This window comes from Streptomyces sp. NPDC018026, assembly GCF_044327745.1.
In the GTDB taxonomy this organism is placed as follows: domain Bacteria; phylum Actinomycetota; class Actinomycetes; order Streptomycetales; family Streptomycetaceae; genus Streptomyces; species Streptomyces rubrogriseus.
This window is the reverse complement of record NZ_JBIRFY010000010.1, coordinates 166196-222340: the sequence shown is the minus strand read 5'-3', so window position 1 is coordinate 222340 and position 56145 is coordinate 166196. Positions and strand designations below refer to the sequence as shown.

The 56145-nt window shown below is 73.4% G+C and carries 53 protein-coding genes and 1 pseudogene (2 of these 54 only partly in view); 25 read left to right on the top strand and 29 right to left on the bottom strand.

All coding sequences use genetic code 11. The annotated features are described in order from the left end of the window. The 3 genes from ACH4D3_RS28600 to ACH4D3_RS28590 form a co-directional block, all read right to left on the bottom strand. Positions 1-985, bottom strand: the 5' portion of a protein-coding gene (locus ACH4D3_RS28600; protein ID WP_398327666.1) for an aromatic acid exporter family protein. It extends 215 nt beyond the left edge of the window; the window shows 985 of its 1200 coding nt (coding positions 1-985); the start codon lies at positions 983-985; its stop codon lies beyond the left edge, outside the window. Positions 986-1088: 103 nt separating this feature from the next. Continuing rightward, on the bottom strand, positions 1089-1745 hold the full coding sequence (locus ACH4D3_RS28595) for an HAD family hydrolase (protein WP_398327663.1): 657 nt from the start codon (positions 1743-1745) through the stop codon (positions 1089-1091). Positions 1746-1823: 78 nt separating this feature from the next. Further along, positions 1824-2855, bottom strand: coding sequence for a PHP domain-containing protein (locus ACH4D3_RS28590; protein WP_398327842.1), 1032 nt, complete (start codon positions 2853-2855; stop codon positions 1824-1826). 159 nt (positions 2856-3014) lie between these two features. On the opposite strand from ACH4D3_RS28590, the gene ACH4D3_RS28585 reads away from it, so the two are divergent. After that, positions 3015-3251 carry a hypothetical protein gene (locus tag ACH4D3_RS28585; RefSeq protein ID WP_109030702.1) on the top strand — a complete coding sequence of 79 codons (237 nt, stop codon included), beginning with the start codon at positions 3015-3017 and terminating at the stop codon, positions 3249-3251. 26 nt (positions 3252-3277) lie between these two features. Here ACH4D3_RS28585 and ACH4D3_RS28580 read toward each other — a convergent pair whose 3' ends face one another. Both ACH4D3_RS28580 and ACH4D3_RS28575 read right to left on the bottom strand, forming a co-directional pair. Next, a complete protein-coding gene (locus ACH4D3_RS28580; protein ID WP_398327660.1) occupies positions 3278-4534 on the bottom strand; it encodes a ricin-type beta-trefoil lectin domain protein in 1257 nt (418 codons plus the stop codon). A gap of 130 nt (positions 4535-4664) precedes the next feature. Beyond that, entirely contained in the window at positions 4665-5204 is a 540-nt protein-coding gene (locus ACH4D3_RS28575) for a VanZ family protein (protein WP_398327657.1), read from the bottom strand. Positions 5205-5454: 250 nt separating this feature from the next. Here ACH4D3_RS28575 and ACH4D3_RS28570 point away from each other — a divergent pair, with 250 nt between their 5' ends. The 6 genes from ACH4D3_RS28570 to ACH4D3_RS28545 are packed head-to-tail and all read left to right on the top strand — an operon-like array spanning position 5455 to position 9307. After that, positions 5455-5637, top strand: a complete 183-nt coding sequence (locus ACH4D3_RS28570; RefSeq protein ID WP_398327654.1) for a hypothetical protein — start codon at positions 5455-5457, stop codon at positions 5635-5637. Beyond that, complete coding sequence (locus ACH4D3_RS28565; protein WP_398327651.1) at positions 5634-6086, top strand: monovalent cation/H+ antiporter complex subunit F; 453 nt, start codon at positions 5634-5636, stop codon at positions 6084-6086. The genes ACH4D3_RS28570 and ACH4D3_RS28565 overlap by 4 nt, the downstream gene beginning before the upstream one ends. Continuing rightward, the gene (locus tag ACH4D3_RS28560) at positions 6079-6387 is read left to right on the top strand and encodes a Na(+)/H(+) antiporter subunit B (protein WP_398327648.1); all 309 of its coding nucleotides are present in this window, start codon (positions 6079-6081) and stop codon (positions 6385-6387) included. The genes ACH4D3_RS28565 and ACH4D3_RS28560 overlap by 8 nt, the downstream gene beginning before the upstream one ends. Beyond that, positions 6384-7160, top strand: coding sequence for an MnhB domain-containing protein (locus ACH4D3_RS28555; RefSeq protein ID WP_398327645.1), 777 nt, complete (start codon positions 6384-6386; stop codon positions 7158-7160). Before ACH4D3_RS28560 ends, ACH4D3_RS28555 begins: the two co-directional genes overlap by 4 nt. 6 nt (positions 7161-7166) lie before the next feature. Next, on the top strand, positions 7167-7526 hold the full coding sequence (locus ACH4D3_RS28550) for a sodium:proton antiporter (protein WP_109030709.1): 360 nt from the start codon (positions 7167-7169) through the stop codon (positions 7524-7526). Then, a complete protein-coding gene (locus ACH4D3_RS28545; protein ID WP_398327642.1) occupies positions 7526-9307 on the top strand; it encodes a complex I subunit 5 family protein in 1782 nt (593 codons plus the stop codon). The genes ACH4D3_RS28550 and ACH4D3_RS28545 overlap by 1 nt, the downstream gene beginning before the upstream one ends. 29 nt (positions 9308-9336) lie before the next feature. On the opposite strand, the gene ACH4D3_RS28540 is transcribed toward ACH4D3_RS28545, so the two are convergent. After that, complete coding sequence (locus ACH4D3_RS28540; protein WP_398327639.1) at positions 9337-10020, bottom strand: DUF4230 domain-containing protein; 684 nt, start codon at positions 10018-10020, stop codon at positions 9337-9339. Next, a complete protein-coding gene (otr(A), locus tag ACH4D3_RS28535; protein WP_398327636.1) occupies positions 10017-11945 on the bottom strand; it encodes a tetracycline resistance ribosomal protection protein Otr(A) in 1929 nt (642 codons plus the stop codon). The genes ACH4D3_RS28540 and otr(A) overlap by 4 nt, the downstream gene beginning before the upstream one ends. A gap of 199 nt (positions 11946-12144) precedes the next feature. Here otr(A) and ACH4D3_RS28530 point away from each other — a divergent pair, with 199 nt between their 5' ends. Further along, positions 12145-13098 (top strand): ribose-phosphate diphosphokinase, encoded by a 954-nt coding sequence (locus ACH4D3_RS28530; RefSeq protein ID WP_398327633.1) that lies wholly within the window; start codon positions 12145-12147, stop codon positions 13096-13098. On the opposite strand, the gene ACH4D3_RS28525 is transcribed toward ACH4D3_RS28530, so the two are convergent. Together ACH4D3_RS28525 and ACH4D3_RS28520 are read right to left on the bottom strand one after the other, a co-directional pair. Further along, on the bottom strand, positions 13064-13450 hold the full coding sequence (locus tag ACH4D3_RS28525; RefSeq protein ID WP_398327630.1) for an anti-sigma factor antagonist: 387 nt from the start codon (positions 13448-13450) through the stop codon (positions 13064-13066). The genes ACH4D3_RS28530 and ACH4D3_RS28525 overlap by 35 nt on opposite strands. Positions 13451-13653: 203 nt before the next feature. Continuing rightward, the gene (locus tag ACH4D3_RS28520; protein ID WP_398327627.1) at positions 13654-14595 is read right to left on the bottom strand and encodes an NADP-dependent oxidoreductase; all 942 of its coding nucleotides are present in this window, start codon (positions 14593-14595) and stop codon (positions 13654-13656) included. 209 nt (positions 14596-14804) lie between these two features. Here ACH4D3_RS28520 and ACH4D3_RS28515 point away from each other — a divergent pair, with 209 nt between their 5' ends. Beyond that, a complete protein-coding gene (locus tag ACH4D3_RS28515; RefSeq protein WP_398327624.1) occupies positions 14805-15200 on the top strand; it encodes a VOC family protein in 396 nt (131 codons plus the stop codon). A gap of 20 nt (positions 15201-15220) precedes the next feature. On the opposite strand, the gene ACH4D3_RS28510 is transcribed toward ACH4D3_RS28515, so the two are convergent. The 3 genes from ACH4D3_RS28510 to ACH4D3_RS28500 form a co-directional block, all read right to left on the bottom strand. Then, the gene (locus ACH4D3_RS28510) at positions 15221-15529 is read right to left on the bottom strand and encodes a DUF4235 domain-containing protein (protein ID WP_398327622.1); all 309 of its coding nucleotides are present in this window, start codon (positions 15527-15529) and stop codon (positions 15221-15223) included. Between the two features lie 48 nt (positions 15530-15577). Beyond that, a complete protein-coding gene (locus tag ACH4D3_RS28505; protein WP_398327619.1) occupies positions 15578-16603 on the bottom strand; it encodes a glutathione S-transferase family protein in 1026 nt (341 codons plus the stop codon). Positions 16604-16962: 359 nt separating this feature from the next. Then, positions 16963-17412 (bottom strand): nitroreductase family deazaflavin-dependent oxidoreductase, encoded by a 450-nt coding sequence (locus ACH4D3_RS28500; RefSeq protein WP_398327839.1) that lies wholly within the window; start codon positions 17410-17412, stop codon positions 16963-16965. A 310-nt stretch (positions 17413-17722) separates the two neighbouring features. On the opposite strand from ACH4D3_RS28500, the gene ACH4D3_RS28495 reads away from it, so the two are divergent. Together ACH4D3_RS28495 and ACH4D3_RS28490 are read left to right on the top strand one after the other, a co-directional pair. Then, positions 17723-18943, top strand: coding sequence for a cytochrome P450 (locus ACH4D3_RS28495; RefSeq protein WP_398327616.1), 1221 nt, complete (start codon positions 17723-17725; stop codon positions 18941-18943). Between the two features lie 12 nt (positions 18944-18955). Then, positions 18956-19156, top strand: a complete 201-nt coding sequence (locus ACH4D3_RS28490; RefSeq protein ID WP_115740476.1) for a ferredoxin — start codon at positions 18956-18958, stop codon at positions 19154-19156. Here the strand turns inward: ACH4D3_RS28490 and ACH4D3_RS28485 are convergent. Next, the gene (locus tag ACH4D3_RS28485) at positions 19131-19709 is read right to left on the bottom strand and encodes a TetR/AcrR family transcriptional regulator (protein ID WP_398327612.1); all 579 of its coding nucleotides are present in this window, start codon (positions 19707-19709) and stop codon (positions 19131-19133) included. The genes ACH4D3_RS28490 and ACH4D3_RS28485 overlap by 26 nt on opposite strands. A gap of 96 nt (positions 19710-19805) precedes the next feature. Here ACH4D3_RS28485 and ACH4D3_RS28480 point away from each other — a divergent pair, with 96 nt between their 5' ends. The 3 genes from ACH4D3_RS28480 to ACH4D3_RS28470 all read left to right on the top strand — a co-directional run bounded on the left by ACH4D3_RS28480 (position 19806) and on the right by ACH4D3_RS28470 (position 21875). Next, positions 19806-20243, top strand: coding sequence for a nuclear transport factor 2 family protein (locus ACH4D3_RS28480; RefSeq protein ID WP_398327609.1), 438 nt, complete (start codon positions 19806-19808; stop codon positions 20241-20243). A 9-nt stretch (positions 20244-20252) separates the two neighbouring features. Next, positions 20253-20828, top strand: coding sequence for a flavoprotein (locus ACH4D3_RS28475; protein ID WP_398327606.1), 576 nt, complete (start codon positions 20253-20255; stop codon positions 20826-20828). A gap of 78 nt (positions 20829-20906) precedes the next feature. Next, entirely contained in the window at positions 20907-21875 is a 969-nt protein-coding gene (locus ACH4D3_RS28470; protein ID WP_398327603.1) for an aldo/keto reductase, read from the top strand. Positions 21876-21912: 37 nt separating this feature from the next. Here ACH4D3_RS28470 and ACH4D3_RS28465 read toward each other — a convergent pair whose 3' ends face one another. Both ACH4D3_RS28465 and ACH4D3_RS28460 read right to left on the bottom strand, forming a co-directional pair. Then, entirely contained in the window at positions 21913-22578 is a 666-nt protein-coding gene (locus ACH4D3_RS28465; RefSeq protein ID WP_398327600.1) for a DUF4232 domain-containing protein, read from the bottom strand. 130 nt (positions 22579-22708) lie between these two features. Beyond that, complete coding sequence (locus ACH4D3_RS28460) at positions 22709-25090, bottom strand: SpoIIE family protein phosphatase (protein ID WP_398327597.1); 2382 nt, start codon at positions 25088-25090, stop codon at positions 22709-22711. Positions 25091-25367: 277 nt separating this feature from the next. Here ACH4D3_RS28460 and ACH4D3_RS28455 point away from each other — a divergent pair, with 277 nt between their 5' ends. From ACH4D3_RS28455 to ACH4D3_RS28445, 3 genes are all read left to right on the top strand, one after another. Next, complete coding sequence (locus ACH4D3_RS28455; protein ID WP_398327594.1) at positions 25368-28454, top strand: glycoside hydrolase family 2 TIM barrel-domain containing protein; 3087 nt, start codon at positions 25368-25370, stop codon at positions 28452-28454. 165 nt (positions 28455-28619) lie between these two features. Then, positions 28620-30863, top strand: a complete 2244-nt coding sequence (locus ACH4D3_RS28450; RefSeq protein ID WP_398327591.1) for a cellulase — start codon at positions 28620-28622, stop codon at positions 30861-30863. A gap of 359 nt (positions 30864-31222) precedes the next feature. Then, positions 31223-32830 (top strand): RICIN domain-containing protein, encoded by a 1608-nt coding sequence (locus ACH4D3_RS28445; RefSeq protein ID WP_398327588.1) that lies wholly within the window; start codon positions 31223-31225, stop codon positions 32828-32830. Between the two features lie 47 nt (positions 32831-32877). Here the strand turns inward: ACH4D3_RS28445 and ACH4D3_RS28440 are convergent, their stop codons facing one another. Further along, on the bottom strand, positions 32878-34047 hold the full coding sequence (locus ACH4D3_RS28440; RefSeq protein ID WP_385356479.1) for a lactate 2-monooxygenase: 1170 nt from the start codon (positions 34045-34047) through the stop codon (positions 32878-32880). Between the two features lie 357 nt (positions 34048-34404). Here ACH4D3_RS28440 and ACH4D3_RS28435 point away from each other — a divergent pair, with 357 nt between their 5' ends. Further along, the gene (locus ACH4D3_RS28435; protein WP_398327585.1) at positions 34405-34839 is read left to right on the top strand and encodes a protease inhibitor; all 435 of its coding nucleotides are present in this window, start codon (positions 34405-34407) and stop codon (positions 34837-34839) included. 145 nt (positions 34840-34984) lie between these two features. Here ACH4D3_RS28435 and ACH4D3_RS28430 read toward each other — a convergent pair whose 3' ends face one another. From ACH4D3_RS28430 to ACH4D3_RS28390, 9 genes are all read right to left on the bottom strand, one after another. Beyond that, positions 34985-35233, bottom strand: a complete 249-nt coding sequence (locus tag ACH4D3_RS28430; protein ID WP_398327583.1) for a CDGSH iron-sulfur domain-containing protein — start codon at positions 35231-35233, stop codon at positions 34985-34987. After that, positions 35214-35858 carry a HemK2/MTQ2 family protein methyltransferase gene (locus ACH4D3_RS28425; RefSeq protein ID WP_398327580.1) on the bottom strand — a complete coding sequence of 215 codons (645 nt, stop codon included), beginning with the start codon at positions 35856-35858 and terminating at the stop codon, positions 35214-35216. The genes ACH4D3_RS28430 and ACH4D3_RS28425 overlap by 20 nt, the downstream gene beginning before the upstream one ends. 30 nt (positions 35859-35888) lie before the next feature. Beyond that, entirely contained in the window at positions 35889-36920 is a 1032-nt protein-coding gene (locus ACH4D3_RS28420) for an iron-containing redox enzyme family protein (protein WP_398327577.1), read from the bottom strand. A gap of 55 nt (positions 36921-36975) precedes the next feature. Then, positions 36976-37155 (bottom strand): hypothetical protein, encoded by a 180-nt coding sequence (locus ACH4D3_RS28415; RefSeq protein WP_398327574.1) that lies wholly within the window; start codon positions 37153-37155, stop codon positions 36976-36978. Between the two features lie 63 nt (positions 37156-37218). Beyond that, entirely contained in the window at positions 37219-38229 is a 1011-nt protein-coding gene (locus ACH4D3_RS28410; protein ID WP_398327571.1) for a Ppx/GppA family phosphatase, read from the bottom strand. 30 nt (positions 38230-38259) lie between these two features. Next, positions 38260-41082 (bottom strand): NHLP bacteriocin export ABC transporter permease/ATPase subunit, encoded by a 2823-nt coding sequence (locus tag ACH4D3_RS28405; RefSeq protein ID WP_398327568.1) that lies wholly within the window; start codon positions 41080-41082, stop codon positions 38260-38262. 1 nt (position 41083) lies between these two features. Further along, positions 41084-43306 carry an NHLP family bacteriocin export ABC transporter peptidase/permease/ATPase subunit gene (locus ACH4D3_RS28400; RefSeq protein WP_398327565.1) on the bottom strand — a complete coding sequence of 741 codons (2223 nt, stop codon included), beginning with the start codon at positions 43304-43306 and terminating at the stop codon, positions 41084-41086. Continuing rightward, complete coding sequence (locus tag ACH4D3_RS28395; RefSeq protein WP_398327562.1) at positions 43303-44109, bottom strand: HlyD family efflux transporter periplasmic adaptor subunit; 807 nt, start codon at positions 44107-44109, stop codon at positions 43303-43305. The genes ACH4D3_RS28400 and ACH4D3_RS28395 overlap by 4 nt, the downstream gene beginning before the upstream one ends. 119 nt (positions 44110-44228) lie before the next feature. Continuing rightward, the gene (locus tag ACH4D3_RS28390; RefSeq protein WP_356856127.1) at positions 44229-44444 is read right to left on the bottom strand and encodes a type A2 lantipeptide; all 216 of its coding nucleotides are present in this window, start codon (positions 44442-44444) and stop codon (positions 44229-44231) included. 581 nt (positions 44445-45025) lie between these two features. Here ACH4D3_RS28390 and ACH4D3_RS28385 point away from each other — a divergent pair. The 4 genes from ACH4D3_RS28385 (at position 45026) to rfbB (ending at position 50337) form a co-directional block, all read left to right on the top strand. Then, positions 45026-46264: a S1 family peptidase gene (locus tag ACH4D3_RS28385; RefSeq protein WP_398327559.1), complete on the top strand. Its 1239-nt coding sequence runs from the start codon at positions 45026-45028 to the stop codon at positions 46262-46264. 143 nt (positions 46265-46407) lie between these two features. Beyond that, on the top strand, positions 46408-48894 hold the full coding sequence (locus ACH4D3_RS28380) for a SpoIIE family protein phosphatase (RefSeq protein WP_398327556.1): 2487 nt from the start codon (positions 46408-46410) through the stop codon (positions 48892-48894). Between the two features lie 114 nt (positions 48895-49008). Further along, complete coding sequence (locus tag ACH4D3_RS28375; RefSeq protein WP_398327553.1) at positions 49009-49188, top strand: hypothetical protein; 180 nt, start codon at positions 49009-49011, stop codon at positions 49186-49188. Positions 49189-49362: 174 nt separating this feature from the next. Continuing rightward, positions 49363-50337: a dTDP-glucose 4,6-dehydratase gene (rfbB, locus tag ACH4D3_RS28370; RefSeq protein ID WP_398327551.1), complete on the top strand. Its 975-nt coding sequence runs from the start codon at positions 49363-49365 to the stop codon at positions 50335-50337. 19 nt (positions 50338-50356) lie between these two features. On the opposite strand, the gene ACH4D3_RS28365 is transcribed toward rfbB, so the two are convergent. Then, entirely contained in the window at positions 50357-50941 is a 585-nt protein-coding gene (locus ACH4D3_RS28365; protein ID WP_398327548.1) for a hydrolase, read from the bottom strand. A gap of 112 nt (positions 50942-51053) precedes the next feature. On the opposite strand from ACH4D3_RS28365, the pseudogene ACH4D3_RS28360 reads away from it, so the two are divergent. Next, a pseudogene (locus ACH4D3_RS28360) lies at positions 51054-51383 on the top strand (metallophosphoesterase family protein); the annotation flags it as partial. A gap of 241 nt (positions 51384-51624) precedes the next feature. Here ACH4D3_RS28360 and ACH4D3_RS28355 read toward each other — a convergent pair. Beyond that, a complete protein-coding gene (locus tag ACH4D3_RS28355; RefSeq protein WP_398327545.1) occupies positions 51625-52878 on the bottom strand; it encodes a YncE family protein in 1254 nt (417 codons plus the stop codon). Between the two features lie 185 nt (positions 52879-53063). Between ACH4D3_RS28355 and ACH4D3_RS28350 the strand changes: the two genes are divergently transcribed. After that, positions 53064-53723 (top strand): TetR/AcrR family transcriptional regulator, encoded by a 660-nt coding sequence (locus tag ACH4D3_RS28350; RefSeq protein ID WP_398327542.1) that lies wholly within the window; start codon positions 53064-53066, stop codon positions 53721-53723. Positions 53724-53773: 50 nt separating this feature from the next. On the opposite strand, the gene ACH4D3_RS28345 is transcribed toward ACH4D3_RS28350, so the two are convergent. Then, positions 53774-54139, bottom strand: coding sequence for a nuclear transport factor 2 family protein (locus tag ACH4D3_RS28345; RefSeq protein ID WP_398327539.1), 366 nt, complete (start codon positions 54137-54139; stop codon positions 53774-53776). Positions 54140-54320: 181 nt separating this feature from the next. Here ACH4D3_RS28345 and ACH4D3_RS28340 point away from each other — a divergent pair, with 181 nt between their 5' ends. Then, complete coding sequence (locus ACH4D3_RS28340) at positions 54321-54605, top strand: hypothetical protein (RefSeq protein WP_398327536.1); 285 nt, start codon at positions 54321-54323, stop codon at positions 54603-54605. A gap of 8 nt (positions 54606-54613) precedes the next feature. Here the strand turns inward: ACH4D3_RS28340 and ACH4D3_RS28335 are convergent, their stop codons facing one another. Then, positions 54614-56145, bottom strand: partial view of an ABC transporter ATP-binding protein gene (locus ACH4D3_RS28335; protein WP_398327533.1) — the 3' portion only. Its footprint extends 223 nt past the window's final position; the window shows 1532 of its 1755 coding nt (coding positions 224-1755); its start codon lies off the right edge, out of view — the gene reads right to left on this strand; its stop codon occupies positions 54614-54616.

The window sequence follows — 56145 nt, the reverse complement described above, 5'->3', positions numbered from 1 at the left end:
CGACGTGACAGGCGTCGCCGATCAGCCGCAGCAGGCGCGCGTACAGGTCCAGGACCGGACCCTCGGGCGGTGCGGGCGTCCGGTGCTCGTCGGCCGCCACCGCCAGGGTCCGGGTCAGCGCGCCGAGGTTCCCGGTGACCCGGCTCCACCGCCGGTCCTCGTCCTCCGGCGGTACGACGGTGGGCCCGCGGTGCAGCCGCCGCAGGGGGCCCGAGGTCAGCCGCAGGCTCTCCCGGCTCCACGACCGGGCCGAGTACAGCGCCCCCAGCCGCCGCTCGAGCCGCGCCGCGTCACTGGACCAGCCTGCCGCGCTCTGCGCGTCCCACTGGGTCTCCCGCAGGTCGGCGGCGACGGAGTGCAGGAGGTCGCCCGCCTCCCGGGCCAGCGCCGCGAGGTTCTCCCGCACGTCCCGCAGGTGGATCGGCGGCAGCACCAGGGCGTTGACCGCCACGCCGATGACCGCCCCGAGCGCCGCCTGCCCCACCCGGTGACCGACCGCGGCGGCGGAGACCGCCGTGCCGGAGGCCAGGACGAACACCGCCGTGGTGGCCGCGTAGATGCCCTGCCCGCCGAACCGCGGCCAGTTCGCCACCAGCATCAGCACCGGCAGCGACAGCACCAGGGCCCCCGTGTTGTCGTCCGTGATCGCCTGCGCCGCGGACGCCAGCAGCGCTCCGGCGCAGATCGCCGCGAACTGCTGCCCGGCCTGCCGCACCGAGCTGTAGACGGTGGCCTGCACCAGGACCAGCGCCACCCAGGGCGCCATCAGCGCCATCGGGTCGCCCAGCCACACGCCCGCCACGGTCCAGGCGATCAGCGCCGCGCCCGCGGCCTTGAGCGACTGCACGACCAGGTCGCGTTCCCGCCCCGGCCCCCGCCGGGCGGCGCGGACGGCCCGTCCGACGGCACACGCCTCCCACCACACCGCGGCCGCGGGCCGGCGCCCCCGGAGTGCCTCCCGGACGGTGTGTGTCACAGCGCTCATGCGGTGCCGGACGTCCGCGTGAGCGGCGGACCCGTCCCGGTGCGGAGCGGGCGGGGCGGGCGAGGGGATCGCGGCCGGGGCGTGCGGGGCGGGGTCCGGCGCCTCATGCCAGCGGGCTCCCGCGCAGCGAGGCCAGCAGGTCGGCCGGGTCGGCGTAGACCGCCTCCGCTCCCGCCTCCTCCAGGTCGGCGCGGGGGAGACCGCCGCACAGCACGCCCACGCACCGCACCCCGGCACGGCTGCCCGCACGCATGTCCCACACGGTGTCGCCGACGAGGACGGCCCGCTCGGCCGGGACCCCGGCCAGCTCCAGGGCGTGCTCGACCGGCTCCGGGGCGGGCTTGCCGGCGTCCACGTCGTCGGCGCTCGCGGTGGCGCCGATCGCGTCGTCCGCGTCGATCGCGCGCCGCAGGGCGCCCAGCTCCGGCCCGCCGGCCGAGGTGGCGAGCACCACCCGCCAGCCGTCCGCGGCCAGGCGGCGCAGCAGCTCCCCGGCGCCCGGCAGCGCCGGCAGCCGGTCGAAGTACTGTCCGTACAGTGCCTTGTGCCCGGCGCTCAGCTCCGCGTCCCGCTCCTTGTCCCGGTCCTCGCCGAGCAGCCGGGCGACGAGGTCGCCCGAGGCCAGGCCCACGGCCCGGTGGACGGCGTGCATCGGCACCCGGTGCCCGGCCTGCCGGAACGCCTCCCACCAGGTGGTCACGTGCAGGTGATTGGTGTCGACGAGGGTCCCGTCGACGTCGAACACGGCCGCCCGTTCCATGCGCTGTTCCCTCCTGGTCCCTTTCCGGCCCGTGGACCGGCCGGGTCGGCTCGGTCGGCCGAATGGGCGGGTACCACGTCAGCGGCTCGCCACTCCGGCCGGCGTACGGCCCTCCCGCGTCCAGGCCAGCAGCTCGTCCAGGGACCAGGTCGTCACCACGCGCTCCGGGGGCACCCCGCACTCCTCGGCCCGGGCGCACCCGTGGATCTGCCAGTCCAGCTGACCCGGCGCGTGCGCGTCCGTGTCGATCGAGAACAGCACACCGGCCGCCACCGCACGGCGCAGCAGCCGCCGCGGCGGGTCGAGCCGCTCCGGGCGGCTGTTGATCTCCACGGCGGTGCCGGACTCCGCGCACGCGGCGAACACCTCGTCCGCGTCGAACGCCGACTCCGGGCGCCCCCGCCCGGTCAGCAGCCGGCCGGTGCAGTGCCCGAGCACGTCCGCGTGCGGATCACGGACCGCGGTCACCATCCGGCGGGTCATCGAGCGGGCCTCCATCCGCAGCTTGGAGTGCACGGACACGACGACCACGTCGAGCCGCTCCAGCAGCTCCGGTTCCTGGTCGAGCGAGCCGTCGTCGAGGATGTCGCACTCGATGCCGGTCAGCAGCCGGAACGGTGCCCAGGTGGCGTTCAGCTCCGCCACCACGTCCAGTTGCTCGCGCAGCCGCGCCGGGGAGAGCCCGCGGGCCACCGTCAGCCGCGGCGAGTGGTCGGTCAGGGCCGCCCACTCGTGCCCGAGCGCCGCCGCGGTCCGGCCCATCTCCTCGATCGGGCTGCCGCCGTCGGACCAGTCCGAGTGCAGATGGCAGTCGCCGCGCAGCCGCTCCCGCAGCCGTTCGCCGCCCCGGGCGAGCGGCGAGTCCGCCTCGTCCTCCAGCTTCGCGAGGTACCCGGGCACCCGGCCGTCCAGCGCCTCGCGCGCCACCTGCGCCGTCTTGGGGCCGACCCCCTTCAGGGACTCCAGTGAACCCGCCCGCTCGCGCAGCTCGGCCAGGGACAGCCCACCGAGCACCCCCGCCGCGGTACGGAAGGCCCGGACACGGTAGGTCGGGGCCTGGGCCCGCTCCAGGAGGAACGCGATCCGCTCCAGTGCCTCGACGGGGTCCATCGCCACCTCCTCGTGCGACCTCGGCCGCTCCCCACCGGACTTCACCGGCATGTCCAGGGTTCCCCAGGGCACCGGGACCCGCACCACGAGCCGGGCGGGTCCGCCCGTCCCGGACCGCCCGGGTCCTCGCTCGCGCGGGTTGCGGCCTACCCTCTAGGCATGACCGAGATCGACAGCCCGCACATCGGCAGTCCGCGGATCCTCGTGCTCGGGGTGCAGGCGGGACCGCCCCCGTTCCGGATCGTGGAGATCGACGGCCAGGTGGTCGGTGAGGCCAAGGCCGTCACCGACGTCCTGGAGGCCGCCGCCGCGTTCGGCATCACGGTCCACGACCTGGACGACCCGGACGTGGTCCGCTGGGTGGGCGGGGACAAGTTCACCTGGAAGCCCCGCTAGGCGGAACCCCGCCCCCGCCCGGTGCGTCAGCCGACCGTCCACTTCTGGTTGGCGCCGCCCGTGCAGGTCCAGATCTGCAGCCGGGTGCCGTTGGCCGGGTTGTTGCCGGTGACGTCGAGGCACTTGTCGGCCTGGGGATTGACGATGTCGCGCGCGGCGGTGACGACCCAGCGCTGGGCGGCGCTGCCGTTGCAGTCCCACAGCTGGACGACCGTGCCGCCCGCGTTGACGTCCAGACACTTGCCCAGCGCCCGGATCGTGCCGTCGGAGCCCACCGTCCACCGCTGGGCCGTCGTGCCGTTGCAGTCGTAGAGCTGTACGGGCGTGCCGTTGGCGGTGTTCGCCGCGGCGACGTCCACGCACTTGCCGGCCAGGCCCCGGATCGCGCCGCCGGCCGGAGAGTCGCCCGTCGTCACCGACACGTGGTCGACGACGAGGGTCTGCGGGAAGGCGGTGGAGCCGTCCGGGTCGCCGGGCCAGTAGCCGCCGACCGCCAGGTTCAGCATCAGGAAGTACGGCCTGTTGAACACCCACTGCTTCCCGCCCAGGTCGGCCGGGGTGCGCCGCTGGTAGACGGTGCCGTCCACCGACCAGGTGATGGAGTCGGGCGCCCAGTCGACGGCGAAGGTGTGGAAGGCGTCCGCGAAGGCCTGGCCGCCCGGCAGGGTGTATCCGGCGCCGATGCCGCCCGAGCCGGAGTAGCCGGGGCCGTGGATCGTGCCGTGCACGGTGGACGGCTCGAAGCCGACGTTCTCCATGATGTCGATCTCGCCGGAGTCCGGCCAGTTCACCGGGGTGCCCAGCATCCAGAACGCGGGCCACATGCCCTGGCCGCGCGGCACCTTCATCCGTGCCTCGACGTGGCCGTACTGCGCCGTGAACTTCCCCGAGGTGTTGAGCCGGGCGGAGGTGTACTGGCAGGTGCCGTACCAGCACTGGTAGTTGGCCGGGTTCTCCTTGCGGGCCGTGATGACGAGGTGGCCCTGGCCGTCCAGGGCCGCGTTCTTGTTGCCGGAGGTGTAGTACTGCCGTTCGTGGTTGTTGACGTTGTCGCCGGTCTCGATCTGCCACTTCGAGGAGTCGACGGCCGCGCCGGCCGGGCCGTCGAAGGTGTCGGAGAACGCCACGGCGGCCGCCGCGGAGGACGGGGCGGACCCGGCGGCCCGGGAGGCACGGGAGGTCTCCGGGTCCGCCTGGGCGGGGCCGGTCACGAGGGAGGCGGCCAGTCCGGCGGACAGGGCGGCGGCGAGGAGGCATCTGCGGAGCAGGCGTGGGCGGGCCACGGCTCTCCCTTCCGTACGGCGCCTCGCGCGAAGGCGCCGACCGAGGTGGGGGGTTGGGGATGACGCCTCTTTATTCAAGTAGTGAGATAAGGGTGGGTCAATACCTTGGTACGGACCAGTTGGCCCGGTCTCAGGTGCGTCCCCCGCGCGCGTGCACCGTACGGCTCATGCGCCGGCCGAGGAGCAGGTAACCGATCAGCGCCCCGCCGGTGTTGAGGATGACGTCGTCGACGTCGAAGGCCCGCCCGGTGACCAGGACGCCCTGCGCGGACTCGACCAGCAGCATCACGAAGGCCGTCAGCGCCAGGACGCGCAGCACCCCGCGCGTGCGCGGCGCGACGACCGGGACCAGGACGCCGAACGGCACGCCGAGCAGGATGTTCCCGCCGATCTGTTTGACCGCGTCGCGCAGCGCGGGCTGGTCCAGGTAGGCCTTCAGTGAGCGTCCGGGGTGCAGGTTGGTGTGCGCCAGGGTCTCGGACGCGGGGGAGGGGTGCAGGGTCAGCCGCGCCAGCACCACCGCGAACGCCACCATGAAGACGAACGCGCCCGCCGTCGCCAGCAGCCGCAACGGCAGGGCGAGCGTGTGCCGTTCGGGGCGGTCGCCGTCACGTGGCTTGCCGGTGCGGGGGTGCGGCCGCGAACGCGGTCGTGAGACGGCACGAGCCATGTCGGTCCTCCAGTCGTCAACTTCCCCGCGTGGTAAGGCGGTTACCCGCCAAACCGTCGAGGATGCCCGGACGAACCGCTCGCCCCGCGGACAGCGGCCCGGTCTTCCCTCCCCCGGCCTGGGCACTCCGACCGGGCACTCCGGCCGGGGCGCTCCGGCTGGGGGAGTCGCCGCGCGTCGCCGTCGGCCGTCGCTCGCACGGTGCTTGGATGACGGCGAAGCCGGAACAACAGTGACAAAAGGGGTGCTTGTGCGGAGCCGTAGGACACTCCTCGCCGCGGCCGAGGTGGCCGCCTGGTGGGCCCCGCTCACCGCGCTCTGGCTGGTGCTCGTCAGCACCGTCGACCCCCTGGAACTGGCCGTGGGCGCGGGTGCCTCGGCCCTGACGGCGCTCGTGGCACGGGCCGCCCGGCGGGCGGTGACCGGCCCGTGAACGGCTGGATCCTCGCCGCGGCCGTGGTGCTCGGCGCGGGTGTCGGAGCCACCCTGTGGGGCGTGGTCACCGGACCCCTGCGCCGCCGCGCCGCCGCGCAGAACCTGTCCACCGCGCTGGCCTGCCCCGCCCTCCTGCTGCTGGCCCAGGGCTACGAACGGCCCGCATACGTCGACCTCGCCCTCGTGCTCGCCGTCCTCGGGCCGGTCGGCACGCTCGTCTTCGCCCGGCTGCTCGCCGACGAACTGGCCGACGACCCGCCGCACGCCCGGGGCCCGACCCTCACCGCGGCGGCCCTCGGCGCCGCGGTCGTGGTGGCGGTGGGCGTGGCCACCGGTCCGGGCAGGGCCCTGGTCAAGCTGCTGGTCGTCGGGGCGCTGCTGGTCGGCGGCAACCTGGTCGCCTCCCGGGCGCTCGCGGGCGGAATGCAGGAGGGCCGCCGTGACTGAGGCCGTGATCGTCCTCGCGCTGCTGCTGGTCGCCGTGTCCGCCACGGCGGCGGTGGCGGTCCGCGACCCCGTGCGCCAGTCGCTGGTCCTGGCCGTCCTCGGCGTCGTCCTCGCCGTGCTGTTCACCGTGCTCCAGGCACCCGACGTCGCCCTGTCGCAGCTAGCCGTGGGCTCCGCCCTGACCCCCCTCCTGCTGATGCTGACGGTCCGCAAGGTGCGCCGGCGCGGGCAGCGCGGCCACGGCGGGCACGGCGGGCACGGCGGCCCCGCCGAGCGGCGCGGAAGGGAGAGCGGCCGGTGAGCCCCCGGACGCGGCGGTGGCTGGTGGCCGCGGGCGGCGCCGGTCTCGCCGCGCTCCTCGTGGCCGCCTGCCTGGACCTGCCCCGCTTCGGCGGCGACCGGCACCCCTACGGCGACCGGGCCGTCGAGGCGTCCCTGAGCCGGCACACCGCCAACACCGTCGCCTCCGTCACCTTCGACCAGCGGGCCTTCGACACGCTCGGCGAGATGGGCATCCTGTTCGCGGCGGTCCTCGGCTGCGTGGTCCTGCTGCGCCAGACCCGCGACGAGCACCGGGCCCGCCCCGAACCGGCCGCCGTCTCCCGGCCCGTGCGCCGCTACGCCCTGCTCGTGCTGCCGGTCGCCCTGCTGACCGGCCTCTACGTCGTCGCCCACGGCCAGGTCAGCCCCGGCGGCGGCTTCCAGGGCGGCGTCGTCGCCGCCACCGCCCTGCACCTGCTCTACCTGGGCGCCGACTACCGCGCCCTCGAACGCGTACGGCCCCTCGTCCCCTACGAGACGGGGGACGCGCTAGCCGCCTCCGCCTACCTCGTCACCGGCCTGGCCGCCCTGCTCGGCGGGTCCGCCTTCCTCGCCAACACGCTGCTCCCGTACGGCACGTTCAACACGCTCGCCTCCGCCGGCACCGTCCCGCTGCTGAACGCCGCGATCGGCATGGAGGTCGCCTGCGCGGTCGTCGTCCTGCTCGCCGGATTCCTGGACCAGGCCGTGGAGATCGTGGACGAGGGCGAGAACGCCCAGGGACCCGGCGCCCCCGACCGGCGCGGAAAGTGAGAGCCCATGTCCGAGCCGACGCACGTGCTGCCCTACCTGGTGGCCGCCTGGGTCTTCCTGGCCGGCTGCTACGGCCTGGCCACCAGCCGCGACCTGGTCCACGCCGTGGGCTGCCTCTCCGTGTGCCAGGCCGCCACCTACGTCCTGCTGCTGGCCGTCGGTTACCGCGACGGCGCCACCGCACCGGTCTTCTCCGACCTCGCACCCGGCTCCCGGCCGGTGGTCGACCCCGTGGTCCAGGCCCTCGCCCTCACCGATGTCGTCGTCGGCGCCACCGTCACCGCGCTGCTGCTGGCCCTGGTCGTCCAGGTCGCCAAGCGGCACGGCACGGTCGACCCCGACGAACTGAGCGAGCTGCGCGGCTGATGCACCACCTGCTGCCGCTCCTCGTCGCCCTCCCGCTGCTCGGCGCCGCCCTGCTCGCCGCCTGCGGCCGGCTCGTGCCGCGCCCCGTCGCGGAGGGCGCGGCCTGCGCCGTCGCGGCCGGTACCGCGGTGCTCGCGCTCCTCCTGCTGACGCACTCCTCGCCGCCGCTGACCGAGTGGGTGGGCGGCTGGGAGCCGGTGGCGGGCCACAGCGTCGGCATCGCCCTGACGGGTGACGGCCCCGGACTCGGCACGGCCGCGCTGGTGTCCGTGCTGACCCTCGCCGCCCTCGCCTACTCCTGGCGCTCCTTCGACGACCCGCCGCACGGCCACGCCGGGGCGTTTCCGGCGCTCGTGCTGGTCTTCCAGGCCGGCATGTGCGGCTTCGTGATCGCGGGCGACCTGTTCAACGCGTTCGTATGGTTCGAGCTGATGAGCGTCGTCGCCTACGCCCTGACCGGTCACCGGGTCGAGGAGGCCAGGGCCGTGCAGGGCGCGCTGACCTTCGCCGTGGTCAACTCCCTGGGCGCCTACGCCCTGCTCATGGGCATCGCGCTGCTCTACGCCCGCACCGGCGAACTCGCCCTGGCCCGGATCGGCGGCGCGCTGGACGCCCACGGCCCGCCCGACGCACTGGTGCTGGCCGGCTTCGTCCTCGTACTGACCGGCCTGCTGGTCAAGGCCGCGGCCGTCCCCTTCCACTTCTGGCTGCCGGACGCGCACGCGGTCGCTCCCACCCCGGTGTGCATGCTGCTGTCCGGTGTCATGGTCGAGCTGGGCGTCTTCGGCGTCTGGCGCGTCTACGACAGCGTGTTCTCGGGCCCCGGCGGACTGCCCGCCGCCGACGCGGAGCGGGTGCTGACGGTGCTGGGCGCGCTGACGGCGGCGCTCGGCGCGGTGATGTGCTGGCACCAGCGGCACATCAAACGGCTCCTCGCGTACTCGACGATCGCGCACACGGGTCTGTTCCTGCTGGGGGTCGGCACCCTCACGCCCGAGGGCGACGACGGCGTCGCGCTGTACGTCGTCGGGCACGCCGGGGTGAAGGCCGCGCTGTTCGCCTGCGCGGGGATCCTCCTCGACCGGTACGGCAGCGTCGACGAACACGTCCTGCACGGCCGCGCCCGCCCGCTGCGCCTCGTCGGCGCGATGGTCGTCGTCGGCGCGCTGGGCCTCGCGGGGCTGCCGCCGTTCGGCACGGCGCTCGGCAAGTCCGTCACCGAGGAGGCGGTGGGCGGCCCGCTCACCGTGCTCTGCGTCCTGGCGAGCGCGCTCACCGCGGCCGCCGTACTGCGGGTCGCGGCCCGGGTGTTCTGGGGCCTGGGCCCCGCACCCGAGGACGCCGACGGCGGGGGCGGCGCCGACGCGTACGAGACGACCGGAGCGGGGGAGGAGCCGGAGACCCGCCGGCGGCTCGGCCGGGTGCCCGACACCATGACGGCCGTTCCCGCCCTCCTGCTGGCCGGTGCCCTCGCGGCCGGTGCGGTCCCCGGTTTCGGCAACGCGGTGGCCCGCGCCATGGGCGAGGCCACCTCGGCCGGACTGGTGCACACCTCCGTGCACTGGACGCCCCTGGGCGTCGGCCTGGGACTCCTGTCGACCGTCCTGGCCGTGGCGCTGGCCGCCGTCGCCGTCGGCCGGCCCGGACTGCTCGCCGTACCGGACTGGATGCTGCCGCTGCGGCGGCTGCAGTCCGGGCACGTGGGCGACTACGTGGCGTGGCTGCTGGTCGGCACCGCCCTGCTGGGCGCGCTGGCCCTCCCCGGCGTGCTGTCCGGGTGAGCCGAGCGGCACCCACGGCCGACCCGGGCCTAGACCCCGTACGTCACCCGTACCTCCTCGAAGCCGAGGGAGGTCAGCAGTCCCCGGAGCATGGCGGTGGTGTTGCTCTCGGCCCGCGCCTTCAGCTCACTGTCCTTCGCCGCGTCGCCGATGTGCCGGGCCGCGAGCTTCTGCACGGCCTGCTCGCCGTTCGGGTTGTCCGAGAACAGGTCGCCGAGCCGGTCGAGCAGCCCGCGCTGCTTGGAGACCGCGTAGGAACGGCCGGGGTCGAGCGCCGGTTCGCCCAGCGCGGCGTGCGGCAGCCGGAGCGTGGCCGAGGTCCGCGCGCCGTCGACCGTCACGTCCTCCTCGTCCACCTTCCCGAGGTCGACGAAGGCGTCGACGGTGCCGGCCCCGACGTACAGAGTGCGGGTGCCGCGGATCGCGTCGGGCAGGAACCTGGCGTCCTTCTCCAGGTCCACGACGACCTGGAAGTTGCCGGATGCGGCGTCGTAACGGCTGATGTCCTGGACGGACTTCAGCAGCGCGGGACCCGAACGGTCCCGGGTCTCGGAGCCGAACAGGTCCTTCAGCCCCGGTACGACACTCAGGCGCAGCCCCGCGAACAGCACGACGAGCACCAGCACCAGCGCGGTCAGCGCCTTCGCCCAGCCGGGTATGCGCCGCGCGGGCGTCTCGGCGGGGCTCGTGGGCTTCCTGACGGGAGTCGTCATGGCAACAGCCCTCCTTCCCACTCACCCGAATGCCCCCCGACTCCCGTGCCAGACACGGATGTTCCGCGCTTCAGCGGACGGTCCTCGCACGGGCGCGAGGACCAGACCGCCTCCCCGCGCGTCAGTCCCGGCAGCCGCAGCTCGGCCTCCCGAGCCCGCCGGGCCGGCAGCTCGCCGGTGACGATCCAGGCCGGATCGCCCCCCGTCGTTCCGGTGAAGTCCGCGCCCAGCGAGGCCAGCAGGGCCGTCACGGCGGCCAGCGTGTCCGCCGGGACCTCCGCCTCGAAGGCCTGGTACGGCTCGTGGAGCACGGTCCCGGCCCGGGCCAGGGCACGGCGCAGCACCAGCGCTGTCAGCCCGCGGAAGTCGGCGGCCGTGCTGAACACCGAGCTGAAGCCGGAGCGGACCAGCGTGACCCGGTAGTCGGTCACCGCCGCCCCGGTGAGCCCGGTCCGCAGCGTGGCGTGCACGGTCTCCTCGACGGCCTGGTGGAAGGCCCGGGGGAGCGCGCCGAGTTCCGTCTCGTACCCGAAGGCCCCGCCGGAGCCGCGCGGACCCGGCTCGACGCGCAGCCCGATCGTCGCGAAGTACCGGGTGTGGTCGAGCCACGGCATCTCCTCCGCGGCCTCACCGGTGCCCGCCGGACGCTCCAGGAACCGGACGCGGCCCGGCGTGAACTCCGCCTCGATCCCGAAGTCCTCGGCCAGTGTCGCCGCGAGCACCTCCATCTGGACCTCGCCGTACAGGAGCAGGGCGGTGGCGCCGGACGCCGCCGGACGGGCGTGCAGCAGCGGATCCTGGTCGGCCAGCGCCAGCAGCGCGGAGCGCAGCGGCGCCGCCTGCTCCGGGTGCCGGGCCCGGACCAGCGTCTGCAGGGTCGGTGGCGCGAACTGCGGTGCGCGGTCGGTCGATGCGCCGAGCCGGTCGCCCACGCGCAGGCCCCCGGGGACGGTGAGCGCGGCGATGTTCCCGGCGGTGAGCGTGGCGTCGCCGCCGACGACGTCGAGGCGGGTCACCCGGCCGGAGACCTCGGTGGTCCGCCCGTCGGACTCGCGCCGCAGGAAGGTGAGCCGCCGGCGCGGGCGCACCTCGCCGCCGTACAGCCTGAGGTACGCGGTGCGCTCACCGGCGGGTCCGCGGCGCACGGCGAAGACCGTGCCGCACGGTTCCGTGCCGCCGGACGTGCCCGGCGTGGTCGCCGGGACCAGGCCGAGCAGGCCCTCGACCAGCTCCGCGACGCCCTGTCCGCCGAGCGCGGAGCCGTGGTACAGCGGGTGGAACGAGCCGTCGGCGGTACGGGCGGCGAGGGCGCGGGCCACGTCCTGCCCGGTCGGCTCGGGGCCGTCGACCAGCGCGGCCAGGATCTCCGGGTCGACCTCGGCGAGCCCTTCCGCGGTCCGCCCGTCGGGCGGGCGGCGGGTGACCCGGGCGCGCGGCGTACCGGCGTCCGTCACCTCGGTCAGCGGCGCGACGTGCGGCGTCAGCAGGCGCCGGACGTCACCGAGCAGCGCGTCGGTGCGCGCGCCGGCCCGGTCGATCTTGTTGACGAACACGAGCGTGGGCAGCCGCAGCCGCCGCAGGGTGCGCATCAGGACGCGGGTCCGCGCCTGGACGCCCTCGACGGCGGACAGCAGCAGCACCGCGCCGTCGAGCACCTCCAGGGCCCGCTCGACCTCCGCGACGAAGTCGGAGTGTCCCGGGGTGTCGATCAGGTTGACGCGCGTGTCGCCGACGGTGAACGCGGCGACGGCGGAGCGGATGGTGATGCCGCGGCGGCGCTCGATGCCGCCGTCGTCCGTACGGGTGTCGCCGGCGTCGACGCTGCCGAGCCGGTCGACGGCGCCGTGGTCGAACAGGAGCCGTTCGGTGAGGCTGGTCTTACCCGCGTCGACGTGGGCCAGAATGCCGATGTTCAGGGTGCGCATGCGTGCAGGAGTCCTCGGGAGCCGTGGGCCGGAAGGGGCGCTGGGGGAATCCGAGGAGTCGGCGCATGCGGGGATCCTGACGTGAGGCGGGCCAAGGGAGTACGGACGGCGCCATCATGGCCCGGCGCCCCGGGCGCGACGCAACAGGATTTCCGTAAGCTGGTGATCCCGGCCGGACAGGATCACGCGAGGAGCGGTCGTGCGAGACATCGCCGTGTTCAGCGGTAGTGCCCACCCCGACCTGGCCGAGGAGGTCTGCGCGCAGCTGGGCGTGCCGCTCAGCCCCACCCGGGTCAGCCGGTTCGCCAACGACTGCCTGGAGGTCCAGCTGATGGCGAACTGCCGCGAGCGCGACGTGTTCCTCGTCCAGCCGCTGGTCACACCGGTCCAGGAGCACCTCGTCGAGCTGCTGCTGATGTGCGACGCGGCCCGCGGGGCGTCGGCCGGCCGCATCACGGTGGTCATGCCGCACTACTCCTACGCCCGCTCCGACAAGAAGGACGCCCCGCGCATCTCGCTGGGCGGGCGCCTGGTGGCCGACCTGCTGGTGGCGGCGGGGGCGAGCCGGGTCCTCGCCATGACCCTGCACTCGCCCCAGGTGCACGGCTTCTTCTCGGTCCCGGTCGACCACCTGCACGCGCTGCGGGAACTGGCCGCGCACTTCCGGCAGTACGACCTCTCCCGCGCGACCGTCGTCTCGCCGGACCTGGGCAACGCCAAGGAGGCCGCGGCGTTCGCCCGGATGCTCGGCGCCCAGGTGGCGGCCGGGGCGAAGCAGCGGTACGCGGACGACCGGGTCAGCATCAGCTCGGTGATCGGGGACGTCGCGGGACGGGACGTCATCGTGCTCGACGACGAGATCGCCAAGGGCAGCACGGTGCTGGAACTCCTCGACCGGCTCCGGGAGTCGGGCCCGCGCACCATCCGCCTCGCCTGCACGCACGGGCTGTTCGCGGCCGGTGCGCTGGGGCGGCTGAGCGAGCAGCCGGACGTGCTGGAGATCGTGTGCACCAACACCGTGCCGGTGCCGGTGGACGACCACACGGACAAGCTGCGGATCCTGTCCATCGCGCCGGCGCTCGCCGAGGCGGTGCGCCGCATCCACAACGGCGAGTCGGTCAGCGCCCTGTTCGACGCCCGGCCGGCCGGCTGACGCCGAGGGCCTCGTCCAGGGTCGGCCACGGCGGCAGCAGCCGCGCCAGGCCGGTGATCCGCAGCATGCGCAGGGTCAGCGCGTGGGTGCACACCAGGCGCACCTGCCCGCCCCCGTCGAGTACCTGGCTGCGGGCCCGGTACAGCAGGCGCAGCCCGGAGCAGTCGAAGAACTCGATGCCGCCGAGGTCCAGGACGACCCGGGCGCCGGGACGGCCCGTCTCCCGGTCCAGGTACGGGGCGATCTCCGCCACCGAGGCGATGTCGATCTCGCCCCGGAACTCCAGCACCGTGTGTCCCCGGTGGTGGCGCACCCGTAGGTGCCGGGTGGGCGACGCGGATTCCTGCCGCACGAACCTTGCCTCCAGCCTGTCGCGGCCTTTCCGGCCTGCTTCCGGGGGCTCAACTACCCAATCCGCTCGGAAAGTTACCCCGATCGAGCGAGTTTGAGCATGTTCGATTGACATATGTCACCGAAATCTCGGAGCCGTGCGAGCGTCCTCCGGTCAGGGATGACCGTCCGCCGGTCAGGGGGTGACCGTCCCCGGTGGACCGCTCAGTCGACCTCAAGGACGAGCTTGCCCGTGGTGCGGCCGGTCTCGCCCAGGGCGTGCGCCCGCGCCGCTTCGGCCAGCGGGAACGTCTGCGCGATCGTGGCGCGCAACCGTCCCGCCTCGACCAGGCGGGCGATCTCCTCCATACCGGCCCGGTCGGCGTCGACCAGCATCCGCACCGCCCGTACGCCCAGCCGGTCGGCCTCCTCGTAGAAGTCGTCCGACCCGACCGGCAGGATCGAGACCACCACCCCGCCCGGCCGCAGCACCCGCAGGGACCGCAGTGACGTCTCGCCGCCGATCGTGTCCAGGACGACGTCGACGTCCTTCACGGCCTCGGCGAAATCCGTCTCCCGGTAGTCGACGGTCTCGTCCGCCCCGAGGGAGCGCAGGAACTCGTGCTTGCCGGCGCTGGCCGTGCCGATCACCTGGGCGCCCCGTGCCTTGGCGATCTGCACCGCCACATGGCCCACACCACCGGCCGCCGCGTGGACGAGCACCCGCTGGCCCGGCCGCACCTCGGCGCGCTCCACCAGGGCCTGCCACGCCGTCAGCGAGACCAGGGGCAGGGCGCCGGCCTGGACGTGGTCGATCCCGGACGGCTTGGGCGTGAAGGTGCGCGCCGGGGCGGTGACGTACTCGGCGTGGGAACCATGGCCGAAGGGGTAGGACAGCATGCCGAAGACCTCGTCACCGGGCCGGAACGCGGCTACGCCGATCCCCACCGACTCCACCACGCCCGACACGTCCCAGCCCAGCACGAAGGGCGGTTCGCCGAGGAAGCCGCCGGTCGCCCGGTGCTTCCAGTCGGTCGGGTTCACCCCGGCGGCACGCACCCGTACCAGCACCTCGTTCGGGCGCGGCTCGGGGCGTTCGGGCCGCACCTCCTTCAGGACCTCGGGACCGCCGAGGACGTCCTGTCCGATGGCGCGCATGGTGTTCATCGAGACCTCGCAACTCGGGAGGGGCGGAGAGGGGAGGTAGTTGAGGGAGGAGAGGGAAGAGAGGGGAAGGGAGGAGAGGGAGAGGGTGGCTCGGTCCGCGACCCTACCGGCCGGTGGCCGCCCGCCGACTGTTTCCGCCGGGCCGGGATATCCGCAAGGTACAGGGCAGGGGGCACGACGCCCCGCGCCCGGAATCCTTCGGAGGAGACATGGCACTGGTCAACGCGGGCGTCGTGGTGCTCGACTGCGCCGAACCCGAGCGGCTCGCCGAGTTCTACAAGGGCCTGCTGGGCGCGGAGGAGAGCGACGTGAGCGCCAACCGGATCGAGATCGAGGGCCCCCGCGGTTTCCGCATGGCCTTCCGGCGGGACGGGAACGCCACCCCGCCCAGCTGGCCGCGCCCGGAGAACTCCCTCCAGGTCCACCTGGACTTCGTGGTGGCCGACCTGGACGAGGCGGAGCGCGCGATCGTGGGGCTCGGCGGACGTCCGGTGGAGGCGAAGGACCCGGCCGGCCCGCACGAGGAGCGCGGCTTCTCCGACCCGGCCGGCCACTCCTTCACGCTCCGCCGGACCCTCGCACCGACGGCACCCAAGCGGGGTTAGGGGGCGCCGGGCGGCGCGGGTCAGTCCCGGCCCGTCGCGGGGACCGGCCAGGAACCGGTCGAGCGCTGGATGGCCTTGGCGCCCGTACGGTCCACGGCGCTGCGCACCGCGGCGAAGATGGCGCCCTGGATCGCGGCCGCCAGCAGGATCTCGCCCCAGCCGCGGTCCGGGTCGAGGGCGTCGGGCGCGTCGTCCTCGTGCCGGATCACCTTCCAGGTCTTCTGGAACGTCATTCCGGCCAGCGTGCCGCCCAGCCAGCCGAGCGCGAACCCGACGGGCTTGTAGGCGAGGGGGAGCTTCTTCTTCTTTTTCTTCGCCGTCTTCGCCATGGGAATCTCCTTGCCTGGTGTGCGCTGAATGGTCGTACGGATCCCGGATCAGGGCCTGCCCCGCGCCGGTACCTCCTCCTCGGCCCGGGCCGGCCCCGGCGCGGTGCCCTCGCCGAACGGCCGCCCGCCCAGCTCCTGCCGGTGGTGGGGCGTGAGCCAGCCGGCCAGGTCCGGGCCCAGGGGCACGATGCCGGTCGGGTTGATGCCGGTGTGCACCTGGTAGTAGTGGCGCTTGATGTGGTCGAAGTCGACGGTGTCCCCGAATCCGGGCGTCTGGAACAGATCCCGGACGTATGCCCACAGCACCGGGTTCTCCGTCAGCTTCCAGCGGTTGCACTTGAAGTGCCCGTGGTAGACGGCGTCGAAGCGGACCAGCGTGGTGAACAGCCGGATGTCCGCCTCCGTGATCGTGTCCCCGACCAGGTAGCGCTGCCGTTCCAGTCGGGGCGTCAACTGCTCCAGCCGCCGGAACACACCGGCGCACGCCGCCTCGTACTCCTCCTGGCCGGTGGCGAAGCCCGCCCGGTACACCCCGTTGTTGACGTCCTCGTAGACGCCCGCCATCACCTCGTCGATCTCGTCGCGCAGGGCCCGCGGGTACAGGTCGGGCGCGCCCGGCCGGTGCAGCGCGGTCCACTCGGTCGCCAGGTCGAGGGTGATCTGCTGGTAGTCGTTGGTGACGAGCACCCCGCTGGGCACGTCCACGACCGCGGGCACGCTCACCCCGCCCGGGTAGCCGGTCTCCCGCCGGTCGTAGGCCTCGCTGAGGTAGCGGATGCCGAGGACCGGGTCGCGGCCGTCCGGGTCCAGCGTGAACCGCCAGCTGCGGTCGTCCTGGATCGGGTCGGCGACCGCCAGGGACAGGGCGTCCTCCAGACCGAGCAGCCGCCGGGAGACCAGGGCCCGGCTCGCCCACGGACAGGCGCGGCTCACCACCAGGCGGTAGCGGCCGGGCTCCACCGGCCAGCCGTCCCGGCCGTCCGCCGTGATCCGGTCCGCGAAGTGGCTCCGGGACCGTTTGAACGCCTTCTTCCCGTAGCCGCTGTTCCCGGGCGTCCCGTCGTCACCGCTCATGCCCCTGCCTGCCTTCCCGCCGTCCGAGTCGGTTGCTCCGTGCGTCCGTGCGTCCGTGCGTTGGTGCGTCCGTGTCCCGGACCGGCCGTGCGCCCTCGAACCGGTCCCTTGTAGAGGCGTTCCCCGTTTTCGCCGGTCGGCACTGGCGGCCACCCGCAAGGCGGGGTGTGCGCCGCGTCCGCCAAGGCGGTCGGCGGGTTCGTCGCGGGCGCCGAGGCGCTGCGCACGGTCGTCGCCGAGGGCATAAGAGGCGGCGGAAAGCCCCGCCGCGACGGGGGAACGCGGCGGGGCCTGAACGACGTGTTCCCGGAACCCGCCGGCCCATGCACGCCGGTCCGGGAATCTCGCGCGCGCCCGGTTCAGCCCGCGTGGGAGGGCTCCAGGACGAAGACGGGGATCTCCCGTTCCGTCTTCTTCTGGTAGTCGGCGTACGACGGAAACGCCGCGACGGCGCGCTCCCACCACTGGGCCTTCTCCGCGCCGGTGATCTCACGCGCCGTCATGTCCTGCTTCACCGGACCGTCCTGGAGCTCCACCCGGGGCTCGGCCTTCACGTTGAAGTACCAGACGGGGTGCTTGGGCGCCCCGCCCAGGGAGGCGACCACGGCATAGCTGCCCTCGTGCTCGACGCGCATCAGCGGCGTCTTGCGCAGCTTGCCGCTGCGCGCACCCCGGGTGGTCAGCACGATCACGGGCAGACCGGTGTCCATCAGCGTCGTGCCCTCGGTGCCGCCCGAGCTCTCGTACCGCTCGACCTGTTCGCGCACCCACTGCGTCGGGCTGGGTTCGTACTCGCCGTCTAGAGGCATGTGCATCCGTCCGTGTTCGTCGTGATGTGGGGCCGGCGGACCGGCGCGTTCCCATCCTTACCGCATTCCGCCCCCCGGACCCCGTGCCGCTCGGCCAGCCACGGGGCGCGACCGGGGCCGCGGGAGGCCGCGATCACGCCACGCGCGGCGCGGCGGAGAACGGCACGGAAGGGTCCTACCACCCCTGGAGCGGTGTTCCCCGGCCAGTCTGCCTCCGCCACCGATCTGGCCGAACTTGCCGTCGCCCCATAGGTGCCCCAGGCATCTAATGAAGATCGATCGGACGCACTCCTCGTCTGCGAGGTCTTCCATGACGGACACCGACACGACGACGAACACCCACCCGGCGCCCCCCGTCGCCTTCCCGCAGGACCGGACCTGTCCCTACCACCCGCCCGCCGCCTACGACCCGCTGCGCGCCGCCCGTCCACTGGCCCGGATCACGCTCTTCGACGGCCGCCCCGCCTGGCTGGTGACCGGGCACGCCGTCGCGCGCCGGCTGCTGGCCGACCAGCGCCTGTCGACCGACCGCACCCGCGACGGCTTCCCCGCCACGTCGGCGCGCCTGGCCGCCGTACGCGAGCGCAGGACCGCCCTGCTCGGCGTGGACGACCCCGAGCACCGCGTCCAGCGCAGGATGGTGCTCCCGGAGTTCACCCTGAAGCGCGCCGCCGCACTGCGTCCGAGCATCCGGCGGATCGTCGGCGAACGGCTCGACGCGATGATCGCGCAGGGCCCGCCCGCCGACCTGGTGACGGCCTTCGCGCTGCCCGTGCCCTCGATGGTGATCTGCGCGCTGCTCGGCGTCCCCTACGCCGACCACGAGTTCTTCGAGGAGCAGTCCCGCCGGCTGCTGCGCGGCCCGCTGCCCGCCGACACCAGGGACGCCCGCGACCGACTGGAGGCGTACCTGGGGGAGCTGGTCGACCGCAAGCGGCGGGAGCCCGGCGAGGGCCTGCTGGACGACCTGGTCCGGCGACAGGCGAGCGAGGGCGTGAGCGACCGCGAGCAGCTGATCGCCTTCGCGGTGATCCTCCTGGTCGCGGGCCACGAGACCACCGCCAACATGATCTCGCTGGGCACCTACACCCTCCTGACCAACCCCGGGCGGCTGGCCGAACTGCGTGCGGATCCCGCGCTGCTGCCCGGCGCCGTGGAGGAGCTGATGCGCGTCCTGTCGATCGCCGACGGGCTGCTGCGGATGGCCACCGAGGACATCGACGTGGACGGGCAGACCATCCGGGCCGGCGACGGGGTCGTCTTCTCCACCTCCGTCATCAACCGCGACGAGAGCGTCTACCCCGAACCGGACGCCCTCGACTGGCACCGCCCCGCCCGCCACCACGTCGCCTTCGGGTTCGGCATCCACCAGTGCCTCGGTCAGAACCTGGCCCGCGCCGAACTGGAGATCGCTCTTGAGAGCCTCTTCGGCCGGCTGCCCACGCTGCGTCTGGCGATCCCGGCGGACGAGATCCCCTTCAAACCCGGCGACACCATCCAGGGGATGCTGGAACTCCCCGTGGCCTGGTAGGAGGCTCCCGGCATGCGTATCGGCATCGACAAGGACACCTGCATCGGCGCGGGCCAGTGCGCCCTGACCGCCCCCGGCGTCTTCACCCAGGACGACGACGGCTACAGCACGCTCAGGCCCGGCCGGGAGGACGGCGGCGGCAGCGCGCTGGTCCGGGAGGCGGCCCGCGCCTGCCCCGTCGGCGCGATCACCGTTTCGGAGCGGGTCGGCTGACCCCGGCCGCGCCCAGCAGCACCCGTGCCGCCTCCCGTGCCTGACGCGCGGGCTCGGCATCGCCCGTCACGCCCGCCGTCACCATGGCGCCCTCCGCCAGCAGGAACAGCTGCCCGCCCAGCGCGGCGGGCAGCGCCGCGCCGGCCACCAGAGTGTCGAGGAAGGCGCGGAACGCCGCCTTGTGCGCCCGCACCCGCTCCGCCACGGCGGGTGAGGCGGGGCCGAGTTCGCCGTAGGCGTTGATCCAGGCGCAGCCGCGGAAACCCGGCTCCGCGAACCACACGCCGAGCCAGTCGAACACGGCCAGGACGCGCGCGCCGGGCTCCTCGTACCGGTCGACGTACTCGGCCAGCCGCCCCCGCCAGCGCACGTCGCGCCGGTCCAGACAGGCCACCACGAGCTGTTCCTTGGCCGGGAAGAGCTGGTAGAGGCGCTTGAGCGAGACGCCGGAGGCACCGCGGACCTCGTCCATGCCCACCGCCCGCACGCCCCGCGCGTAGAAGAGCCCCCCCGCCGCGTCCAGCGCCCGCTCCCGGGCGACCTCGCTGTCCATGGGGACCTCTTCCTTGACCGGAGAACGTGCGTTCTCCTACGGTAGCAGTCCAGTGGAGAACGCTCGTTCTCCACTGCTGCCCCTGGAGGTTCAGCCATGACGACGACCGACCGGCCGCCCCTGCCGCCGTTCACCCGGGAGACCGCCGAACGCAAGGTGCGGGCCGCCGAGGACGCCTGGAACACCCGCGACCCGCACAAGGTCGCCCTCGCGTACTCCGAGGACTCGGTCTGGCGCAACCGCGACGCCTTCTTCACCGGCCGCGCCGCCATCGTCGAGTTCCTGACCGCCAAGTGGGAGCGCGAGCGGCAGTACGCGCTGCGCAAGGACCTGTGGGCCTTCGACGGCAACCGCATCGCCGTCCGCTTCCGGTACGAGTCCCAGGACGCGGACGGCCAGTGGTGGCGCTCCTACGGCAACGAGCTGTGGGAGTTCGACGAGCACGGCCTGATGACCCGGCGCGAGGCGAGCATCAACGACGTGCCCATCGAGGAGGGCGACCGGCGCATCTTCGGCCCCAGGCCCGCCCAGTAGGGTTCGGGGGTGAGCGAACAGGCTGGAAGCGGCAAGGCCGCCCGACCCTTCCTCTACGTCGTCGTCTGCGCCGCGGGCGTGGCCGAAGGCGTGGTCGGGCTGATCGACGCGGCGCGGGGGCGCGGCTGGGAGGTCGGGGTCATAGCGACACCGGTCGCCATGGGCGGCTTCTTCGACACGGACGCCGTCGAGGCACGGACCGGCCGCCCGATCCGCTCGGCCTGGCGGACTCCCGGCGATCCGCGGCCCTTTCCGGCGCCCGACGCCGTCGTGGTCGCTCCGGCCACCTTCAACACCATCAACAAGTGGGCCGCGGGCCTGGCCGACACCCTCGCCGTGGCCACCCTGTGCGAGGCGAGCGGCCTGGGGGTCCCCGTCGCCGTCCTGCCGTGCGTGGGCGAGGCGCTGGCCTCCCACCCCGCCTACCGGGAGAGCCTGGCCCGGCTGCGCGGGATGGGGGTGCGCTTCGGCGACCCGCACGCCGGGAACACCGGGGACGCCGGTGACGCCGGGGACGCCGCGCAGGGCGGCGGCCGTCCGGAGTTCGGCTGGGAACAGGCCCTGGACCTGATCCAAGGGCGCTGACCCGGCCGGGGCCCGGGCCCGCGCGAAGACGTACGCTCGCCCCGGTAGCGATGATCGGCGAGGACAGGAGCAGCAACGATGCAGTACGTGAAGCTCGGTTCGACGGGTCTGGACGTGTCGCGGATCTGCCTGGGCTGCATGACCTACGGCGTGCCCGACCGCGGCACGCACGAGTGGACCCTCGACGAGGCAGCCTCGCGTCCGCTGATCCGGCAGGCGCTGGAGGCCGGCGTCACCTTCTTCGACACCGCCAACGTGTACTCCGACGGCACCAGCGAGGAGATCGTCGGCAAGGCGCTGGCCGACTTCGCCCGCCGCGACGACATCGTGCTCGCGACCAAGGTGAACGGCCGGATGCGCCCCGGGCCGAACGGCGCGGGACTGTCCCGCAAGGCGGTCATGACCGAGATCGACCACAGCCTGCGGCGCCTGGGCACGGACTACGTGGACCTCTACCAGATCCACCGCTTCGACCCGCACACCCCCGTCGAGGAGACGATGGAGGCGCTGCACGACCTGGTGAAGGCGGGCAAGGTTCGTTACATCGGGGCCAGTTCGATGTACGCCTGGCAGTTCTCCAAGATGCAGTACACCGCCGAGCGGCACGGCTGGACCCCGTTCGTGTCCATGCAGAACCACTACAACCTGGTCTACCGCGAGGAGGAGCGCGAGATGCTGCCCCTCTGCGCGGACCAGGGCGTCGGCGTGCTGCCCTGGAGCCCGCTCGCCCGCGGCCGCCTCACCCGCGACTGGGACACCGCCACCGGGCGCAGCGCCACCGACGACTTCGGCAGCACCCTGTACCAGGAGGGCGACCGCGCCGTGGTGGAGGCCGTCACCCGCATCGCCCAGGAGCGCGGCGTCCCGCGCGCCCAGGTGGCCCTGGCCTGGCTGCTGCACCAGGACACGGTGACCGCGCCGATCGTCGGCGCCTCCAGGCCGGGCCACCTCGAGGACGCCGTGGCGGCGGTCGAACTCGCGCTGAGCGAGAAGGAGATCGAGGAGCTGGAGCGGCCCTACGCGCCGCACCCGATCGCCGGTCACTGAGCGGGGGACCGGCACCCCCGGGCGCCGGTGCCGTGCCTCAGGGGCCGGTGCCCGCGTCCAGGGCGGTGACGGACACCGACGACGCGTTGCCGCCGACCGGGACCTCGCCGGCCGTCCACGTCACCTTCAACGGCTCCCGCTCGTCCGGCGGGGTGACGAGCAGCGCCGCCGGGGTGGCCGTGCGCGCGCCGCTGATCTGCGGACTGGAGAACGACAGCCCGGCCCACGCGCTCTCGCCCGGCGTCAGCGTGACCGTACCGGGGGAGCCGGGCGCGCACTCGGGGTCCGGACCGAGCTGCTTGCCGGACGCGTCCACGAAGGCGGCGCCCGGATAGCCGTACACCGTGCAGGTGCGGTCGGAGGTGTTGGTCAGCACGACGGGGAAGTTGCGCTGGCCGGCCCCCGGGTCCACGCGGCCGACGTCGGCCCGCAGTTCGGCGGTGTGGCAGCGGCCGTCGGTGCGGGCCGACGCGGAGGCCGAGCCCGCGGTGTCGGTGGGTGCGGCGCCGACCGCCGGTGCGCTCCCGCCGGACGTCGGGGTGCCGCCGCCCGAGTCCGCGACGGCCGTGCGGGCGGCCTCGCTGGGCCGCGGGGTGCCGCTCGACGTGCCGCTCTCGGTGCCGCACGCGGTCAGCAGGCCGAGCAGCGCGACGCCGCTCGCGAGCAGGGCCGTTTGGCGCAGCGGCTGGGACGTGTTCGCCATCGTTTCTCCACACTCCCGTCGGACTCGCCCGCGGCCACGGCGCGACCGGCACCGCAGGCCCCCGTACTGCGAGTGTCCCGCGCTGCGGCCCGGGAAACGAGGGGGCGCACTCCGCATCGGGGCGCGGGGCTCACGCCTCGTCGTCGAGCAGCCCCAGCTCCGCCCAGATCGTCTTGCCCTCGGCCGTGTGCCGGCTGCCCCAGCGCTGGGTGAGCTGAGCCACCAGGAGCAGACCGCGCCCGCCCTCGTCCCAGGTCCTGGCCCGGCGCAGGTGCGGCGCGGTGTGACTGGTGTCGGAGACCTCGCAGATCAGGGTGGCCGTGTCGTGGATCAGCCGGAGCCGGATCGGCGGGGAGCCGTACCGGATGGCGTTGGTGACCAGCTCGCTCACGACCAGCTCGGCGGTGAAGGTCGCCTCCAGCAGGTTCCAGTCGGAGAGCTGGTCCAGAACCTGCTTGCGCACCGGGGCGACCAGCGCGGGGTCGGCGGGGATGTCCCAGGTGGCGACCTGCCCGGCGGGCAGCCCCCGGGTCCGGGCCAGCAGCAGCGCCACGTCGTCGGCGGCGCTGCCCGACGGGAGGAGGCGGTGCAGCACCCGGTCGCAGACGGTGTCCAGGGAGTCGGCGGGGGCGGCCAGCGCCTCGCGCAGCAGCGCCTGGCCGGTGTCGGTGTCCCGGTCCCGGCTCTCGACCAGTCCGTCGGTGTACAGCGCCAGCACGCTGCCCTCGCGCAGCTCCAGCTCGGCCGACTCGAAGGGCAGTCCGCCCACGCCCAGCGGTGGCCCGGAGGGCAGCTCGACCAGCTCCGGCGGACCGTCCGGCGGGACCAGGACGGGCGCCGGATGTCCGGCCCGGGCCATGGAGCAGTGCCGCGACACCGGGTCGTACACCACGTACAGACACGTCGCGCCGACCTCGCCGGCCCGGTCGTCGCCGGACTCCTCGGACAGCCGGACGACCAGGTCGTCCAGGTGGGTGAGCAGCTCCTCGGGCGTCAGGTCGATGTCGGCGAGGGTGCGGACGGCGGTGCGCAGCCGGCCCATCGTGGCCGAGGCCGGGATGCCGTGGCCGACGACGTCCCCGACCACCATGGCGACCCGCATCCCGGACAGGGGGATGACGTCGAACCAGTCGCCGCCGACGCCCGAGCGGGCCGCGGGAAGGTAGCGGGAGGCCGCCTGCACCGCGGCGGTGGGCGGCAGCCACCGGGGGAGCAGACTGCGCTGCAGGGTCAGCGTGGCCTCGCGCTCGCGGGAGTAGCGGCGGGCGTTGTCGATGCAGACGGCGGCGCGGGCACTGACCTCCTCGGCCAGCAGCACGTCGTCGTGCGTGAACGGGTCGGGACGCCGGAACCGGGTGAAGACCGCGACGCCGAGGGTGGTGCCGCGGGCCTGGAGCGGCACCGACATCGTGGAGTGGATGCCGTACTCCTTCACCCGCCGCAGCCGGGCGGGGTCCCACTGGAGCCAGCGCTCCAGGTCGCCGTAGGCCTGCGAGGCCACGATCACCTGCCCGGAGAGCAGGCACTCGGCCTGGGGGGAGCCGGCCGGATAGACGTCCAGCTGTCCGGTCTCGGCCACCGCCGGCGGGAGGTCACCGGTGATCGACCGGTGCGCGGTGCGGCGCAGACCGACCGGTGGTTCGACCAGGGTGGCGGGTTCACCGCCGTGCTCGTGCGGGTCCAGCAGGTCGACGCTGACGAAGTCGGCCAGCGGCGGGACGCACACGTCCGCCAGCTCCTCGGCCGTACGGGTGACGTCGAGGGTGGTGCCGATGCGCACGCTGGCCTCGTTGACCAGTTGCAGCCGCTCGCGGGCGCGGTGCTGCTCCGTGAAGTCGTGGACGCTCACGCACACGCCGCACACCCGGCCGTCGGCGTCGGTCAGCGGCGCGATCCGGGCGTTCCACGCGTGGGCCCGGCTCTCGCCCCCCGCCTTGAGATGGGTCTGCAGGTCGTACCGGCGGCCGGAGGCCAGCACGCGCCGCATCCGGCGTTCCAGTTCCGCGTCCTGCGGCTGGATGCTGAAGTCGGTGGGCCGCAGACCGCGCACGCGATCGGACGGGAGCCCCAGCAGCCGCGCCATGGCGTTGTTGACCCCGCGCAGCAGGAGGCGGTCGTCGAAGATCATCATGGCGCAGGGAGCCTGGGCGAGCGCGGCTCTGACCAGCGGGTCGTCCTCCGGTTCGGGGCCGGGGTCCAGGGGGGAGACGGCGAGCCAGGTGACCGGGGCGCCGTCGGCCGCCGGTCTGCGGTGCGCGAGCACCCACGCCGACACGGTGTGTCCGTCGCGGTGGCGCAGGTCCAGGGTGCCGCACCACTGTGCGTCGTCGCTCCCCGGCGGTGCGCCGTCCAGGTCGCCCGCGAGCAGGTCGGCGGCGGGGCGCCCCACGACCTCGGCGGCACGGTGGCCGAGCAGCAGGCGGGCCCCCTCGTTCCACTCGACCAGGGTGCCGGAGCCGTCGACGACGGCGCGGGCCGTGGCGGCATCGTCGAACGGGTTGACCGGACTCATCGTCGCCACTCCATTGCGCACACTCACGGTGATCAGCGCGTCACCTTGTTTCCAGCCTAGTGGGTTCGGGCGCCGCGCGACCCGTACTCACCGTGCGCACGATGCCCGACCGCCCCGCGTGTCATCGGTCCGGTCCGGGCGGCACAGGACAGAAAGTGCTTTCCGCGGCCTTGACGGGCGCGTATGGCTCAACGTCAGAATCTGTTTGTTCACGATCGCTTGTGAGTACTTCTGATTTCCGATGAGCCTCGATGAGTTCTGATGAGGGAGATCCGTCATGACGGTCACGCGCAGATCGGTTCTGATCGCCTCCGCCGCCACGCCCGCGGCCGGGATGGCGCTCGCCGCCCCGTCGGCGTGGGCCGCGGACGCGACCGGCGGCTCGGCGGGCCGCAGCACCGTCGCCCTGCGGGACGGCTGGCGCTTCCGGCTGATCGACCCCGACGGTGCGGCCGAGGACGTCACGGACGCCGCCGACCCCGCCCACAACGACTCGGCGTGGCGCGAGGTCGCCGTCCCGCACGACTGGAGCATCGAGCAGGCGCCCACCACCGAGCACGGCACCACCAGCGGCACCGGCTTCCTGCCGGGTGGTCTCGGCTGGTACCGCCTCGCCTTCACGCTGCCGCCCGCCCTCGCCGGGAAGCGGATCTCGGTCGAGTTCGACGGCGTCTACATGGACTCCCGCGTCCACTGCAACGGCCGGGAGGTCGGCCACCACCCCTACGGCTACACCGGCTTCGCCCTCGACCTCACCGACCTGGTGCACACCGACGGCCGCACCGAGAACGTCCTCGCGGTGCGGGTGCGCAACCAACTGCCCAGCAGCCGCTGGTACTCCGGCAGCGGCATCTACCGCGAGGCCCGGCTGGTCGTCACCGAGCCGGTGCACGTACGCCGCTGGGGCACGTACGTCACCACGCCGCGGGTGGACGGGGAGAGCGCCGTGGTCCGGGTCCGGACCTCGGTGGTGAACGCCGCGGGTGCCGCGCGCGAGGTCGAGATCCGGTCGGCGGTGCGGGACGCGGACGGCCGCACCGTGGCCCGCACCGCCTCCACCGTGGACGTCACCGACGCGGCGTCCGAGACCCATGAACTCACCGTCGCACGCCCCCGGCTGTGGGACTTCGCGAACCCGCACCGCTACACCCTGCACACCGAACTGCGCGTGGGCGGCCGGACCGTGGACACGTACCGCACCCCGTTCGGCATCCGCACCTTCCACGTCGACCCGGAGGAGGGCTTCCACCTCAACGGCAGGTACGCCAAGATCAAGGGCGTCGACCTGCACCACGACCTCGGCGCGCTCGGCGCCGCCGTCAGCGCCGACGCGATCCGCCGCCAGATGGCCCTCATGAAGTCGATGGGCGTCAACGCCTTCCGCACCTCCCACAACCCGCCCTCGCCCGAGATGATCGAGGTCTGCGAGGAGATGGGCATCATCATGCTGGTGGAGGCCTTCGACTGCTGGCGCACCGGCAAGAACCGCTACGACTACGGACGGTTCTTCGACGAGTGGTGCGAGCGGGACGCCACCGAGATGGTGCTCGCGGCCCGCAACTCGCCCGCCGTCGTCATGTGGTCCATCGGCAACGAGGTCCCCGACTCCACCGCCACCGCCGGACTCGCCATGGCCGACCGGGTCATCGAGGCGATCCGCGCCGCCGACGCCACCCGCCCGCTGATCATCGGCTCCGACAAATACCGCCGGCTGCCCGCCAAGGGCTCCGCGGCCGACCTGATGCTGGCCAAGCTGGACGGGCTCGGCCTCAACTACAACACCGCCAAGTCGGTGGACGACCTGCACGCGGTCTACCCGCACCTGTTCCTCTTCGAGTCCGAGTCGTCCTCCGAGACCTCCACCCGCGGCACCTACCAGGAGCCGGAACACCTGAACACCGGCGAGAACCACACCCCGGGCGGGCGGGCCACCTCGTCCTACGACAACAACCTCGCCTCCTGGACGATGAGCGGCGAGTACGGGCACAAGAAGGACCGGGACCGCAAGTGGTTCGCCGGGCAGTTCCTGTGGTCCGGCATCGACTACATCGGGGAGCCCACGCCGTACGACGTCTTCCCGGTGAAGGCGTCCTTCTTCGGCGCGGTCGACACAGCCGGTTTCCCGAAGGACATGTACCACCTGTTCCGAAGCCAGTGGACGGACGAGCCGATGGTCCACCTGCTGCCGACGACGTGGAACCACCGCGAGGGCGACACCGTCGAGGTCTGGGCCTACACCAACGTCGACACCGTCGAGCTGTACCTGAACGGCAGGTCGCTCGGCACCCGCCGCTTCGACACCAAGAAGACCGTCGACGGCCGGACCTACCTGGAGACCACCGAGGCCACCGGCGACGACAAGACCTTCACCGACGGCCCCTACCCCGGCAGCTACACGAGTCCGAACGGCAGCGCGGGCAAACTGCACCTGACCTGGAGGGTGCCCTTCGAGGCCGGAGAGCTGAAGGCCGTCGCCCGGCGCGGCGGCAGGACGGTGGCCACCGACGTCCTGCGCACCGCCCGGGCGCCGCACGCCCTGCGCCTCACCCCGGACCGCGAGTCCGTCGACGCGGACGGCCGCTCCCTGGTCTTCGTGACCGCCGAGGTGGTCGACCGGCACGGCGTGGTGGTGCCCGGCGCCGAGCACCTGATCTCCTTCGACGTGGCGGGCGGCTCGCTCGCCGGAGTCGACAACGGCCGCCAGGAGAGCGCCGAGCGCTACCAGGCGAGCACCCGCACCGCCTTCCACGGCAAGGCGCTCGCGATCGTCCGGTCCGGCACCCGGCCGGGCACGGTACGCGTGACCGCGCGTGCGGACGGCCTGCGCACGGACGCGGCGGCGGTGCGGGCCCGGCGGGCCCCGGACCCGGCGACCACACCGGCCCCGGAGTTCCGCCCCGGGCACCCGGCGCCCGTGGAGCACCCGCACGCGGACGCGAGTTATTCGGGCCGGCCCGACACGCTCCCCGCCGCCGTGCTCGACGGCGACCCGGCCACCGGGTGGTCCAACGGCTTCCACAAGGCGGCCACCGCCCTGCTGCCCGCCTTCGACGGGGCCCGCGCCGAGGACTGGATCTCGGTCGACCACGGGCGCACGCGCACCTACGACCGGGTCGAGGTCTCCTTCACCGTGGACGACGGGCACAGCCTGCCCACGGCCGTCGAGGTCGCAGTCTGGGACGGCCGTGCCTGGCGTGCGGCCACGGAGGTGCGGACCGAGTGGGCCACCGCCTCCGACGCGCCCACGGTCATCGGCTTCCGTCCGCTGCGCGGGTCCCGGATCCGCCTCACGCTGACCAGCCGTCACCCCGGCGAGGCACGGGGAGCGGTCCGGGTCAGCCGTCTGGAGGCACCCGCCGCCTGAACCGCCGTACCCACGGACCGCGCGGTCCGGACGGGAACCGGTCGGAAAAACCGGTCCCGTCCGGACCGTTGACGGCATGTCATGTCTGCCACAAGCATGTCCTGCGACCGCATTTGGGAGCGCTCCCATTCCCGGCGAGCGCCACCTCCCCCGAGGAGCCCGGACGTGAAAAGACGCAGAACCGCGCTCGTCTCCCTGACGGCCCTGCTGGCGGCGGCCGTCACCGCGCTGCCCGCCGCCCCGGCCGGCGCCGAGGAGACCGAGCAGGTCAGGAACGGCACCTTCGACAACGGCACCGACTCCTGGTGGACGAGCAGCAACGTCACCGGCGCCGTGACCGACGGCCGGCTGTGCGCCGACGCCCCCGGCGGCACCACCAACCGCTGGGACGCGGCCCTCGGCCAGAACGACGTCACCCTGGTCGCGGGGGAGTCGTACAAGTTCTCCTTCACCGCCACCGGTACGCCCGCCGACCACGTGGTCCGGGCGATCGTCGGCCTCTCGGTGTCCCCGTACGACACCTACTTCGAGGTCAGCCCGCAGCTGAGCGTCTCGGGCAACACCTACTCGTACACCTTCACCTCGCCGGTCGACACCGCCCAGGGCCAGGTCGGCTTCCAGCTCGGCGGCACGCCCGACGCCTGGCGGTTCTGCGTGGACGACGTGTCCCTGCTGGGCGGCGTGGCACCGGAGCCGTACGTGCCGGACACCGGGCCGCGGGTGCGGGTGAACCAGGTCGCCTACCTGCCGTCGGGGCCGAAGAACGCCACCCTCGTCACCGACGCGACCTCGCGCCTGCGCTGGCAGCTGAAGAACGACGGCGGACGGGTCGTCGCCCACGGCTGGAGCGAGCCGCGCGGCGTCGACGCCTCCTCCGGGCAGAACGTCCACTCCATCGACTTCGGCCGCTACAAGAAGCGCGGCGAGGGCTACACCCTGGTCGCCGACGGCGAGACCAGCCGCCCCTTCGACATCGGCACCGCCGCCTACGAACGGCTGCGCCTGGACTCGGCGAAGTACTACTACACACAGCGCAGCGGCGTCGCCATCAGCGACGAACTGCGCCCGGGCTACGGCCGCCCGGCCGGACACATGGGCACGGCACCCAACCAGGGCGACACCGAGGTGCCCTGCCAACCCGGTGTGTGCGACTACACCCTCGACGTCTCCGGCGGCTGGTACGACGCGGGCGACCACGGCAAGTACGTCGTCAACGGAGGCATCTCCACCTGGGAGCTGCTCAGCACCTACGAGCGCTCGCTGCACGCCCGCACGGGGGAGCCCCGCAAGCTGGGCGACGGCTCGCTCGACATCCCCGAGAGCGGCAACAGGGTGCCGGACATCCTCGACGAGGCCCGCTGGGAGCTGGACTTCCTGCTGAAGATGCAGGTGCCGGAGGGACAGCCACTGGCCGGGATGGCGCACCACAAGATCCATGACGAGCAGTGGACCGGGCTGCCGCTGCTGCCCAGCGACGACCCGCAGAAGCGCGAACTGCACCCGCCGACCACCGCGGCGACCCTCAACCTGGCGGCGACGGCCGCGCAGGCCGCCCGCCTGTACCGCCCCTACGACCGGGAGTTCGCCGCGAAGGCGCTCGACGCGGCCCGCACCGCCTGGACCGCCGCACTCGCCCACCCGGACCTGCTCGCCGACGAGAGCGACGGCATCGGCGGCGGCGCCTACCCCGACAACGAGGTCGCCGACGAGTTCTACTGGGCCGCGGCCGAGCTGTACCTGACGACGGGGGAGCGGGACTTCAGGGACCACGTGCTGAACTCCCCGGTCCACACCGCCGACATCTTCGGCCCGATCGGATTCGACTGGGCGCGCACCGCGGCCGCCGCCCGCCTCGACCTGGCGACCGTCCCCAGCCGGCTCCCCGGCCGCGACCACGTCCGCCGCTCCGTCGTCCGGGGCGCCGACGGCTACCTGGCCACGCTGAAGGCCCATCCGTACGGCATGCCCTACGCCCCCGAGGGCAACGTGTACGACTGGGGCTCCAGCCACCAGATCCTGAACAACGCGGTCGTCCTCGCCACCGCCTACGACATCACCGGCGGCTCCAAGTACCGTGACGGCGCCGTCCAGAGCATGGACTACATCCTGGGCCGCAACGCCCTGAACATGTCGTACGTCACGGGATACGGCGAGGTCAACGCGCACAACCAGCACAGCCGCTGGTACGCCCACCAGCTCGACCCCGCCCTGCCAGCGCCGCCCGACGGCACCCTGTCCGGCGGTCCGAACTCGAGCATCCAGGACCCCTACGCGCAGAGCAAACTCCAGGGCTGCGTCGGCCAGTTCTGCTTCATCGACGACATCCAGTCCTGGTCGACCAACGAGCACACGATCAACTGGAACGCCGCGCTGGCCCGGATGGCCTCCTTCGTGGCGGACCAGGGATGACCGGCTGACCCCTGCGCCCTGCCTCCGAGGGCCGCACCGCTTCCGCGGGAGAATGCGGAAAGCCGGTGCGGCCCTCTCGGCATGTCGGGGATCATGGCATGCCGGGGATTCTGACCTTCTTTCAAAGGCGGCCGATGTTGCCCGGTCGCCTTGTTGACCATGAGTGGTTTGTGCGAGAGTGAAGCACCCGTGCGGGGGGTAAAGGCCGGGTCTCGCACGCGCTTTGACGGGCCGGGTCCGATTTCGCCATGGCGAATTCACGCCTCCCGCGCTCCGCCCAAGAGGTACACACCAATCCGTGGGTCCTTTTCGGCGATCGGAACTTCTGAGTCACCTGCGCGTGGGAAGGAAACATCTCAGTGCCCACCCCCCACCCCCCTCGGCCCGCCCACCCGCCTTCCGGCGGGGATCCCGGGGAGTCCGACGAGATGCTGGCCGCCCGGCTCCGGGACGGCCCGGAGAACGAGGCCGCCCGGATCGCCGCGCTGCTGATGGCCCGCCACTGGCAGCCGGCACACGACTACGCGACCATCTGCCTGGCCACCTCGGCCCAGGTCACCGCCATGGTCACCGCCGCGGCCTGGCACCGGGTGCTGGCCCGCCTGGCCGAGGGCGAGCCGGCCACCGCGCTGCGCCCCCGACTGCTGGTGGCCGTGCGCGACACCGTCCGCCAGTGGTCGGGCGACGACGCGATATCCGGCGCTCTGCCGCAGTTGCTCAAACCCGCCGGGGGACGGGGTATGCGGGCGGCGAAGTCCCTGACTCCGGAAAACCGCACGTTGGCGGCCCGGGCATTTGCCTCTCTTCCCGGACCGGCCCGTTGTTTGCTGTGGCACACGGAGGTCGAAGGAGAGTCCATAAGTGTCCCGGCCGGTCTGCTGGGCATGGACACCGACACCGCGTCGGCAACTCTCGAACAGGCGCGTGAGAAATTCCGCGAGGGATGTCTGCACGCCCACCGGCAGCTCGCGCCGAGCCAGGAGTGCCGCTTCCACAGCCGACTGCTCGACGTCCCGATTCGCCGGGGCGGTGCCCTGCTGCCGGACGTCCGCAAGCATCTGGCGGACTGCCGTCACTGCCGGCACGCGGCCGACCAACTCGGTCACTTCGAGCGGGAGTTGGGCACGCTGATCGCCGAGGCCGTGCTCGGCTGGGGCGCCCGGCGCTATCTGGACTCCCGTCCGGCGCGCGCGACGCTGGGCGCGCTGGCCAAGGGCGCCGCCCGGCACCGCGGCTCCCGCACCGGGCTGCTGGCCAGGATCCCCGTGCCCGTGCGCCGGGTGCCGGGCCGCCCGCGCTCCGGCCGGTCGGTGCTCCGGCAGTTGGGCGCCGCCTCCGCCGGGGTGCTGGCCATCGTGCTCGTGGTCAGCGTGTGGTCCTACGACGGCGGCGGCGCCGATCCGGCCGCCTCCACCAGCGCGGCCGGGGGCGACGGCGAGACGTCCGCCACGAGCCGTCCGAAACCTCCCGACGCGGCCGGGATGCCCACCTCGGCGGACCGCACACGGCTGCGCAACGTGGCCGCCGACCTGTGTCTCGACGTCCGGGGCGAGCCGAAGGCCGGGGCGGGCGCCCGGCTGGCGGAGTGCTCCGAGGCGGGGACCCAGCAGTGGACCTACGAGGACGACGGACTGCTGCGCAGCGTCGCGGACCCGGGGCTGTGTCTGGACTCGCGGGCGGACGCCGGAGTCGTCATTCTCGGTACCTGCGCCGACGAGGGAACCGAGCGGGGCGAGGACGTCCGCTACGAGCTGACCGGCCGCGGCGAACTGGTGCCGCGCGGGCAGAAACTGCTCGCGCTCGCCGCCACCACCCGTGCCCCGGACGCCGACATCGTCGTCAAGGTGCACGACGGCTCCGAGGACCAGCGCTGGCGCACCGACCCGGTCCCGACGGCGGAGGGCTCCTTGTCGATCGCCCGTACCGACGCCCCGGGGGCGCGGGCCGTGGAGCTGTCCGGCGACTGAGGAGGGCGGTGCGGAGGGGCGGTGCGGAGGGGCGGTGTCACCGTCCCTCACACCGGGTCCTCCACCAGGTCCGCGGGCCCCGGGGTGGCCGGTGAGGCGTGCCCGGACAGGGCCAGGGTGAGGTCCAGTTCGGCGAGCAGGCAGCGGATCACGTGTTCGACACCGGCCTGGCCGTCCAGGCCGAGCCCGTAGACGTAGGGACGGCCCAGGAGCACCGCACGGGCCCCGAGCGCGAGCGCCTTGAAGACGTCGTCGCCGGTGCGCACACCGCTGTCGAACAGCACGGTCAGCCGGTCGCCGACCGCCTCCACCACGCGCGGCAGGGCGTCGGCCGCCGCGACCGAACCGGCCACCTGACGGCCCCCGTGGTTGGAGACGACCACGCCGTCCATCCCGGCGTCGGCGGCGAGCCGGGCGTCGTCCGGGTGCAGGACGCCCTTGAGGACGATCGGACCGTCCCAGTTCTCCCGCAGGAACGCCAGGTCGGGCCAGGACTTGGCCGGATCGGAGAACATGCCGACGAAATGCATCACCGCCGCGTTCGGGTCCTCGTGCACCGGCTTGGCCAGCCCGGCCCGGAAGGCCGGGTCCGAGAAGTAGTTGGCGGTGCCCACCCCGTGCAGGAACGGCAGGTACGCCTGGTCGAGGTCGCGCGGCCGCCAGGACAGCAGCGGCGTGTCCAGCGTGACGAACAGCGCCGTGTACCCGGCCGCCCGGGCCCGGTCCAGGAAGCTGCGCGCCACCTCGCGGTCCCGCGGCCAGTACAGCTGGAACCAGCGCTCGGCGTCGCCCATCGCCTCGGCGACCTCCTCCATGGGCGTGCTGGAGGCGGAGGAGAGGATGTACGGCACGCCCTGGGCGGCGGCGGCCCGGGCGGCGGCGGGTTCCGCCTCCGGATGCATGATCGACAGCACCCCGACCGGCGCGAGCGCCAGCGGGGCGGGCAGGGCACGGCCCAGCACCTCGACCCGCAGGTCGCGTTCGTGCACGTCCCGCAGCATGCGCGGGACGATCCGGCGCCTGGCCAGCGCCGCCCGGTTGGCGCGGGCGGTGCTGCCGTCGCCCGCGCTGCCCGCCACGTATCCGAAGGGGCCGGGCCCCAGGCGCCGCTCGGTGAGCTCCTCCAGCCGGGTCAGGTCGGTGGGCAGCCGCGGGACCGCGCCCGTCATGCCGTTCAGATAGATCTCGTACTGGAAGTCCGCCCAGTGCTTCGGCATCCCGGATCCGCCTCTCGTCGTCGAGCTCGCGCTGCCGGCACCATACCCGCGGGTATGCCAGGGGTGGCGGTCAGGGTCGACGGGCCTGTTCCGGGGGTGTTTCAGGCCTATTGCCGGAGGTGCGGATCATGCCATTCGGCCAGTTCTGTTCTCAATAATCGATCAAGAAACGCCCAGTTCCGGACTTGGAACGTTCTAATTCTGTGACTTCACGCCACTGATTCAATACGCAAGGTTACCGAAACCCATGGGGTCGAGATGAGTTTCGGTGCCGGACTCGGCAGACTCGCGCTCGCCGCTTTGGCACCGACCGGGCCGGACCGGCACCACCCTCGAACGAGCGGAAGGATGCACACAATGCGGAACACCGCGCGCTGGGCAGCGACTCTGGGCCTGACGGCCACCGCCGTCTGCGGGCCCCTCGCCGGGGCCTCCCTCGCCTCCCCGGCCACCGCCCCCGCGTCGCTCTACGCCCCCTCGGCCCTGGTGCTGACCGTGGGGCACGGAGAGAGCGCTGCCACCGCCGCACCCCTGCGCGCGGTCACCCTGACCTGCGCCCCGACCGCCTCCGGCACCCACCCGGCGGCCGGCGCGGCCTGCGCCGAACTGCGCGCCGCGCACGGCGACCCGAGCGCCCTGGCCGCCGAGGACTCGGTGCTGTGCACCCGCGAGTACGCCCCTGTGGTCGTCACCGTCGACGGCGTCTGGCAGGGCCGGCGCCTCTCCTACGAACGCACCTTCGCCAACGAGTGCGTGAAGAACGCGGGCAGCGCGAGCGTCTTCACGTTCTGAGGGACCGGGACCGCCGGGACCGTGCGGCGTGAACGGCTGCTCGCTACTGGGGAGTGCGAGCGCCGCCGTACGGGTACCGCGGGCCCGCACCGGGGACGGCGGACGGAGTGGGGCCGTCCGCCGTTCTCCCGGTTCACGGCCACCGTCACTCGTTCGCGGCCGGGCCCTCCGCGGCTGGTGCGGACCGGGCGCGGTGGCTGGTGTCGCACCACGGATAGCGCCGGCTGCGACGGCACGTGCACAGCGCCACCCGGAAGCGGTCGGAGGACACCGTCGTCCCGTCCTCCAGCTCCACCTCCACCGGCCCCTCCACCAGCAGCGGTCCCCGGCGCTGGACCTTGATCCGGCGCGGGGCGCCGGGCGGGCGCGGGATGTCAGACGGGGAGTTCGGCACGGACGACCACCAGCTCTTCCTCGTAGTCCGCCAGGGACAGCAGCCCGCGCTGCCGCAGCCAGCGCTCCCGGCCGCGCACCACGGGACCGAAGGCGATCCGCCGCCGCCGGATCACCGCCGCCTTCAGGCCCGCCTCGCGCAGCAGCGCCTCGGTCCTCGCGGGATCACTGAGCGCCGACTGCACGAGCAGCAGCACCCCGCCGGGGCGCAGCAGCCGGGGTACTTCCAGGCAGATCCGGTCCAGGACCATGCGGCCGTCGCGGCCCGCGTCCCAGGCCCGCGCGGCACCACGCGGCCGGCGACCGGCCGCGGGCGCCGGCACATAGGGCGGATTGGCCAGCACCAGGTCGAACGACTCGCCGCGCACGGGCGTGAAGAGGTTGCCGTGCCGGACGCGGACCGGCAGCCCGGCCCGGGCCGCGTTGAGCCGCGCGGCGCACACCGCGCGCCAGGACACGTCCACCGCGGTCACCCGGCCGCCCCGCCGGGCCGCCGCCAGAGCGAGGGCGCCCGTGCCGGTCCCCACGTCGAGCACGGCGGCGCCCGGCGGGAGCGACTCGTCGGACAGTGCCCCGGCCAGCAGAGCGGTGTCCTCCTGGGGGGCGTAGACGCCCGGAAGCACCATGAAACTCACGGATCCCACGTACCCCTGTCGTCACGAAATATGAGAAATTTCCCCGTGCGTGCGGCGAGGCGCGGGAAGCGGCGTACGCAGCGACGACCGTCCCGCGCGCCAGTCGGCGAGCAGCCGGGCGCCGAGGCGCTCTTCGAGGTACCCGGTGGCGTCGATGCCGAACGCGACGTCCGCCGCGAGCCGCGGTTCCTGTTCCAGCAGGCCGTCGATCACCTCGTGCCGCACGATCTGCTCGTGCACCGCGTCGGCCTCGACGTGCTCGTCGTAGAAGTGCTCGGCGGCCGGACCGGCGCCCGTGCGGCGCATCGCCCCGGCGAGCCGCCGGGAACCGGGTGACGAGGTGATCTCCACCGCCGCGAAGTGCCCCACCAGCGCGCCGCGCAGCGACCGGTGCAGGCCGAACAGGGACATCATGTTCACCGTGGCCAGGCACTCGGCCGAGGCCGCGTCCAGATGGGCCCCGTACGCGGTGTCCAGGTCCAGGTCCGCCATCAGGTCGGCGAACAGGCGGGCGTGCACCCGGTCGGCGCGCCCGCCGCCGTACTCGTCGAACTCCACCGCCGCCATCGCCGCCTTCGCGCGGCCCCACAGGCGCGGCAGCACCCAGGCGTGCGGGTCGGCCTCCTTGAGGTGGTACAGCGAGCGCTGGGCCGCGTACTCGCGCAGCTGCCACAACTCGCCCTCGTCCCGCAGGAAGTGGCTGACCCCCTCGCCGTGGACGGGTTCGACGAGCAGCGCCCCGACCGCGTCCGCGACGCTGTCGTGAACCGGCGCGCCGGCCCGCAGGGCGGCCAGGAAGCGCCGCTCAAGACCGGCCCGGACGCCCAGCAGGCCGGGGTCCCACTCGAAGTCGGGGCGGACACCCGCGAAACCCCGGTAGTGCAGCTCGTAGCACAGGTACAGGGCGAGTTGGAGGTCGTCGCCGTACACGGGCGCGGCGGCGACGGCCTCGGGGGAGGGCAGTGGGCCCGTGCCGAGCAGATGTGCGCCGACGGCCCCGGAGACCGGTCCCCGGGGCGTCGGCAGCCGTGGCTCCTCGCGGTCGTACTCCATGCGCCGCGAGTACCCGGCCGGCGCGGTCGCACCCCCGGCCGCGCGGAGCGGTGCGTCAGTCGCCCTCGGCGTCCTCCTGGGCGCCGGTGTTCGGGGAGGTGGCGTCCCCCGCCTCGCCCCGGTGCTCGCCCTCGTCGGACTCCGCGTCGCGGGGCCGGGCCTCCTCGGTCTCGCGCAGCACCTCCTCGACCGCGGTCTCGGGCTGCTCGTGGTCGTGCTCGCCGTCCTGGGACACGGGGTCCTCCTTCTCGCTTCTCGTCTTCTCGCTTCTCGTCGTACGGCTCCTGCTTCCGGTCGTTCAGTTCGACGCGGACGCCAGGCGCAGGGGCACCGGCGCCGGGGGAGCGGCCTCGTCGCTGCGGCGGACGACCTCGGCCCACCAGGCCGGCCCGTCCTCGATGTGGCGCAGCAGGACGCCCTCCCGGATCGCCCACGGGCAGAGCGCCACCGACTCCAGACCGGTCAGCTTCATCGCGGTGTGACCCACGACGGCGCCCGCCAGGCTCTGGGCCGCGCGCGGCGCCGAGATGCCGGGCAGCCGGGCCCGCTCGCCCGCGGACAGGGCGGCCAGCCGGCCCACCGCGTCCCCCAGGTCCGAGCAGCGCATCCGCCGCTCCGTGAAGGGTCCGTACCGGCCGGGCGGGGCGCCGCACAGCCGCCCGAGCTGCTGGAAGGTCCGCGAGGTGGCCACGGCGGTCCGCGGTCCCTCCCAGCGGATCCGCGCCGCCGCGTCCCGCAGCTGGTGGCGGACCTTGCGCCGCAGCGCCTTGACCTGCTCCGACGAGGCCGGGTCCCGGCCGCCCGCCAGGAACTCGTGGGTCAGCCGGGCGGCCCCCAGCGGCAGCGAGGCCACGAAGCCGGGCAGCCGGCCACGCCCGAACGCGACCTCCAGCGAACCGCCGCCTATGTCGAGCAGGGCGAGCGGGCCGGACCGCCAGCCCATCCAGCGCCGGGCCGCGAGGAACGTCAGCTCCGCCTCCACCTCGCCCGGCAGGGTGCACAGCGGTACGCCGGTGCGGGCGTGGACGGTACGCAGCACCTCACGCCGGTTCGGCGCGGCGCGCACCACCGCGGTCGCGAAGGCCAGCGGCCCCGACGCTCCCCACCGGTCCGCGGTCCTGCTCGCGTCGGCGACCGCCCCGACGAGCCGCTCCACGGCCTCCTCCGGGACCGGGCCGCCCGGCCTGACCTGCTCCGACAGCCGCAGCCGCCACTTCGCGGTGTGCACCGGCAGCGGGACCCCGCCCTCGGCGTCCGCCACCATGAGCCGGACCGTGTTCGACCCCACATCCACCACGCTGGTACGCATGAGGGCAACAGGTACCCATTCGAGCGCCGATCAGGCCAGCTGCCGCCGCACCAGCTCGTGCAGCCGGCCGCCGGTGTCCGCCAGCAGTTGGGCGGGCGGGCCCTGCTGGGCGACCCTGCCGTCCTCCATCACGATTACGCGGTCGGCGTCCAGCACCGTGGACAGGCGGTGCGCGATCACGACCCGGGTCGCGTTGAGCGCCTTGGTGGACTCGATCACCGTGCGCTGCGTCTCGTTGTCCAGGGCGCTGGTCGCCTCGTCGAAGAAGAGGATGCGCGGCCGGCGGATCAGCGCCTGCGCGATCATCAGCCGCTGCCGCTGGCCCCCGGAGACCGCCCCGCTGCCCGACACGATGGTGTGCAGCCCCATCGGCATCCGCTCGATGTCCTGCGCGAGCCCCGCCATCCGGGCCGCCGCCATCGCCTCCTCGGGCGTGTACGCCTCGGTGCCGCAGATGACGTCCAGGATCGAGCCGGTGAACGGCTGGGCGTGCTGGAGCACCACCCCGCACTGTCTGCGCACCGCCGACTGGTCCAGCGCGGCCAGGTCCTGGCCGTCGTAGAGGACACTGCCCGACAGCGGACGGTCGAAGCCGATCAGCAGCCGCAGCAGGGTCGACTTGCCGCAGCCGCTGGGTCCGACGACCGCCACGAACTCGCCCGGCCGCACCTCGAAGGACACGTCGTCCAGGACCAGCGGCCCGTCGTCGGTGTACCGGAACGACAGCCGGCGTGCCTCGATCGCCCCCGACAGCGGCCCCGGCCGGGTGCTCGCCGTCCGCACCTCCGGCGTGGCGTCCAGGACCGGCCGGATCTCCTCGAACAGCGGCAGCGCCGCCACCCCCGACACGAACGCGCCGGTCAGCTGGGTGACCGAGGTCAGCAGCATCGTCACCGAGGCGTTGAAGGTGAGGAACTCCGCCGCCGACATCGAGCCCCGCGCCGGGCCCGCCAGCAGCATGAACATCAACAGGGTGCACAGCGGCAGGTACACCGCGCCGAGCACCGCGTTCAGGTTCTTGATCCGGCCCGCCCGCTGCTGAAGCTCCCGGCTGTGCGCGAACCGCTCCGCCCACGCCGCGTAGGCGTAGTTCTCGGCCGCCGCCACCCGCAGCTTCGGCAGCCCGCGCAGCGTCTGGAACGCCTGGTTGTTCAGCTTGTTGGTGAGTTTGACCAGCCGCCGCTGCCAGCGCACCTGCCACAGCCCGAGCCCGAGGAACACCCCGGCGACGACCACCAGCATGCCGATCGCCGCGAACGCCATCGGCACGCTGTACCAGAGCAGCAGACCCAGGTTCATCGCCCCGACCGTCACCGACTGGGCCACCGTCGGACCGACGCCCGCGAGCAGTCTGCGGATGGCGCTGATGCCCATCGCCGCGCTCGCCAGTTCGCCGGTGGAACGCTCGGTGAAGAACTTCGTCGGCAGCCGCAGCAGGCGGTCCCACACGGCGGGCTGGAGCGTGGCCTCGATCCGGCCCTCCAGACGCAGGATGGTGAGGTTCTGCAGCAGCATGAAGGCCGCCGCGACGACGCTGCTCAGCATCACCGCCAGACACACCTGCACGATCAGCCCGGTCTGCGCCTTCGGCACGAACTCGCCGAGCACCCGGCCCGTCGCGATCGGCACCAGCGCGCCGAGCGCCACCGTCACCAGACCGGCGAGCAGCAGTCCGGTCAGATCCCGGCGGGTGCCCGCCAGACAGAACCGCAGCAGTCGCAGCGGACCCAGTCGCCGCTCCGGCAGCGGCCGGTAGAACATCACCGCGCGCGGCTCGAACTCCCCGGCGTTCGCCCGCTCCACCGGCGTCTCACGGCCGGTCGCCGGATGCACGGCCACATAGCCCCCGCGTCGCCACAGCAGCGCCACCGGCGCCCCCGACAGGGTGCGGTGCCCGACCAGCGGCCCCACGTCGTCCCGCCACCAGCGGTCCGCCAGCCGCACCGACCTGGTCCGCACCCGCGAGGCGAGCGCGATCCGCTCCACCGGGTCGAGCCGGTCGCTCTCGGTGCCGCCCGGGGCCGGTTCGGCGAGCGGAATCCCGGCGGCGCGGGCGACCAGCCCGCAGGCCGCGTAGGTGGCGTCGGCGTCGGCGGCCGTGGTGCGCTGCGCCGAGCGCTTGCCGATGGAGGCCAGCAGCGTCCGGTCGGCCTGTGCGCGCACCGCCTCACCGGCCTTGATACCGGCCGCCGTCCGGGTCTCGTGGGTGCGCTCCAGCTGCTCGATCCACCGGTCCAGGGTGGTCAGCAGCCGGTACTGCTGGTCGACCATGCTCTGCCACAGCGCCGGGTCCATCAGCAGGTCGGCGGCCGCCTCCTCGCCGTACACCGCCCCGTACTGCACGCTGCCCGGCGGCACCTGCATCCAGAACACGTCGTCGTCCGTGGGTGCGTCGGCCCGCTCCGCGGCCATCGGCGCCTGGAAGAGGACGGTCAGGCCGCGCCCCACGCCGAGGGCCAGGGCGTACTCCAGCGGGCTCGTCGTCGGCGGCACGTACTGCGGGTTGCCGTACGCGTCGTACGACCACGTCTGGGTGTGCGCCGGCTGGTACAGCTCGCGCAGCCCGATGCGGTGCACCACGCAGTCCCGCAGCGGACGCGCCACCAGCGTGTGCTGCGGCCCGGCGACCGGTCCCAGCAGCACCGAGCCCGCCTCCAGACGCCCCAGATGGTGCCAGTGGCCCTGCTCCCCGGCGTCGACCGCGAACAGGTCCACCGCGCCGGAGACCACGAGCCACAGCACCTGCGGCCCCTCCAGGTCGAGGCGGTTGAACCCGGCGCAGTCGACGCGCGCGCCCAGCGAGCCGAGCGCCCCCAGGACCAGGTCGCCCTGCCCCTCGTGCACGGTTGTCATCTCACCGCTCCCCGACCAGTGCCGCGTACGCGCCACCGCGCGCCAGCAGCTCCTCGTGCCGCCCGCGCTCCACGACCGTGCCGTGGTCGAGGACGACGATCTCGTCGCTGTCGCGCACCGTGCTCAGCCGGTGCGCGATCACCACGCAGGCGCAGCCGCGCCGGCGCAGGTTGTCCATCACCATCAGCTCGGTCTCCGCGTCCAGCGCGCTGGTCACCTCGTCCAGGACGAGGATGCTGGGCCGGCGCACCAGGGCCCGCGCGATCTCCAGGCGCTGGCGCTGCCCGCCGGAGAAGTTGCGGCCGTCCTGCTCCACCGGGCTGTGCAGCCCGCCCGGCCTGCGCGCCACCACCTCGTACAGCGCCGCGTCCTTCAGCGCGTCCACCACCGCGTCGTCGGGGATCGACGGGTCCCACAGCGCCACGTTGTCGCGCACCGAGCCCTCGAACAGGAACACGTCCTGGTCGACGAAGGAGACGGAGGACGCCAGCGCCCCGCGCGGGATGTCGTCCAGCCGCTGCCCGTCGATGCGGATCACACCGTCCCAGGGCGCGTACAGGCCCGAGATCAGCCGCGACACCGTCGACTTGCCGCTGCCCGAACCGCCCACCAGGGCCACCTGCTGCCCCGGCCCCACGGTCAGGTCGAAACCGGTCAGCAGCGGCTTGTCGAGCGGGTTGTAGCCGAAGGAGACGTTCTGCAGCTCCACCTGCCCGCGCAGCCGGCGGGTGGAGTCGCCGCCACCGGGGCGGTCGTAGAGCGGATCCGCCCGGAAGTTCTCCACGTCCTTGAGCCGGGCCACGTCGGCCGCGAAGTCCTGGATGCGGCCCGCGACACCGTTCAGCCGGGTCAGCGGCGCCGTGAACCGGACCACCAGCGCCTGGAAGGCGACCAGCAGCCCGACCGAGATGTGCCCCTCGACCGCGCGCATGCCGCCGATCCACAGGATCAGCCCGCTGTTCAGCGTCGCCAGCGTCGGCGCGACCACGCCCAGCCAGGCACTGGGCACCCCGAGCCGCTGCTGCTCCTCCAGCGTGGTGGCGTGCTGGCCGGCCCACTTGCGGAAGTAGCCGTCCTCACCGCCGGTCGCCTTCATCGTCTCGATCAGCTGGAGACCCGTGTAGGCGGTGTTGGTCAGCCGCGCCGTGTCCGCCCGCAGCTTGGCCGTACGGGTCGCGCGCAGCCGAATGACGACCCGCATCGCGAGGATGTTGAGCAGCGCCACACCGATGCCGACGAAGGTGAGCTGCGGGTCGTACGTGTACAGCAGCACGGCGTACAGGACGACCACGATCGCGTCCACGCCCGCCGCGGCGAGGTCGCGGGCCAGCGTCTCGGCGACGGCGTCGTTGGACTGGAGGCGCTGCACCAGGTCGGCGGGGCTGCGCTGGGAGAAGAAGGTCACCGGCAGCCGCAGCAGGTGCCGCAGGAAGCGGGCGCTGGAGAGGGTGGAGGAGATGATGCGCCCGTGCAGCAGATTGGCCTGCTGGAGCCAGGTCAGCACCACCGTGAGCAGGACGCAGGCCCCCATCGACGCGAACAGCACGCCGAGCAGCGAGGTCTGCCCCCCGATGAGGAACATGTCGATGTAGGTGCGGCTGAGCGCGGGCACCGCCGCGCCGACCGCCACCAGGAGCAGGCTCGCGAGCACGGCGGCGGGCAGCGTGCCCGCGGTGCCGCGCAGCCGGGCGGGCATCGCGCCGAGCACACCGGGCCTGCGGCCGCCGCGGGTGAAGCCGTCACCGGGCTCCATGGTCAGCACGACACCGGTGAAGGACCCGTCGAAGTCCTCCAGGGACACGAACCGGCGTCCCTTGCCCGGGTCGTTGATGAACACCCCGCGCCGCCCGAACCTGCGGCCCATGCCGTCGTAGACGACGTAGTGGTTGAACTCCCAGAAGAGGATGGCCGGTGCCGTCACCTCGGCGAGGGCCGCCAGGTCCATCTGCATGCCCTTGGCGGTGAACCCGTAACTGCGCGCGGCCTTCAGCAGGTTGCTCGCGCGGGACCCGTCGCGGGAGACGCCGCAGGCGATCCGCAGCTCCTCCAGCGGGACATGACGGCCGTAGTGCCCGAGCACCATGGCGAGGGAGGCGGCGCCGCACTCCACGGCCTCCATCTGGAGCACGGTGGGTGTACGGATGGTCTTCGCCCGGCTCCTGGGCACGCTGCGCCTCGGCGGGGCGGCGCGGCGCCTGCTCCGGGTCTCCTGTGCGGTGCTCACGGCAGCAGCCAATCGACGGGACGCTGGTCGGCCAGCCGGATCGAGCCCGAGGCCAGGGTCATGGAGGTCAGTTCGAACGGCGGTCCGTCGGCCGAGGACCACTCGTAGCCGCTCTTCGTGGACGTGGAGGTGTCCAGCCGCACCGTCACGGCGACCGGCCTGCCGTCCTCGGTGAACTGCTCGCCGAGCGCGCTGTCCCCGAGGAAGGCGCCGATCGTCTGTGCCGACTGGGCCGAGCGGTCCACGGACTTCACCTCGCCGTGCAGGACGCCGTACTGCTGCGTCGGCACCGACTGCACGGTCAGGTCGACGGAGGCGTGCGCGGGGATGGCGGCGGCGTTCTCGGCGGGGACGTAGACGGTGGCGTAGAGCGGGTCGTCGGCGTGGGCGACCTTCTCGACGGACGCGACGTTCGCGCCGGTACCGATGATCTGCCCGACGGTGGCGGCGAGTGCGCTGACCCGGCCGGCGTCCACCGCGCGGACCACCGTCTCACCCTTCGCGGTGCGGACCTTCAGCACCGGGGCGTCGGCGGCCAGCCGCTGACCCGGACGGGCGAGGACCGCGGTGACCTGCCCGGAGACGGGACTCTGCAGGAGGTAACTGCCCTGGCCGTGGGTGAGGACGGCGGGCGCGGACACCGTGGAGGTCACCGAACCGCCCACCGCCCACACGGACGCGGCGGCCATGGCGATGACCGTCACGGACAGCACCAGCCACCCCTGGGGACGGGCGAAACGCACCGGGAGATCGAGCTCCTCCGGTGACTGGAGTTTGGAGAGGGCCTGTTGGCGGAACTGCACGGCTGACCTATCCAGGGCTCGGTGAGAACGGCCGGAGGACGAGCACGGCCGCAGGGGGAGAACAGCCGAAAAGTCCCGGAGCCTGGACGGCTCCGGGACTCAGCGACGCAAGGGCGCGATCAGAGACCGGCGACCAGGCCCTGGACGGGGGCCGTGTTCAGGCCGGTGGCACCCTCGACCGTGCCGACGACCGTGTCGAGCAGGCCGGAGACCGGGGCGATGCCGTCCACCAGGCCGGTGACGGTGCCGACGGCGTTCACGTTCAGGCCGCCGGAGACGTTGTCGAGGTCGGCGTCGGAGATCTCGACGGTCTCAACCTGGGGGGTGGAGTTCATGATGGAACTTCCCTTCGTATAGCCATTTCACAAGGGGGGAGCGGCCCCCTCTGGGGACAGATGACGGCCGCGACCGCGGGCGCCGAGCGCCCTTTTCCGGAGCCCTCCGCGGCCCCCGCGGTGCGATGGATCAAAGCACGCGGCCGGTCCGGGCTTCCAATCAAACACCCCCCTCACCAGCACACTTGCGAGGCCCGCGCGCCCAAGCGTGCAGGGGCGCGCACGCCTTCGCGGCCACTTCTTCACACGGTGCGCGAGATCGGCTCGTGCGATCCCTTGCCCCTGCCGAGGCGATTGGGACACTCCGGCCCCAAAGGCGTACGGGTCGCCGCGGGCTTGTGCAGAAGCTCCAACGGGAGTGACCGGGTTGGGCATTCGATGTGCAGATTCACTGAAGCAGGAATTCCGCTCCGTGATCGCGACGGTGCGTTGCCCGCCGGATGCGGAGGGTGTCGATCGGGGGCGGCGCGACGGTCCGTCTGAACACCCCGCCCGGCCCGTGCGTACCAACAGCCGTCCAGGCGCCCCCAACAGCTGCCGGACCGGCGGGCACCAACCCCGGTCCCAGGAGGTCGAGTAGGTTGAGTCACAAGCGAATCCCGAAGCGCAGGGCCGCGATGGCGGCGGGCGGTGTGGTGGCGCTCGGCGCGGCCGCGATCCTGCTGCCGAACGCCAACGCCTCGCAGGACGGCGGCTCCTCGGACGATGCCGCCGCGGCACCCAGGACCCTCAGGGCGGCGGACGCGTCGGATCTCGCCGCACGGCTCGCCGGCCTGCTCGGCGACACCTTCGCCGGCTCCTACTACGACTCCGGCGCCCGGCAACTGGTCGTCAACGTCGTCCCCGGCGACAACAACCAGGTGGTCGGGCAGGCCGAGGAGGCGGGCGCGGAGGTCCGCGAGGTCGACAACAGCATGGGCGAGCTGCGGAGCGGCGCGCAGACCCTGAAGGCCGAGGCCAGTATCCCCGGGACCTCGTGGGCGATCGACCCGCGCACCAACAAGATCCTGGTGACCGCCGACAGCACCGTCACCGGCGACCGGTGGGACCGGCTGGAGTCCACCGTCGACGGCCTCGGCTCCGGCATGGCGACGGTGCGGAAGTCCGCCGGCACCTTCAAGACCTTCGCGTCGGGCGGTGACGCGATCTTCGGCGGCGGAGCGCGCTGCTCACTCGGCTTCAACGTCACCGCGGGCGACGGCTCGCCCGCCTTCCTGACGGCCGGTCACTGCGGGGTCGCGGCCGACCAGTGGTCCGACGCGCAGGGCGGACAGCCGATCGCCACCGTCGACCAGGCGGTCTTCCCCGGCGAGGGCGACTTCGCACTCGTCAGGTACGACGACCCGGCGACCGGGGCCCCGAGCGAGGTGAACCTCGGCGACCAGACCCTGCCGATCAGCGGGCCCGCCGAGGCGACGGTCGGCCAGGAGGTCTTCCGCATGGGCAGCACGACCGGACTGGCCGACGGCCAGGTCCTCGGCCTGGACGCCACCGTCAACTACCCCGAGGGCACGGTCACCGGCCTCATACAGACCGACGTCTGCGCCGAGCCCGGCGACAGCGGCGGCTCCCTCTTCACCCGGGACGGCCTCGCGATCGGCCTGACCTCCGGCGGCAGCGGCGACTGCACGGTCGGCGGCGAGACCTTCTTCCAGCCGGTCACCACGGCCCTGGCGGCGGTCGGCGCCACCCTCGGGGGCGAGGACGGCGGCGCGGGTGCCGGAGACGCGGGCGACGGCGGTGAGGGTGATGCCGGTGCGGGGAACGCGGGCGACGGTGCGGCCGTCGGCGGCGGGGACGGCTCGGGACTGACCGGCTGACGCCACGTTCCCGGCCGTTCGGGGCCGTTCGGGGCTGTTCGGGGCGTACCGGGGCATGCCCCTCGCCCGACGGCGCGAAGCCTCCGTCCGCGAGCCCCGGTGCGCTCCTGATCGCCGGTCCCCGGTCCGTAGGGGCTGCGCGGATGTCCCATAAGCGCTGTAATGGCGACGTGGTCGGAGAGGACGCTTCGGAACGCGGACCGAGGACGCTGCGTGCCGAGGGCGCCCTGAACGCGATCGCGGCCGGACCCGTGCCGCAGGAGCGGCTGCGCGGGATCCTGGAGCAGGCGCTGGTCTTCGCGGGCGCCTCCTTCGCTGCGCTCTACACGCCGGGCGACGACCGCGAGCTGCTCTGCCTGGTCGAGTCGGCCGGAGTGCCCCGCACCCTGTACGGCGTACGCGACAGCTACCCCGCGTCCGGCGGCTCCCCGGTCGCCGACGCCCACCGCGACGGCGAGGCGGTGTGGATCGGGCCGGAGGAGTTCGCCGGATCGGCGGAGTCACGACATGTGCCGTCGAGCGGCTTCTCACTCGCCGTCCTGCCGGTGCGCGGGGACGGCGGCGGCTGCTTCCTCGCCCTGACCGAGCGCCCGGGCGGCTTCGACGCCGACGACCGTATGTGCCTGGAGGTGATCGCCGAGGCGATGACCTGCCCCGCCCCGGCCGGAACCGCGGGGCGGGCCGAGGCCGGTGACCTCCAGCCGGACGCCTTCACCCTGGCCATGGACACCGGCCGGGCGGAGGTCGGCGACGACATCCTGCGGCTGTTCGGACTGGCCCCCGGGGAGTTCGACGGCAAGGTCGAAACGCTGCTCGGCCTCACCGTGCCGGAGGACCTGCCGTCGCTGATGTCGGTGACCGAGTCCGACCACATGACGATCGGCGAGCGCGAGCTGGAGTTCCGGGTGCTGCAGCCCACCGGCCCGCCGAAGTGGCTGCGGCTCAGCGGGCGCCTGCTGCCCGGCGGTGACGGCCGGCCGGCCCTCCTGGTCGGCACCGTCGCCGACGCCTCCACCCTGCGCCCGGACGTGACCGACGTCGCCCGCGTCCAGCGGCTGGCCGCCGCGCTCGCCACCGCCGGGACCGTCCGCGACGTCAGCCAGGCCGTCGTCGCCGCCCTGCGCAGACCGCTCAGGGCCGACCGCATCGCGCTGGCCGAGCTGGAGAACGACCGGCTCGTCGTCACCGTCCTCGACCCGCCCGACCCCGAGTCCTGGCCCGAACTGTGGCGGCTGGAGTGGCGCACCGAGTGGCCGGACGCACCGGTACGGGCCATGCCCACCCTGGCCGCCGCGCTGCGCGAGGGACGCGCCCGGATCTGGCCCGCCGGCACCGGAGACCTGGAGCCCGCCCTCGCCGACGTCGGCCCCGGCGGCCTCGCCGTGCTGCCGCTGCCCGCCGGCGGACGCATGGCCGGTGCCTGCCTGATCGGCTGGGACACCCCGCACGACTTCGGCCCCGACGAACGGGCCCTGCTCACCGCCTCCGCGGGCCTGGCCGGGCAGGCCCTGATGCGCGCCCACGCCTTCGACGCCGAGCACGAGCTGGTCGGCATGCTCCAGCGCCAGCTGCTGCCGCGCCGCCTGCCCAAGCTGCCCGGCGCGGTCGCCGTCGCCCGCTACCTGCCCAGCACGGCGGGCCTTGAGCTGGGCGGCGACTGGTACGACGTGATCCCGCTGCCCGACCACCACGTCGCCCTCGTCATCGGCGACGTCCAGGGCCACAGCGCCGGCGCGGCCACCCTCATGGGCCAGATGCGCACCGCCCTGCGCGCCTACGCCGTCGAGGGCCACCCGCCGGACGTCGTGGTCTCCCACGCCAACCGGCTGCTGACCGGCATGGAGACCGACCTCTTCGCCACCTGCGTCTACGTCGACCTCGACATGGAGGAGGGCTCCGCCTGGTGCGTGCGCGCGGGACACCTGCCACCCGTGCTGCGCCACCCCGACGGCAGCACCGAGATCGCGGAGGTGGAGGGCGGCCCGCCGCTCGGCGTGGTGACCCAGGCCGACTTCCCGATGAGCCCGCTGCGGCTGCGTCCCGGCACGCTGATCGCCCTCACCACGGACGGCCTCGTGGAGACGCCGGAGTCCGACATCGACGAGGGCATGGACCGGTTCGCGCACGCGCTGGCCGTCTCCGCCCCCGGCCACTTCGGACTCGTCGCCGACGCCCTGCTCGGCAACGCGCGCCGCAACGACGACGTGGCCCTGCTGCTGGTCCGCTACGACGGAATGGCCCTGCGCCCGCTGCGGGAGAGCTGGTCGGTGTGGCGGCTGCCCGAGGCCGTGCGGCACGCCCGCCGCTTCACCCGGCGCACCCTGCGCTCCTGGGGCGTACCGGACGACGGCATCGACGGAGTGCTCCTGATCGTCTCCGAGCTGGTCACCAACGCCCTGGTGCACACCGACGGCAAGGTACGGCTCGACCTCACCCTGATCGGCGGACGGCTGCGCGTGGCCGTCGCCGACGCCTCGCCGCGCACGCCCGTCAAGCCGACCAGCATCGGCTGGGAGGCCACGGGCGGACGCGGCATCCTCCTCGTCGAGGCGATGTCGGCGACCTGGGGGACGCTGCCGGTCAGCGGCGGCAAGCAGGTGTGGAGCGAGATCCCGGTGGGCGGCGGCTGAGCCCCGCGGGCCGCACGGCCCCCGGGTTTCACGGGTCCTGGCACGGGGACCCGGAGGGGCGAGTGCACCACAAGCGGAACACCACAAGCGGAACCAGAAGGAAGATGATGCCCCGTGACCACGGACACCGGCGGCAAACCCGCCGTCCGTCGGCTGGAGACCGGATGGTCGAAGGCCCGCCGCCTGCGGAGCAGGGGCGTGATGCGCACCTGTGTGCCCGCCGTGGAGGACGCCAGCACCGTCCGCGCACCGCAATCGGGTCAGGAGTCGAACATCGTCCGGGGCGAGGACTGACCGAGCCCCGAGGGTGGTGACACCGCCCAGCGCGCCGGCCTTCGCGCCGGCGCGGTGCGCGTTCCGGGGCGGTCGCGGACCGGGAGGGGCGGGCCGGTAGCGTCACAGGGGTCCCGCACCACCCGCACCACCCGCAAGAGGGCACGGTGCCCGCTACAAGGCACGGATCCGCTCATGAACATCCTGGTCACCGGCGCCGCCGGATTCATCGGCTCCCGGTACGTCCGCGGGCTCCTCGCCGCCGACGGGCCGGGCGCACCGCGGATCACCGTGCTGGATGCCCTCACCTACGCGGGAACCACCGCGAACCTCGAACCCGGCCACCCCCGGCTGGAGTTCGTGCACGGCGACATCCGCGACGCGGCGCTCGTGGACAAGCTGACGGCCGGGGCCGACCAGGTGGTGCACTTCGCCGCCGAGTCCCACGTGGACCGCTCCATCCACGCCGCCTCCGACTTCGTCCTCACCAACGTCGTCGGTACCCAGAACCTGCTGGACGCCGCCCTGCGTCACGGCGTGGGGCCCTTCGTGCACGTCTCGACCGACGAGGTCTACGGCTCCGTCGGCTCCGGCTCGGCGACCGAGGAGCACCCCCTGCGGCCGAGCTCCCCGTACTCCGCCTCGAAGGCGTCGGGCGACCTGCTGGCCCTCTCCTACCACCGCACCCACGGCCTCGACGTACGGGTGACCCGGTGCTCCAACAACTACGGCCCGCACCAGTTCCCCGAGAAGCTCGTGCCGCTGTTCGTCACCCGTCTCCTGGACGGCCACCGGGTCCCGCTGTACGGGGACGGCCGCAACGTCCGCGACTGGCTGCACGTCGACGACCACTGCCGGGGCGTCGACCTGGTCCGCACCCGCGGCCGGGCCGGCGAGGTCTACAACATCGGCGGCGGCACCGAGCTGAGCAACCGCGACCTCACCGGCCTGCTCCTGGACGCCTGCGGCGCGGGGCCGGACCGCGTCGTGCACGTCGAGGACCGCAAGGGCCACGACCTGCGCTACTCGGTCGACTGGAGCAAGGCCCGCGAGGAGCTGGGCTACCGCCCCCACCGCGACTTCGCGACCGGGCTGGCCGAGACCGTCGCCTGGTACCGGGACAACCGGGCCTGGTGGGAGCCGCTCGCGCGGTACGCCGGCGCGGGCTGACGGGCCTCGTCCGCACGGGTCAGCCGTGCGTCTTGGCCAGCAGTTCCAGGATGTCCCGCGTCGTGCCCGTCTCGCCCAGGCGCGGGAAGATCCGCTCCACGCTGCCCAGGTGCGCCTTCGCGCTCATGTCGCTCATGGCGTCGGTCGCGAGCGTGACGTGATAGCCGTGCTCGTGGGCGGCACGGGCGGTGGACTCCACACCGATGCTGGTGGCGATGCCGGTCAGCACGATCTGGGTGACGCCGCGGCGGCGCAACTGCACGTCGAGGCCGGTGCCGTGGAAGGCGCCCCAGTTGCGCTTGGTGACGGTGAGGTCGCCGGGGTGCCCGGCCAGTTCGTCGACGACGACGTCCCAGCCCTCGGGGCGGGGCCCGCCGGCGCCGCCGGCCTCCGTGCGGCCGGGCACGGCGTCCGCCCCGTCGGCGGCGAAGGAGACCCGGACCAGCACCACGGGCAGGTCGCGGGCCCGGAAGGCTTCGGCCAGTTCGGCGCTCCGGGCCACGACCTCGGCGCCGGTGTACGGCTCGGTGGGCGCGGCGACGATACCGGCCTGGAGGTCGATCACGACGAGGGCGGTACGGGGGTCCAGGGCGGTGACGGTCATGGGGCGGTGCCTTTCGGACGGTTCTCACACGGTTCGGCCGCGATCGACCCCACGGTAGGTTCGACAGGTAAAACTGTCCAGCTAAGCCTGCACAGTTTTACCTGTCGATTAAGCTGGAGCAGTCCTGCACGCGGGGGACTGGGTCGACACGGCCACCCTCGACCTGCTGGAGAGCCGCGGCCTGCGCTTCGGCGTCGTCCACGAGACGGGCGCCGCGCAAGGGCGCGAGGCCCGCTGCGCCGCCCGCTTCCCCGGCCTGGACGTCCTGGTCTTCGGGCACAGCCACATCCCCTGGGACACCACCGCCGCAAGCGGCCTGCGGCTGCTCAACCCCGGGTCGCCGACGGACCGGCGCCGTCAGCCGTATCGCACCTACATGACCGCCACGGTCGCCGACGGCCGACTGCGGGACGTCGAGCTGCACCGGCTGCCGCCGCGCTGAGCGGCGGCAGCCATCGGGACGGGCGGCACCCGTGAGGGCGCCGCCCGGTGCGGACCGGGCCGCTCCGTGTCGCGGGAAGCGGCCCGGGCGCTTCTTCTGGAGTGCGCTGTCACGGACCTCCTTCCGGGGCAGTGGGGTCGAGGGGCATGCATGCCTCGTCCGTTGCCGGGCGACTACCCGGGACGGGCCGGTTCACACATACGTGCGGGGACGACCCGCCGGGCCCGGACCGCGCGGCGTCTCAGCCGGCCGACGGCCCCGTCCAGTCCGCCGCCACCCGGCCGATGCGGACCCGCTGCGGGTGATCGCCGACGGGGACGGAGACCGACTTCTCGCCGGTGGCGAAGTCGATGGCCGTCACCTGGTCGGCGCCGCTCTCGGAGACCACGCAGTGCGTCCCGTCGCCGCTGACCGTGGCCCAGTAGGGCTTGGCCGCGGGCACCAGCGGACCCTCCTGGAGGGTGTCGCGGTCCACGACCGTCGCGTAGTCGTCCATCGTGCCCGCGACGCAGATCCTGGTGCCGTCCGGGCTCATCGAGAGACCGTGGTGGCGCGAGTCGTTGACCCAGGTGGTGCGGTCCTCACTGGTGGCGGGGTTCTTCGGCAGGGTCTTCGTCCGGGTGATCCGGTCCCCGGCGACGTCGTACTCGAAGAAGCCGTTGAAGAACGAGACCTGGAAGTACAGCTTCGACTCGTCGGGCGAGAAGACGGCGGGCCGCACCGCGTCCGAATGGTCACCGAGGCCGATCGCGTCGAGCCGCTCGCGCATGTCGATGACCCTGACCCGCTCGTACGTCCTCGCGTCCACGACCGTGATGCGCCGGTCGCCCTTCGTCCAGTCGAGCCAGGGGGCGTCGAGTGCGGTGTTCACGTCACCGATGGACATGTTCCAGATGTACCGGCCGTCGCGGGTGAAGATGTTCTCGTGCGGCTTGTCGCCGGTGCCGAACGAGCCGACCTGCTCACCGGTCTCGATGTCGAGGACGTGCACGGTGTTCGAGGTCGACGCCGAGACCGCGACCCGGGTGCCGTCGGGCGAGACCGCCATGTGGTCGGAGCGGTAACCCGAGACGGGGAAGCGCCAGTTGATGTCGCCCGTGGCGAGGTCGACGGAGACCACGTCGGCGAGGCTCGGCCGGGAGACGACCACCGAGGCGCCGTCCGGGGTCGAGTACATGTCGTCGACGAGCTGGTCGTGTCCCTCACCGACGCCGTTGCGGATGGCCTGGAAGTAGATCCACTTGATCGGATCGGCGTTGATCTCCGCCATCCGCTCCGCCTTGTCCGGGACGACGTCGATCCGGCCGATCCTCGCGAAGTCACCGGTGGACCTGATGACGTCCGCGGTGCCGTCCCAGTTGTTGCCGACGAACATCACCTCGCGCAGGGCGGCGGGGGCGTCCGGAGCGGCCGAGGCCGTGGTGGCGGGGGCGGCGACGGTGAGGGCGAGGGCGGCGGCTACGGCGCCGAGGTGCCTGGTCGAGAAGGCGGGCATGGTGCTCTCCTCCGGCAGGGGGCGTGGTGTGGGGGTGCTGGAGCGTTGCAGCGCGCAATCTGAACACAGCCGCTTTCAGAGTGAACTTACTGCAAAGTAAGGAAGGAGCGCCCTTCTCCACAAGGCCCCGGACCCGACAAAATCGGCCGGAGAGCGAGGAGTTGGCGCGAGGCAGGAGGCGGCGGGTGGCGGGCAGGCTCAGCGGGCCGACGGGCCGCTACGGCGGCAAGTCGGCCGCTCAGCGCCAGGCCGAGCGCCGAAGGCGCTTCCTCGACGCCGCGCTCCAGCTGTTCGGCGACAGCCCCGGCTACCGCGCCACGACCGTCGCGGCCCTCAGCGACGCCGCGGGTCTGTCCACCCGCCAGTTCTACGAGGAGTTCCGCACCCTGGAGGACGTGCTCGCGGCCCTCCACCTCCAGGTCAACGCCTGGGCCGAGGAGGCCGTCCGCACCGCGGCCGCGGGGGCCAGGGACCTGCCCCTCGCCGACCGCGCCGCCGCGGTCTTCCGCGCCTACGCCGCCAACGTCACCGCCGATCCGCGCCGCGTCCGCATCACCTTCGTGGAGATCGTCGGCGTCAGCCCGCGCCTGGAGGAACAGCGGCTGGCCCGCCGGGCCCGCTGGGTCGACCTCATCTGTGCCGAGGCCCGGTCGGCCGCCGCACGCGGGGAGGCGGCGCACCGCGACTACCGGCTCGCCGCCACCGCGTTCATCGGCGGCGTCAACGGCCTGCTGCACGACTACAGCGCGGGCTGGGTGGACGCGACCCTCGACGAGGTCGTCGACGAACTGGTCCACCAGCTCCTGGCCGTCCTCAGCCCGCCCGCCCCGCCCCCGGAGAAGTGACCGGCCCGCCCCCCGGAGGACCGACCGGCCCCCCGTCGGCCGACCGCCGGCTACTCGTCCCAGGCCTGGACCATGGTCTGCTCGACGATCTCACCGTCCCGCAGCGACAGCATCGACTCCGCGAGCACCCGCACGCCGTCCGGATAGGTGCACTCCTCGGAGAACGCGACCTGGTCGCCCTGGACCACACAGCGTGCCATCCGGTGGGTCATGTCGCGGCTGTAGACGTCGTCGAGCATCTCGGCGATCTCGTCCCGGCCGTGCAGGACCTTGGGGCGGCTGGGCTGGTCGTACCGGTCGACGATGCGGACCTCCGCGTCCCGCGCGTACAGCGACAACAGGGCTGCCGCCGTCTCTCCTTCGATGCCCCGGCGCAGCGCTTCGGTGTCGAAGCCGGGGCCTGCCGTGGTACCCATGACGACCTCCTTCGGACGTCCAGGGCCGCGACCCGGAGCCCGAACGGGCCGCCTCGGCCCTCTCCCTTCGAGCTTCCTCCGTCCCGGCGGCCACGGCAACGGTGGCCGTGACACTGGTCCTCACGGGTGAGCGGCGCCGCCCGCCCGTGTCCACGCCGTGCCCGCCCGCGTTGCTCAGCACATGATCTCAACACGACGTATCGTCGCCGTCGTCGGGCTCGCCGCCGGTGTCACCGGCCTCGCCGCCCCGATGGCGAGCGCGGCCGGCGGGGGTCCGCTGGGCACGGAGAAGCTCAGCGTGACGAACACCCTCGACTCGCTCGCGGTCGGTGACATGCCCGCAGAGGACCGGGCGCGGATGCCGCTCCCTTCCCAGCAGCTGAGCCGGCTCCAGGACCTCCAGCAACTCCAGCAGGTCACCGGCCTGGTCTCGCCCGTCTTCGGTGTGGTCCCCGCCCTGGGCTGACGCCCGCGTCAGCCACCGGTCGCCAGGAACTGGGTGGCCGCCAGCTCCGCGTACAGCGGATCGGCGGTCACCAGCTCCCGGTGCGTGCCGACCGCACGCACGCGCCCCGCGTCCATCACCACGATCCGGTCCGCCATCGTCACCGTGGACAGCCGGTGCGCGACCACCAGCACCGTGGTCGTCCGGGCCACGTCCGCCACGGTGTCGCGCAGCGCCGCCTCGTTGACCGCGTCCAGCTGCGAGGTGGCCTCGTCGAGCAGCAGCAGACGCGGCCGCCGCAGCAGCGCACGGGCGATGGCCACCCGCTGGCGCTCACCCCCGGACAGCTTGGTGCCCCGATGCCCGACGAGCGTCTCCAGCCCGTTCGGCAGCCGTTCCACCAGACCGTCCAGGCGGGTCGTCTTCAGCACGGCGGCGAGGGCCGCCTCGTCCCCCTCCGGATTGCCCAGCAGCAGATTGTCCCGCAGTGAACCGGACAGCACCGGCGCGTCCTGCTCCACATAGCCGATCGAGGCCCGCAGCGCGGACAGTTCCCAGTCCCCGAGGCTCCGGCCGTCCAGCGTGATCTCCCCGGAGTCCGGGTCGTAGAACCGCTCGACGAGGGAGAAGACGGTGGTCTTGCCCGCACCGGACGGACCGACGAACGCCGTCATCCCGCGGGCCGGCACCTCGAAGCTCACCCCGTGGTGGACGTACGGAAGATCGTCGGCGTAGCGGAAGCGGACGTCGCGGAAGGCGACCGACGCCGGAGCCGCGCCCGGCGACGGCAACGGAACCGGCCGGGCCTGCGGCTCCGCGGGCAGGCGCAGCGCGTCCTGGATCCGGCCCAGCGCCGCCCGTCCCGTCTGGTACTGCGTGATCGCGCCGACGACCTGCTGGATCGGGGACATCAGATAGAAGACGAACAGCAGGAACGCGACCAGAGTGCCCACGTCGATCGCTCCCGTCGCCACCCGCGCCCCGCCCACCGCGAGCACCGTGATGAAGGCGATCTGCATCGCGAGTCCCGCCGTGTTGCCCGCGGCGGCCGACCACTTGGCGGCGCGCACGCTCTGCCGCCACGACTCCTCGGCGGCCTCGTGCAGCACCCGCTCCTCCCGGGGCTCGGCCCCCGACGCCTTCACCGTGCGCAGCGCGCCGAGGATCCGCTCCAGCGCGGCGCCCATCACGCCCACCGCGTCCTGCGCCTGCCGGCTCGCCCGGTTGATGCGCGGCACGATGAGACCCAGCACCGTGCCCGCGCCCAGCACCACCGCCAGCGTCACCCCGAGCAGCACGGGATCGACGACGCCCATCATCACCAGCGTCGCCACCAGCGTCAGCCCGCCGGTGCCGAGGCCGATCAGGGAGTCGGTGGTCACCTCGCGCAGCAGCGTCGTGTCGGAGGTGATCCGGGCCATCAGGTCACCGGGCTCGGTGCGGTCCACCGCCGCGATCCGCAGCCGCAGCAGATACGACGACAGGGTGCGCCGCGCCCCGAGCACCACCGACTCGGCGGTGCGCCGCAGCACGTACGAACCCAGGGCGCCCAGCGCCGTGT

Coding starts and splice junctions, on each gene's coding strand:
- ACH4D3_RS28345 (WP_398327539.1), bottom strand. CDS start 54,139: ATGGGTACCACGGCAGGCCCCGGCTTCGACACCGAAGCGCTGCGCCGG.
- ACH4D3_RS28470 (WP_398327603.1), top strand. CDS start 20,907: ATGCAGTACGTGAAGCTCGGTTCGACGGGTCTGGACGTGTCGCGGATC.
- ACH4D3_RS28510 (WP_398327622.1), bottom strand. CDS start 15,529: ATGGCGAAGACGGCGAAGAAAAAGAAGAAGAAGCTCCCCCTCGCCTAC.
- ACH4D3_RS28495 (WP_398327616.1), top strand. CDS start 17,723: ATGACGGACACCGACACGACGACGAACACCCACCCGGCGCCCCCCGTC.
- ACH4D3_RS28480 (WP_398327609.1), top strand. CDS start 19,806: ATGACGACGACCGACCGGCCGCCCCTGCCGCCGTTCACCCGGGAGACC.
- ACH4D3_RS28590 (WP_398327842.1), bottom strand. CDS start 2,855: ATGGACCCCGTCGAGGCACTGGAGCGGATCGCGTTCCTCCTGGAGCGG.
- rfbB (WP_398327551.1), top strand. CDS start 49,363: ATGAACATCCTGGTCACCGGCGCCGCCGGATTCATCGGCTCCCGGTAC.
- ACH4D3_RS28505 (WP_398327619.1), bottom strand. CDS start 16,603: ATGAGCGGTGACGACGGGACGCCCGGGAACAGCGGCTACGGGAAGAAG.
- ACH4D3_RS28550 (WP_109030709.1), top strand. CDS start 7,167: ATGTCCGAGCCGACGCACGTGCTGCCCTACCTGGTGGCCGCCTGGGTC.
- ACH4D3_RS28425 (WP_398327580.1), bottom strand. CDS start 35,858: ATGGTGCTTCCGGGCGTCTACGCCCCCCAGGAGGACACCGCTCTGCTG.
- ACH4D3_RS28465 (WP_398327600.1), bottom strand. CDS start 22,578: ATGGCGAACACGTCCCAGCCGCTGCGCCAAACGGCCCTGCTCGCGAGC.
- ACH4D3_RS28340 (WP_398327536.1), top strand. CDS start 54,321: ATGATCTCAACACGACGTATCGTCGCCGTCGTCGGGCTCGCCGCCGGT.
- ACH4D3_RS28515 (WP_398327624.1), top strand. CDS start 14,805: ATGGCACTGGTCAACGCGGGCGTCGTGGTGCTCGACTGCGCCGAACCC.
- ACH4D3_RS28540 (WP_398327639.1), bottom strand. CDS start 10,020: ATGACGACTCCCGTCAGGAAGCCCACGAGCCCCGCCGAGACGCCCGCG.
- ACH4D3_RS28420 (WP_398327577.1), bottom strand. CDS start 36,920: ATGGAGTACGACCGCGAGGAGCCACGGCTGCCGACGCCCCGGGGACCG.
- ACH4D3_RS28390 (WP_356856127.1), bottom strand. CDS start 44,444: ATGAACTCCACCCCCCAGGTTGAGACCGTCGAGATCTCCGACGCCGAC.
- ACH4D3_RS28500 (WP_398327839.1), bottom strand. CDS start 17,412: ATGCCTCTAGACGGCGAGTACGAACCCAGCCCGACGCAGTGGGTGCGC.
- ACH4D3_RS28595 (WP_398327663.1), bottom strand. CDS start 1,745: ATGGAACGGGCGGCCGTGTTCGACGTCGACGGGACCCTCGTCGACACC.
- ACH4D3_RS28585 (WP_109030702.1), top strand. CDS start 3,015: ATGACCGAGATCGACAGCCCGCACATCGGCAGTCCGCGGATCCTCGTG.
- ACH4D3_RS28545 (WP_398327642.1), top strand. CDS start 7,526: ATGCACCACCTGCTGCCGCTCCTCGTCGCCCTCCCGCTGCTCGGCGCC.
- ACH4D3_RS28405 (WP_398327568.1), bottom strand. CDS start 41,082: ATGACAACCGTGCACGAGGGGCAGGGCGACCTGGTCCTGGGGGCGCTC.
- ACH4D3_RS28490 (WP_115740476.1), top strand. CDS start 18,956: ATGCGTATCGGCATCGACAAGGACACCTGCATCGGCGCGGGCCAGTGC.
- ACH4D3_RS28485 (WP_398327612.1), bottom strand. CDS start 19,709: ATGGACAGCGAGGTCGCCCGGGAGCGGGCGCTGGACGCGGCGGGGGGG.
- ACH4D3_RS28460 (WP_398327597.1), bottom strand. CDS start 25,090: ATGAGTCCGGTCAACCCGTTCGACGATGCCGCCACGGCCCGCGCCGTC.
- ACH4D3_RS28440 (WP_385356479.1), bottom strand. CDS start 34,047: ATGCCGAAGCACTGGGCGGACTTCCAGTACGAGATCTATCTGAACGGC.
- ACH4D3_RS28355 (WP_398327545.1), bottom strand. CDS start 52,878: ATGCCCGCCTTCTCGACCAGGCACCTCGGCGCCGTAGCCGCCGCCCTC.
- ACH4D3_RS28365 (WP_398327548.1), bottom strand. CDS start 50,941: ATGACCGTCACCGCCCTGGACCCCCGTACCGCCCTCGTCGTGATCGAC.
- ACH4D3_RS28520 (WP_398327627.1), bottom strand. CDS start 14,595: ATGAACACCATGCGCGCCATCGGACAGGACGTCCTCGGCGGTCCCGAG.
- ACH4D3_RS28455 (WP_398327594.1), top strand. CDS start 25,368: ATGACGGTCACGCGCAGATCGGTTCTGATCGCCTCCGCCGCCACGCCC.
- ACH4D3_RS28410 (WP_398327571.1), bottom strand. CDS start 38,229: ATGCGTACCAGCGTGGTGGATGTGGGGTCGAACACGGTCCGGCTCATG.
- ACH4D3_RS28575 (WP_398327657.1), bottom strand. CDS start 5,204: ATGGCTCGTGCCGTCTCACGACCGCGTTCGCGGCCGCACCCCCGCACC.
- ACH4D3_RS28380 (WP_398327556.1), top strand. CDS start 46,408: ATGTCCCATAAGCGCTGTAATGGCGACGTGGTCGGAGAGGACGCTTCG.
- ACH4D3_RS28435 (WP_398327585.1), top strand. CDS start 34,405: ATGCGGAACACCGCGCGCTGGGCAGCGACTCTGGGCCTGACGGCCACC.